The sequence below is a fragment of the Pseudomonas sp. QC2 genome, assembly GCF_002859085.1.
GTDB classification, from domain to species: domain Bacteria; phylum Pseudomonadota; class Gammaproteobacteria; order Pseudomonadales; family Pseudomonadaceae; genus Aquipseudomonas; species Aquipseudomonas petroselini.
On sequence record NZ_PKKS01000017.1, the window covers coordinates 1 to 57,671 of the forward strand.

Here is a 57,671-nt window from a genome sequence, read left to right on the forward strand (position 1 = left end):
CTATGTCTCGCGCTACAACATCAGCAGGCCTCACAGCTATAACGACTACAGGTCGCCGGTCGTGAAGGAAAGGTTGGCGGCGTGAACCGTAATCGGTGTCCAAGATTACTTGACCAGTTCAAGCCCCCTCCCACATTTGATTTGCAGCGCTTTCATGTCCGCGACAAATTGACCCGATAGACAAAAGGCACGGCTCACTCCGTGCCTTTTGCGTCCGGCTCTGAGAAAATGCCCGCACTTTTTTTGCGGATGCCGACATGACTGCCCTCAAGAACGACCGTTTCCTTCGTGCCCTGCTCAAGCAACCCGTGGACGTCACCCCTGTGTGGATGATGCGCCAGGCCGGTCGCTACTTGCCGGAATACCGCGCCAGTCGCGCCAACGCCGGCGACTTCATGAGCCTGTGCATGAACCCGGAGTTCGCCTGCGAAGTCACGATGCAGCCGCTGGACCGCTACCCACAACTGGACGCGGCGATCCTCTTCTCCGACATCCTCACCATCCCTGACGCCATGGGCCAAGGCCTGTACTTCGAAACCGGCGAAGGCCCGCGTTTCAAAAAGGTCGTCAGCACCCTGGCCGACATCGAAGCCCTGCCGATCCCTGATCCGCACAAAGACCTCGGTTACGTGATGGACGCCGTCAGCACCATCCGCCGCGAGCTTAACGGCCGCGTGCCGCTGATTGGCTTCTCCGGCAGCCCGTGGACCCTGGCCACCTACATGGTCGAAGGCGGCTCGTCGAAAGACTTCCGCAAGACCAAGGCCATGCTCTACGACAACCCGCAAGCCATGCACCTGCTGCTGGACAAGCTGGCGCAGTCAGTCACCAGTTACCTCAACGGCCAGATCATGGCCGGCGCCCAGGCGGTGCAGATCTTCGATACCTGGGGTGGCAATCTCTCGGCGGCGGCGTACCAGGAGTTCTCTCTGGCCTACATGCGCAAGATCGTCAGCGGTCTGATCCGTGAACACGAAGGCCGTAAGGTTCCGGTGATCCTGTTCACCAAGGGCGGCGGCCTGTGGCTGGAAAGCATCGCCGACGCCGGTGCCGATGCACTGGGCCTGGACTGGACCTGCGACATTGGTGAAGCTCGCCGTCGCGTTGGCGGCCAGGTCGCGCTGCAAGGCAACATGGACCCGACCGTGCTGTACGCCAAGCCGGAAGCGATCCGCACCGAAGTCGGCCGCATCCTCGCCAGCTACGGCAAGGGTACCGGGCACGTGTTCAACCTGGGCCATGGCATCACCCCGGAAGTGAACCCGGAACATGCCGGCGCCTTCCTGCGCGCAGTGCACGAACTCTCGGCGCAGTATCACGAATAACACGCAAAACAAATGTGGGAGGGGGCTTGCCCCCGATAGCGGTGTGTCAGTCACCAGATTCATTGGCTGACACACTGCAATCGGGAGCAAGCCCCCTCCCACATTAAAAGCAAGATCGCGTCAGGCCCGCACATTCCCCAACGGCGGCAACTTCGCCAACTTCAACGCCACCAGCAACGCGCCGATCAGCAGCGCGATGATGAACGCTCCAATCCCATTCCACCCGGCAAAGTGCCAGAAAAACCCGCCCGCCGTCCCCGCAATACTCGACCCCACGTAGTAGCAGAACAGGTACAGCGACGACGCCTGCCCCTTCGCCTTCAACGCGCGGCGGCCGATCCAGCTGCTGGCCACCGAGTGGGCGCCGAAGAAGCCGAAAGTGAAGATCAGCATGCCCGGCACCACCAGCCACAAGGGCGTGAACAGGGTCAGGGCCATACCGGCGAGCATCAGCACGATGGTGGCCCACAGCACACGGCGGCGACCGAGGCGGTCGGCCAGGGAGCCGATCTTCGCCGAGCTGTAGATACCCGAGAGGTACACCAGCGACAGCAGGCCGACCACGGCTTGGCTGAGGTCGTAGGGGTCGGCCAGCAGGCGATAGCCGATGTAGTTGAACATCGTCACGAATGCGCCCATCAGCAGGAAGGCTTCGAGGAACAGCCACGGCAGGCCGGCGTCCTTGAAGTGCATGACAAAGCCGTCCACCAGGTTGCGCGGCTTGAGGCTGCTGGCGCGGAAGTTGCGCGATTCCGGGAGGATTTTCCAGAACACCGTCGCGGCGATCAACGCCAGGGCGCCGATGATCAACATTGCCGTGTGCCAACTGACGAAGTCGATCAACACGCCGATGATCAGGCGCCCGCTCATCCCGCCAATCGCATTGCCGCCGATGTACAAACCCATCGCCAGGCCGATGTGCTGCGGGTGGATCTCTTCGCTCAGGTAGGTCATGGCCACGGCGGCCAGGCCGCTCAATGACAAACCCACCAGCGCGCGCATGAATAAAATCCCTTCCCAGGACGGCATCAAGCCACTGGCAATCGTCGCGAGCGCTGCGCAGAACAACGCGGCGACCATCACCGGTTTACGTCCAAGGGTGTCGGAAATCGGCCCGGTAATCAGCAGGCCCAGCGCGAGCATCGCGGTGGACACGGACAGGATCAGGCTGCTTTGCGCTGCATTGATGGAAAACTCGTGGGACAGCGCCGGCATCATCGGCTGCACGCAATACAGCAGGGCAAAGGTCGCAAAACCGCCGGAGAACAGCGCCAGCACCGTGCGCATGAACATCGGTGTGCCTTTTTCGATGTACGCGTCATTGAGCTGGGCCACCACCTCATCGAGGGCAGTGGGCGGGACTTCTTGAGCGAGTGGAGCGACAGCAGAATTCACGGGGACCTCGGGGAGGAAGGGCGTGCCAGGACCGGCCATGCAAAAAAGAATATAGCTGGCTAATGATTCTTTCCAATATATTGTTCGACCTGTTTGATAGCTTTTACGACCTAATGAGGCTTGCATGGAATTGCGTCACTTGCGGTACTTCATTGCCGTCGCCGAAGAACTGCACTTTGGCCGGGCTGCCCAGGTGCTGGGCATCTCGCAGCCGCCTCTGAGCCAGCAGATACAGGCGCTGGAGCAGGAGGTGGGCGCACGCTTGTTTGAGCGTACCAATCGTCGGGTTGAGCTAAGCGAGGCGGGGCGGTTGTTCCTGCATGAGGCGCGGTTGGTGCTGGCGCAGGTCGACAAGGCGGCAGATGTGGCGCGCCGGGCGCAGTTGGGTGAGCTGGGTGAATTGAAGATCGGCTTCACGTCATCGGCACCGTTTAACTCCAGCATTCCCCAAGCGATCTTTGCGTTTCGCCAGGCGTTCCCGGCAGTGCATCTCAATCTGCAAGAGATGAGCAGCACTGAAGTGGCTGATTCGCTGGTGGATGAGTCGATCCAGGTTGGGCTGATGCGCCCCCTGCCGTTGCCGGATTCGCTGAGTGTGGTCGAACTGATGCGTGAGCCGCTGGTGGCCGTAATGAACGCTGGCCACCCGTTGGTAGCAGGCAGTGAGCGTGGCCTGCACCTGGCGCAGCTGGCGGAAGAACCGTTCGTTTTTTTCCCGCGCAGCTACGGCAGTGGTCTCTACGCGCAGTTGCTAAGCCTGTGCCGTGACGCCGGTTTCAGCCCGCACTTCGCCCAGGAAGCGGGGGAGGCGATGACCATCATCGGTCTGGTGGCGGCGGGGCTGGGGGTATCGGTGCTGCCGGCGTCGTACCAGCGGATAAGGATCGATGGCGTGGTGTATCGCACGTTGCTGGACCAGGAGGCGATGACGGCGGTGTGGCTGGTGCAACGCAAGGGCGTGCAGACGCCCATGGCGAAGGCGTTTGTGGAGTTGTTGACGCGCAAGGCTATCCAATAACCTCCTGCAACTAGGCTGTTGTGGTGAGCGAGCTTGCTCGCGCTGGGCTGCGTAGCGGCCCCAAAGATCTTGGGAGCGCTTCGCACTCCAGCGCGGGGCAAGCCCGCTCACCACAGTGTTGTGCCAGGTTTTGGTTTTATTTCGAAGTACCGGTCTGCTCAAACAACTGCGCCGCCGTCCCCGCCTCATTCACGCCATTACTGCGCAACCCCGCCATGATGTCGCTGTCCAGATTGTTCACCCAACGGTTGTAGTTGCGATGGATCTTGCCGTCCTTGTAGCCCAGTTCGCGGCTGTCGCGGTAGGTGATCGCGTAGCTGTTGCGGGTGTAGCGGATGTCGATGGCCGCGTAGTACTGGTTACGCACGTTGATCTCGGCCTGCACCAGTTGCGGGCTCAGGCGTTGAACCGTCCATTCGCGTTTTTGCAGGGCGTTGACGATCACCGTTTTCATTTTTTCTTCGCTGACCTGGGCGTTGGCCGGCAGGTCGTGCTGGGTGTTGAGGATCGGCTTGCTGGTGCAGCCGGCGGTGACCAGCAGGGCCAGGGTGATCAGGGTGACGCGTAGCAAGGAAGACATTCCGTATTCTCCAATCGATTAAAAAGTCAGGACCAGCGGCGGAAGATCAGCGACGTGTTGACGCCGCCAAAGGCAAAGTTGTTGTTCATCACGTAGTCGTGGTGCATCTCGCGGAATTCACCTTGCAGGTAATCCAGCTCGCCGCATTGCGGGTCTACCGAATCCAGGTTGAAGGTGTGCACGTACTGGTCGCGGTTCATCATCTCGATGCTGAACCAAGACTCCAGCGCACCGCAGGCGCCCAGGGTGTGGCCGAGAAAGCTTTTCTGCGAACTGATGGGCATCCGGCTGCCGAACAGGCTACTGGTCGCCAGCGTTTCGGCGATGTCGCCTTGGTCGGTGGCGGTGCCATGACCGTTCACGTAGCCGATCGCGGAAGGCTCAAGCCCGGCATCTTCCAGGGCGAGCTCCATCGCGCGGCGCATGGTTTTCTGTTCCGGACGGGTGGTGTGCTGGCCGTCGGCGTTGCTGCCAAAGCCGACAATCTCGGCGTGGATATGCGCACCGCGCGCCAGGGCGTGTTCCAGTTCTTCGAGCACCAGCATGCCGCCGCCTTCACCGATCACCAGGCCATCGCGGCCGCTGTCGTACGGGCGTGGGCTGGTTTGCGGCGCGTCGTTTTTCAGGCTGGTGGCGTAGAGTGCGTCGAACACCATGGCTTCGGTGGGGCACAGCTCTTCGGCGCCGCCGGCGAGCATCAACGGCAGGCGGCCGAACTTGATCGCCTCATAGGCATAGCCGATGCCCTGGCTGCCGCTGGTGCAGGCGCTGGAGGTAGGGATCAGCCGCCCGGTGAGGCCAAAGAAGATGCTGATATTTGCCGCTGTGGTGTGCGGCATCATGCGCACGTAGGAGTTGGCGTTCAGCCCCTCGGCGACTGAGTTCAGCAGCATATTGCCGAACGCCTTGATCTCGTCGGTGCTGCCGGTGGACGAGCCACAGGCCACGCCCATGCGCCCGTCCTTGATCGACTCGTCGCCGAGCAAGCCGGCGTCCCGCAACGCCTGCTCCGCCGCCCACACCGCCAGGCGCGAGACGCGGCCCATGCTGCGCAGTTGCTTGCGCGTCCAATGGGCGGGCACGACGAAATCGTCGATCGGCCCGGCCAGGCGCGTGTTCAATTCGGTAAAGCGGTCCCACTCATCCATGCGGCGGATGCCGCTGCGGTTGGCGCGAAAGTTGGCCGAGATGGTCTCCCAATCGCCGCCCAGGGAGGTCATGCCGGCCATGCCGGTGACGACGACGCGTTTCATCAGCACAGGCCTCCATTCACGGCCAACACCTGGCGCGTGATATAGCCCGCCTCGGCCGACATCAGGAAATTCACCGCGCCGGCCACCTCTTCCGGGGTGCCCATGCGCTGCGCGGGGATCATCTTCATCAGCTCTTCCACGGGCACGTTTTCATCCAGCATCGCCGTGTCGATCAAACCGGGAGCCACGCAATTGACGGTGATTTTGCGTTTGCCCAGCTCAATGGCCAGGGCCTTGGCTGCGCCAATCAGGCCGGCTTTCGAGGCGCTGTAATTGACCTGGCCGCGGTTGCCGATCAAACCGGAAACCGACGTAATGCAGACGATACGCCCGGCCGCGCGACGACGAATCATCGGCATCATCACCGGGTGCAGCACGTTGTAGAAACCGTCGAGGTTGGTGCGCATCACCACGTCCCAATCCTCTTCCGACAGGGCCGGAAACGCACCGTCACGGGTCAGGCCGGCGTTGAGCACCACGCCGTAATAGGCGCCATGTTGCTCCACATCCGCCTCAAGGATTTCCTTGCACAGCGCGCGATCCGCCACATCGAATTGCAACACCCGCGCCTGGCGGCCCAGGGCTTCAACCTCAGCCTGCACCGCATCGGCGTCGGCACGGCCGCTGCGGCAGTGCAGCACGATGTCATGCCCGGCCTGGGCCAGGCGCAGCGCGATGGCGCGGCCGATGCCACGGCTGGAGCCGGTGACCAGTACGGATTCAGTCATGGCGTTACGTCCTTCGATTCTTCTAAATAATTGGCCGCCTGGGGCGGTCGAAATACATTCAAGCGGGCGCTGGCCTGGATACCGTCACCGGTCAGGTGACATTCGAACACACCCATGCCGTTGTCGTCTTCCAGGGATCGCAGGCCGTGGATGCTCAGCTCGGTGCCTGCCGGGAAAGACGCCACGTTGCATTCGAACTTACGTGTGCCGAGCAGGAAGCCCAGCGCCACGGCTTGAGCTTTCTGGCGCGCGTGGCAACCGGCGTAGGCCGCGACGCTTTGCGCCATCAACTCGATGCCGACCCAGGCCGGCAGGCTGCCGTCCGGGCGGTTGAACAGGCCGCCGGGCTTGACGAGGGTGCAGGTGCGGATCTGCTCTTCATCGAACGACAGCACCTGGTCGATCAGGATCATGTCGCCCGCGTGGGGCAGCAGTTCGGCGAGTGGCCAATCGATCATGGGGCCTCTCCGATAATCAGGCTGACATTGTTGCCGCCGAAGGCAAACGAGTTGCTCATCAGGCAGCGTTTTTCCAGGGTGGCGCCGGCGGTAGCCCAGTGCAAGGCGGGCAGCGCGGGGTCGGGCTGGCCGTCCCACACATGCGGCGGCAGCCGATTGTGAACCAGGCTCAACCAGCAGAACGCCGCTTCCAGCGCGCCGGCTGCACCAAGGGTGTGGCCGCTCATGGGTTTGGTCGACGAGCACGCCACCCCTTCCGGGAACAGGCGGGCGACGGCCAGGCTTTCCATGGCGTCGTTGTGCTGGGTGGCGGTGCCGTGCAGGTTCAGGTAACCGATCTGCCCAGGCTGCAATTTGGCGCTGGCCAGGGCCTTGCGCATGGATTGCAATGCGCCTTTGCCGGTAGGCTCGGGGGCGGAGATATGGTGCGCATCGCAACTGGCGCCGCTGCCCAGCAGGGCGATGGGCGCAGGCTCTTTGCTCATCAGAAACAGCACCGCCGCTTCGCCGATGTTGATGCCGTCGCGGTTCACCGAAAACGGCTTGCAGCGCTCGTTCGACACCGCTTCCAGTGAGCTGAAACCGTTAAGCGTCAGCTTGCACAGGCTGTCGACGCCGCCGCAGATCACCGCATCGCACACGCCCAAGTCCAGCAGGCGCTGGGCACTCATCAACGCGCGGGCGCTGGACGTGCAGGCGGTGGAGATCACATAGGCCGGGCCGCTCAATTGCAGCCAGTCGACGAGGAAATTCGCCGGGGCGCTGAGCTCCTGTTGCTGGTAGTCGTAGTCGTTGGGGAACTGATGGTCGCGCAGGTAATGGGCGATGCCGCGACTGGCCTCATCGATTCCCGAGGTGCTGGTGCCCAGCACAATACCGACCCGCGCTGCGCCGTGGCGCTGGATCGCCAGGCCGATCTCGCCCTCGATCTGCAAAGCGGCCTCCAGCAGCAACTGGTTATTGCGACTGCTTTGCTGGCCCAATTCGGGCGGGATGGTTGCCAAGTCGCCTTTCACGGCGCCCACCGGCAACACGCGCTCCGGCACCCAGCCGCTTTCGGGGCGCATGCCGGAGCAGTCGCCGGCAAACAGGCTGCGGCTGACCTCGTCCTGGCCACGACCGAGGGCGCAGATCACGCCGAGGGCGTTGAGGTAGGCGCTCATCGGGCCGCTCCAAGTGGCGTGATGCGATAGCTCAACGGCTGCCCGCTGATGTTCACGCGAAAGACCTCAGACGATTGATACACGATCTGCCAACGGCCCGGCAGAGTGCGCGTCAAGTCCATCGCCTGCGCGCTGGGGTACAGCGCGCGCAGGTCATCCGGCGAGGTCAGCGCGAACAGCAACGCGGCAAACAACTCACGGGCCTGGGGATTGGGCGGCAGCAAGCCATCGGCCTGCCATTCGCCATTGATCAGCTTCTGACGGGCCTGGGGGATGCCCAGCGGGTCCATCATCGACCAACGAATGCCCGCGCCTTCGCGCTGGATCACCAGCAGCCAGTCCTGGCTCTGGCCGTCGGCCAGGCGCTGCACATGCAGTTGCAGCGGCAAGGCCAGGGTTGGGGGTTTCTCGGGCAGCGGCGGTTGGCTGGCGCAGGCGCTCAGCAGCAACAGGCAACCGATCAAGAGCCAGCGCATCATGGTGCGGCACCCGCCAAGGGTTTGCGTGCCACGCAGTTGACCAGGGTTTCTTCGCGCTGGCCCACCGGCGGCGCCTTGCGCAGGCCCCAGCGTTCCAGCAGGCCGAAGTCGCTGGAGCGGCTCCACCACAAGTACGGGTACGAGACGTTCTGTGGGCCGAATTCAAAACCCTGCTCGCGGAGCATCTCCAGGTATTCTTCGGCGCTTTTTTGCACATGCATTGGGTGGCGGAACAGCCAGCGGATTACCCAGGTGTCGATATAGGCTTCTGTGGATTCGGCAAACAACAGATAGCCGCCGGGCTTGAGCACGCGGTAGAACTCTTTGAGGGCGCGGTGCTGTTCAACCAGATGGTGGAAGGTCTGGTGGCAGAACAGGATGTCGACGCTGGCGTCCGGCACGTCGAGGGTGGCGCAGTCGCTGCCGATCAGTTCTACGCTCAAGCCTTGGCGCGTGGCCTCAACCTGGCTCAACGCCAGGCTGTGGGGGTCGGCGTCCAGGCCTATCAACCGTGAAGGCGCAAATACCTGCTGCAACAGCGTGAAGGATTTGCCTTGTCCGCAACCGGCATCCAGCAATACCGGCGCCTCAGGCAATGGCTCCGTGAACAGGCTGCGCAAGTCGTTGATCGCCACGCGCAACACGCGATGCTGCCAAGTGTGACTGCGCAGGAACCAGAGGCCGAATTTGGTTTCTTCGACGTAGTGCTTACTTAAATAGTTTTTATCAAGAGTAGGACTGCTCATACCGGCTCACTCGCACAAATCTCCGACAACATCCGCAACCGCCGCTTGGGCTCACTCACAAACGGGTTGCGCTCATCCCACGCGTAGCCGGCGAGGATCGCACTGATCATCCGACGAATCTCCGGCGAGCTGCTCGGATGGAAAATCACATCCTGGAAGGTCCCGGCGTACCAGCCTTCAACGTAGCAGCGGAAGGTGTCGACGCCACGCTTCAATGGCTCGGCAAATTCGGTTTGCCAGTCCACGGTCTCGCCGTTGAGCTGACGGTGCAGCACACCGGCCGCCATGCTCGCCGAACGCATGGCGATGGTCACCCCGGAAGAGAAGACTGGGTCGAGGAACTCCGCTGCGTTGCCCAGCAGTGCAAAGCCCGGCCCGTGCAGGCTTTTGACATTGGCCGCGTAGCCGCCGATGGTCCGCGCCGGTGTATCCCATACCGCGTTTTTCAGCACGCCGGACAGGCTTGGGGTTTCGTCGATAAAACCGCGCAGGCAGGCGTCGAGGTCACTGTCGCGGCCGTCGAAGTGCTGTTTGGCCGCGACCACACCCACCGAGCAGCGACCGTTGCTGAACGGGATGGTCCAGAACCAGATATCGCGCTGCGTAGGATGGGTGGTGACCAGAATCTTGGTGCGATCGAAGCCTGAGTGTTCGATGCGGTCCTCGACGTGGGTGAACACCGCCTGGCGCACCGGAAAGTCCGACGGCACGTCCAGCTCCAGCAGGCGCGGCAGCACGCGGCCGTAGCCGCTGGCATCCAGCACGAACTTGGCCTTGAGGTGATACTCGCTGCCGTTTTCGCGGCGCACGTGCAGGTAGCGGGATTCGCCCTTGAAATCCACGCCGACGATGGTTTCGCCATAGCGGATTTCCACACCCTGCAGCGCGGCCTGATCCGCCAGCAGCTTGTCGAACTCGCCGCGCTGGACTTGGAAGGTGGTGGGCTTGCCGTTGCTGAACGTATCGCCGAAATCAAACGCGCTGTAGCGCTCGCCCCAGGCGAACGCAGCACCGGTTTTCACCTGGAAACCCGCGGCCTGCACGGCCTCCAGCATGCCGGCTTCTTCGATAAAGTCGATGCAGTGGGACAGCAGGCTTTCGCCAATCGAGAACCGCGGGAAATGCTGGCGCTCGACGATCAATACATCATGCCCTTTGCGCTTGAGCAGCGCGGCGGCGATGGCCCCGGATGGGCCGGCACCGATCACCACCACCTGGCGACGTTCCATTTCAACTGTGGGCACGAGGGCTCCTTGCCACATTGGCGATAATCACATTCATAAGGCGTGCTTCTGTTGCCCGGCCCAAGGCGCCAGCATAAAGCTGAATGCCAGGCCGAGGCTGACCGATAAGCCGAAATTACTCACTGCCGGCGTGCTGGACACCGCCAGCAGGCCAAACGACAACCAGGTCGTCAGCGCCGCCAGCAATGTGCCCAACAGGCTGACCGCAGGGCCGCCGATTTGCTCGCGCATCAGGATCGCGTAGTCGACGCTGATGGCCGTGACCAACAGCAGGCCGAACAGGCTGAACAGCGTCAGCGGCTGGCCCAGCCAGCCGAGGCTGGCCAGGCTGCACAGGGCTGCCAGCAGCGGCAGGGCGACAATGCGCAGGGCGCCGCCAAAGCCGAATGGCAGGATCAACAGCAGCACGATCAGCACGCACGACATCAACTTCAATTCGGCGGCGCTGATCTGCGTGTCGGCGAACACGCGGTTCAAGTCGCCCAGACGGTCGACCAATTGCACGCCCGGCAAATCCAGCGCTTGCACCCGCAGCAGCGCCGGGTTGTTCAAGCCCTGCAGACTGACCATCGCCGCCACGCCGCCGTCGACCGGACCAAGCCACAGGGTGCGCCAAGGTTCGGCCAACGGGCCCACCAGTGCGCTGTCGATGTCTTCGGTGGGCAGCGCTTGCAGTTGCGCCACTTCGGCTTGCAGGGCGCTGGCGGGGACGCCGAGGTCCAGCAGCGGGTGCCAATGTTCCGGGAGTTTATTCAGCGCATCACGCAGCTGTTGTTGCTCGGCGGGCAGGCTGACCAGTTGGTTGAGCGCCAGGTAGCCCTGGAGTTTGTCCATGTTCACCAACTGATCCAGGCGCTGGCCCAAGTCTGCCTGGCGCTCCAGCAACTGCTGCTGATTGTCCGCGCGAACCAGGAAGAACTGGCTGGTGGGCTGGAACCCGGTAATGCGTGCCACGGCCTGCGCTTCTTGCAGCAATTGCGGTGGTGCACCGATCCATTGGCGAATGTCGTTTTTGCTGTTCAGGTGCCATAGGCCGCCCGCGCAAAACAGCAGCAGCAACGCCAGCAGGATAGGGCTCGGCACGCGCTTGAGTAACGAGGCGCGTACCAGCCACAGGCATTCAGCGATGCGCAGCGGCCATTGCGCCGGGCGCAGTTCGACACCCTTGAGCAGCGCCGGCAACAGGCACACGGCAGACAGGTACGCACCGACCAGACCGGCAGCGGAGAACACCGCAATCTGGGTCAGCGCCGGGAACGGCGTCCAGGCCAGCGCCAGGTAACCGATGCAACTGGTCGCCAGGCTCAGGCTCAGTCCCGGCAGCGTCAGACGCAACGCCGGCCAACTGCGCCACGGCTGCAGGCTCCAGCTTTTCGACAGATAGTGCAGCGGGTAATCCACCGCCACGCCGATCAGGCTGGAACCCAATACCAAGGTCATCACATGCATATGGCCGAACAGTGCCACACAGGCCACCGCGCCAAACAGCATGCCCACCAGCACCGGCACAAAGGCCAGCAGCACGCGCCAGCGCCGGAACGCCAGCAACAGCAACAACAGGATGCCGACGGTAGCGCCGCCGCCCACCCAGGTGATTTCCCGCGTGGCCTGCTGCTGGCCATTGGCGGCGTAGAGCAAGCCGCTGGCGGCGAGCAACTGCACGCCTTGCCCGCTGGCCTGTTCGCGGCTGACCTGGAGCAGGTCTGCCACTTGCAGCGGCAGTGTCATGTCGAAGGCATTGCCGGTGGTGCGTGCACGCAGTAGCACCCAGCTTTTGCCGTCGGCATCGGCGATCAACGCGCCGCTGCCGATATCCAGTTGCACCGAGCCGTGTTGCGGCTGGCTGTTCTGGATACGCCCGGTCAGGCCCAGCCAGTCGTCCTGGCTCGGCACCAGGCTGAACCCGGTGAAGGGGTCGAACAGCGCTTGTACGCGCTGCTGGATAAACGCGTCGGGCTGTTTAACCAGTTGCTCACGGTCCTTGGCCGAGAGCATCGCCAGGCGGCCGCGCAGCAATTGCTCGCGCAGCGCCGGCAAGTCGGCTTGCAGGTTCCACTGCACCTTTTCAAACAGCCCACTGGCCTGCCAGCGCTCGCCTAACTGTTGCGCCACGGCGACGGCTTGCTGGCGGTCGGCATGCCCCACCAACACCAACATCTCGCGGTTCAGCGGCTCTTGCATGCGCTGTTCGGCTTTCTGTTCCAAGGCGTCCGGCGTGTTGCCCGGCACCAGTTCCATCAGGTTGGCCGACAAGGGCGCACCGTGGCGCCACTGCCAGCCGGCCAGGGCAAGCACGGCCACCAGCAGGATCAGGAACAGGCGGGGTAGCAGGCGTTCACTGGGCAAAATCGTGTTGCTCCGCTTCGCTCAACGGCAGGTCGGCGTGGCTGTCCTGCATGCGCAGCACGGTGCTGTCGCCCTGGGTTTCCAGCAATTCGATGTTCTGCACCAGGTCGCCACCGTCGATATTGATCTGGGTGAACACCTGCTTGAGCAGCAGCGAGCGCGGGACCAGGGTCAATGTCCATTGCTTGGCCTCGCCTTGCAGGTGCAATTCGAAGTCACGCTGCAAGCCGCTGCTGTCACCCTGCAGCACCGCAAGGAACAGGCGGTTCTGTTCGGCGCCGGCGCTCTTGTTCGGCAGCAGTTGCCAGCCGTTGGCGTCGCGGCGGGCAATACCTTGGGCGCTGATGCGGTAGTCCTGTTGCAGCGGGGTCTTCAGCAGCCACAGCAGGCCGTGGTCCTTGGCGAGCACGAAGGTGCCTTTGCTGACCAGCGGCTGGGGCAGGGCACGCAGGTGTTTTTCCTGGGTGAAGCTGCCGTGGATCACTGAGGGTTTTGCAAGTTGGTCGCTCAGCTGCTGCAAGTCAAAAGCATGTGCACTAAAGCTCAGGAAAAAACCGATCAAAAATGTGGGAGCGGGCTTGCCCGCGATGAGCCTGAGGGCGCTGCGTAGTGTCCGGCGGATCGCGTTATCGTTGAAGTCCATCGGGGGCAAGCCCCCTCCCACATGGGATTTCATTTCAGGGCCCTTTCGACGGCGTTGGTGAAGACTTTGGGAGAGGCCAGCTGCATTTCGCGAGTGGCGATTTCCACCGCCACCTGCACGGTGCTGGCACGGGTCAAACGCTCGCCACTGGCGAGGTCGGTGATCAGGTAATTAACCTTCAAGCGGTTCTCCCACTCCACCAGGCTGGCGCGCACGTTGATCGTCTGGCCGAACACGGCGCCGCGCACGTAGCGCAGTTGCATGTCGATCACCGGCCAGGCGTAGCCCGATTCGAGCATCGCCGTGTAGTTGTGGCCGATCTTGTCCAGCAGCGCGCAGCGCGCCACTTCCAGGTACTTCACGTAGTGCCCGTGCCACACGACGTTCATGGTGTCGACGTCAAAAAACGGCACGAGGATTTCGGTGTCGCTGTGCAACACGCCCTGGCTACGCATGCAGCCTCCAGTGTTGCTCGGCGATGCGTTGCAGGCACAGGCGCAGTTCGCCTTCCAGCGCGCGGTCTTCGATGACCGGCGGGAAGTCCTTGGCCAGTTCGTCATGCATGGCGGCCAGGGTTGGCGGCAGCGGGCGCGCGTCCTCGGCCTGGGCCCGCAGCCACACGCCTTGGTTGGCGGCGAGCAGGGTCGCGGCGGCGACCTGTTCGGTCAGTTCCAGTACGCGGATCGCATCGCGGGCGGCGATGGTGCCCATGCTCACCTTGTCCTGGTTGTGGCACTCGGTGGAGCGCGAGAACACGCTGGCCGGCATGGTGTTTTTCAAGGCTTCGGCGGTCCAGGCGCTGGTGCCGATCTGCACCGCCTTGAAGCCGTGGTTGATCATTGCGCGGTCCGCCGGGGCGCCGGACAGGTTGCTCGGCAGGCCATGGTTGTAACGCACGTCCACCAGCAGCGCGAGTTGGCGGTCCAGCAGGTCGGCGACGTTGGCGACCAGGGTCTTGAGGCTGTCCATCGCAAAAGCGATATGCCCGCCGTAGAAGTGCCCACCGTGCAGCACGCGTTCTTCTTCGGCGTCGATGATCGGGTTGTCGTTGGCGCTGTTCAGCTCGATTTCGATAAACGAGCGCAGCCAGTTCAGGCTGTCCGCCAATACGCCGAGCACGTGGGGCGCGCAACGCAGTGAGTAACGGTCCTGCAGGCGATGCAGCGGCGCGGTCGGCGCATCGATCGCCAGGTCCTTGCGCAGCCAGGCGGCGACCTGCATCTGCCCTGGGTGCGGCTTGGCGGCGAACAAGCGCTCGTCGAAGTGCTCCGGGTTGCCTTGCAGCGCCACCACGTTCAACGCGGTAATGCGCGTGGCCAGTTGCAGCAGGTAGTCGGCGCGGGCGAAGGCCAGGCACGCCAGGCCGGTCATCACGGCGGTGCCGTTCATCAGCGCCAGGGCTTCCTTGGGGCGCAGGACCAGCGGCTCCCAACCCAGCTCACGGTGCACGTCGGTCGCCTGGCGACGTTCGCCACGGAACATCACTTCGCGTTCGCCGGACAGGGTCGCAGCCACATAGGACAGCGGCGTCAGGTCGCCGCTGGCGCCGACCGAGCCTTCTTCCGGGATCAGCGGCAGTACGTCGTGCTCAAGGAACGCATGCAGGCGCTCCAGCAACTCCACGCGCACACCGGAAACGCCGTGGCACAGCGACTGCAACCGTGCGGCCAGCACCGCGCGGGTGGCTTGGGCATCGAGCAACTTGCCCAGGCCGCAACCGTGGAAGGTGTACAAATGACGGGGCAGGGCCTCGACGTGCTGCAACGGCACCGCCACCACGCAAGAGTCGCCGTAGCCGGTGGTGACGCCGTAGATCACGCCTTCCTTGTCCAGCAGCGAGTCGAGGAACTGCGCGCCTTTGGCAATGCGCTGGCGATACGCGGCGTCGCCCTGCAATTGGGTCGGCGCCTGACGGTTGGCCAGGGCCAGTACGTCTTCGATGCGCAAGGCGCGTTCGCCAAAGGTTACCGGCTCAAGATGCGTCGTCATCGGTCTTCCAGAAAGGGTAAAAGTTGAACCATTGTTGGGGCGCTTCCAGGCAGAACTGGCCCAGGCGTGCGGCGTAGTGCGCGGTCCACAGGGCGATGACCTGCTCGCGGGTGTTGCGTTTCCATTCGATCGATTCGGCGAAAGGCTCAATGCTCAGGCGATAGCGGCTTTTGTGCTTGAGGCACATCAGCAGGTTCACCGGGCATTTGAGCAAACCGGCCAGCAGCCACGGGCCTTGAGGGAAGGCGGCGTCATGGCCGAGGAAGTCCACGCGCACCGTGCGCCCGCCATGCAGTGGCACGCGGTCGCCGGCGATGGCCAGCCATTCGCCGTCGTCCAGGCGCTGGCTGAGCAGCAGCATGGTGGCCGGGTCCAGCTCGCTGACCTGGATCAGGCGCAAGTGGGTGGCGCCGGCTTCGCCTAGCAGGCGGTTGAATTGCTCGGCGTGCTTGGTGTGCACCAGCACGTTCATGGTGACTTGTTCACCGATCTCGGCGAGCGCGCGACACACTTCGAGGTTGCCCAGGTGTGCACCCACCAGCATCTGCCCGCGCCCGCCGCGCAGCTTCCCGCGCAATTGCGCCGGGTCGTTGATCTCGATCTGTTCCAGGCGCAGCTTGCCGTTCCACACGTCGAGTTTGTCGAGCAGTGAATCGGCAAACGCCATGAATTGGCCGAAGACTTTCCAGTGGGTGGGCCGCAGTTCCTCGCGCCCGCTCCACTCGGCCAGGCGCTGCTGGTATTGCCAGGCGCTCCGGCGTGCGGTGCGGCCGAACAGGAAAAAATACAACACGATGCCGTACAACAGCGGGCTCAACACGCGGCGGCCAAGGACCTTGGCGGCGAAGGCGGTGAGCTTCATCAGCCGGTAGCTGCCGCGCTCTTCGCGGTCGGCCCAGTGCTTGGTGCTGTCGCTCATGCCTGCCACCGTCGCCACAGGATCATCGGCGCGCGCACCAGCATGCCGAAGAACAACCGGGTGTGCATCGCCGAGATGCGCACGTTGTCCCGGAACAGGCGGAAGTGCGACAGGCCATCGGCGGGGTAGTGCACCTGGGTCGGCAGCCAGCGCATCGGCTGGTTGCGCCAGGCCAGGCGCACCAGGATGTCCGAGTCGAAATCCATGTGCGTGCCGATGTAGGCCGAGTCCATCAGCGCCAGCACCGGCGCCAGCGGGTAGACGCGAAAGCCGCACATCGAGTCGCGGATCTGCAACGACAGGGTGTTGATCCACACCCACACGTGGGTCAAGTAGCGCGCGTACAGGCGGCCTTTGGGCACGCTGTCGTCGTATTCCGGGTAGCCGCAGATGATCGCGTCGGGGTGCCGGCGCGAGGTGTCGATAAAGGTCTCGACTTCGCGCAGGTCGTGCTGGCCGTCGGCGTCGACTTGCAAGGCATGGCTGAAGCCCTGGCGTGCGGCTTCGCGGAAACCGGCCATGACGGCGCCGCCCTTGCCCTGGTTGCTTGGCAGGGTCAGCAGGGTAACGTTATCCAGGGTCGCCAATTGCGCCAGCACGGCGGCGCAGGCCGGGCTGCTGCCGTCGTCGACCAGCAGGCAGGGCAGGCCGCTGCCCAGCAGGCTGTGGACCACGGCGGGTACGGCGGCTTCGTGGTTGTAGACCGGGATCAGGGCGCAGGGGTTATGCATGAAATGGCCCCCTGTGGGGAGGGAGCTTGCTCCCGCTGGGCTGCGCAGCAGCCCCAACACAGGCGACCGAAATCATCCTGGTACAGTGCGGTGCCTGGGTTGGGAGCGCTTCGCACTCCAGCGGGAGCAAGCTTCCTCGCCACAACAGCTTATGCATGCGCTGGCTCCAGTTGAATCCGGCCGCTGGAGCAGGCGGCGACGCCATTGCGATACGCAAAGTAAAGCTTGCTGCGCTCCGGGTCGAAGCGCAGGTGCAGTTCGATCGCATCACCCGGCCGCACCAGTTGCTGGAACTTGAGCACTTCCATACCGGCAAAGGTCGGCGGCACATCGAGCAGTTGCTGGCCCAGGTTGAAGGCCCATTCCACCTGCACCACCCCCGGCAGCACCGGTGTGACCGGGAAGTGCCCGCTGAAATAGGCCAGGTCCGGCGGCACGCTCAGTTGCACGGTCCATTCGCCGTCGGCTTCGACGTGCTCCAGCACTTCCGGCGCCTTCGGCCGTGGCGCCAACAGCAGCGCCTCGACATCGGCCTGTGGCAGCTTGCCCTGGCTGTTCAGGGGCAACTGTCTCAGCAGTCGCCAGCGCCGTGGCAGCGCCAGGGCTTCGCAATGTTGGCTCAAATGCTGGCGCAGGGTCTGGGTGAGCGTGCGTCGCCCCTGATTGCGCAGGGCATGCAGGCCCTCGGCGCTCAACACCACCAGCGCGCCGAGAGAGGCGCGGTTTTCCTGCACCACGCCCAGCCGGGTTTCCGCGACCCACGGGTGGGCCATCAGCGCGTTTTCCAGCATGGGCAGGGAGATGCGTTTTTCTTCCAGCTTGACGATGCGATCCAGGCGGCCCAGCAGTTCGAAACGGCCATCGGCATGAATGCGTGCCGCGTCGGCGGTTTGTTCGACATGCCCCGCAGGCAGATACGGCGAGGCGATGCGCAGGGCGCCGTCGGCATCCTGGCTCAGGTGCACGTCGGCAAACGGCTGCCACGGCTGCGCACCCTGGCGCCAGGCGATACCACCGGTTTCCGAGCTGCCGAGGATCTCTGTCGGCCATTGTTGCAAGCGGTCGTACAGGCTGCCGGCGGCTTCCACCGGCAGCGCGCCGCCGGACGAAAACACCCGCGACACCTGGCTCAGCGCGGGCCAGTCAAGGTTGTCACCCATGCGCTTGAGCAGCGCCGGGCTGGCAACCCAGGCAAATTGCGTGTGCTCGCGGCTGGCGCGCTGCAAGTCTTCGGGGAAGGCCAGTTGTTTGCGCACAAAAGTGCGGCCGGCGCACAGCGGCCACAGCACGCGGAACAGCAAGCCGTAGATGTGTTGGGTGGCGACGCTGCCGATGATGCAGGCGTCTTTGAGGTCCGGGCCCCACAAGGTTTCCAAGGCCTCGACCTCGTTGGCCAGTTGGCGCAGGGTCTTGTCGATGCGCTTGGGTTCGCCGCTGGAACCGGAGGTGCACAGGCTCAGTTGGCACGCGTCCAGGTCGAGGGCGGCAGCGCTCAGTGGTGCCTGGTACAGCGCATCCAGGTCCTCAGCTTCGGTCAGCCAGGCGTCGACGGCTTCATCCCAGCGTTGGCGGGTCTGAGGTTGCAAGTCGGCGGGCAGCAACACGCTGACCCCGGCCCGCCACGCGCCCAGCAGGGCCACCGCCAGCAGGCCTGCATCTTCCAGGTACACGGCCAGGCGCCGGATACCCCGCGCTTGCAGGCCCGCCGCCAGGCTCAGGGATTGCTCCCACAGCTGGGCGTGACTCATTGCAGGTTCGGTGGTGACCGAACGCTGTTCCAGCGGCTCAAGCAGCAAGTGCTCAAGTTTCAACCCATTCATACGCGGCCTCGAACCCTTTGTCGTACCAGCCATTCCACGGCAAACAACAGCCCCATCAACCCGTAGGCAATCAGGCCGTTGTACAACGTCCACCAGCTCAGCGGCGCCCACAGGGTGAGGGCAGCGGCGAGCAGGCCATTACACAGAAAAAACACGCTCCACACCACGGTCACCCGGCGGGTATACACGATGGCATGGGGCGGCAACACAGGATCGGTCATGCGCGCCAGGCGCTCGACCATCGGCGGGCCGTACTTGAGGCTCAAGCCGAACAGCGCCAGCATGAACGCACTGACCAGGCTCGGGTACCACCGCAGCAGGCGGGGGTTGTCGAACCAGGCCAGCAGCAGGCAGAACACGATCACCGCCAGTGCCATCCAGCGGCTGCCGGGGCGTCGTGCTCCGGTCAGCGCACGCAGCAGCCATAGGCCGCCCAGCAGCAGGCCGAATTGCCATGGCGCAAAGTGTTCGGTGCCGTAATACACCGCAAAAGGGTACAGCAGCCCCGCCAGCAGCAGGCCAAGGCCGATCAGCCGGCTCATGCGGCAGGCTGGACCAGACGGTACACCGCCTCAACCACGTCGTTCACCGTACGCACCGCCTTGAATTCCTCGGCGGCGATCTTCTTGCCGGTCTGGCGCTTGATATGGTCGATCAAGTCGACGGCATCGATGCTGTCGATTTCCAGGTCCTGGTACAGGTTGGCGTCAAGGGTGACGCGTTCCGGCGGCAGTTCAAACAGTTCCACCAAGGCGTCGCGCAAGGTGTTGAAAATATCGTCACGAGTTTGCATGGTCCGGTCTCAAGCTGCCTGTCTGGCCGTGACGAACGCCGCAAGGCTGGCCACGTTGGTGAAGTGATTGCGCGTGTCCTTGGCGTCGGCATCGATCTTGATGCCGTACTTTTTCTGGATCGCCAGGCCCAATTCCAGGGCGTCTACCGAATCCAGGCCGAGGCCTTCGCCGAACAGGGTTTGCTCGCTGCCGATGTCGTCGACGCCGATGTCTTCCAGGCCCAGGGCCTCGATGATCAGCATCTTTATGTCGTGCTCAAGGCGGTGTTGGTCGCTCATCTTCGGCGAGCTCCTTAATAAAATAATGATGCAGGTAATCGTTGAGCTTGCGTGAGGCCTGAGGCGCGGGGCCCAGTGTTGCGAACGCATGTGGTTCTATATCGGCACCCACGCGCAAACTGAAGTGAAAGCGGCATTTTGGGATGCGATACCAGGGTTCGGCCTTGGTCAGCGTGGTGGGGCTCACCTTGATCACCACCGGGGTGATGATTGTCGCACCCCGCAGTGCAATGGCGGCGCCACCGCGATGAAAGGCAGGCGCCGCGCCGGGTGTGGTGCGGGTGCCTTCAGGGAAAATGATCAGCGTCTGGCCTGCGCGCAGGGCGTCGGCGGCGGCATCGAGCATGTCCGAACTGCCGTCATTGCTGATGTAGCCTGCGTCGCGCACCGGGCCACGCATGAACGGGTTTTCGAACAGGCTCTGCTTGACCACGCAGTTGGTCTGGCGCATCAGGCCGATCAGGAACACCACGTCGATCAGCGACGGGTGGTTGGCGATGATCATCTGGCCCGGGCGGCCGAGTTTTTCCGCGCCTTCGACGCTGTAGGTGAGCACGCCGGCGCGCTGCATCAGGCGGATAAAGAACCAGAACAGTTTGCTGATGGTGTGACGGGCACGGCGCTGGTGTTTTTCGGCGCTGCCTGGCAGGCAGCCGAGCAGCGGAAATACCAGCAAACGCAGGCACAGCCCACCGATGCCGAACACAAAGAAACTGGCGGCGGTGGCGAACAGGCGCCAGTAGTAAGCGTCCCGTGGCTTGTCGTTCACGGCTTGCGTTGCCAGTTCCATACTCGGTTCTTCCAGGCATGTTGGCAGGCACCCTGATCAGTGAGCAGGGTGCGCAGCAGGTTCAGGGCGTGGGGCCACTGGGCTTGTGTGAGTTGGACACCGCCGCTGTTTAGTTCCAGTTGCCACTCGTCGCCCGGTGTCAGCAACAGGCCGAGGGCGTAGGGGAAGGGCACGTCAACGATCCAACTGGCGTAGGCGGCAGGCGGCTGCTCTTCGGTAATCACCAGCAAAACGGCCGGCGCGCCTTCGTTGAGCAGCGCGGCGGCTTCGAGCATGCCGTGTTCCAGGCCGTCGCCTGCGGCGGCGAGGGCGGTCATTTCGCTGGTTTCATTGCGCAGGATCGACCACAGGCCTATCACCGCGTTGTGCACCGACAGGCTGAACTGGGTCGGCGACAGTGGCTGGTCGTTGGCCAGGTCGCTGAGGATATCGAGGGTGCGTGGGGTTTCGCCATGCCGGGAGATAAACACCAGCGGCAAGTCTTCCAAGCCCTCAGCCAGCGGCCAGCCCACACTGAATGCCATGCGCGCCAGGCGGCTGAGGCGGCGACGTTGCATGGCGGGTAGGAACGAGACGTCGGGGGAGGCTTCGCTTGCAGGCAGCAACACCGGGGCCTGGCACCAGGCGTGCCAGTCGTCCGCACTCTCCAGGCCAGGGGCCCAGGCGCGCCATTGGGCGATGTTGAAAGTGATCACTGAGACGTTATCCCGCCCCTGCGGGCTTCCATGTGCGGCAGTTGGCCCCGAATACCGGGACAGGGAGCAATAGCCGAATGGCGCGCATTATCCCGGTGCCGTGGGGTTCTAGCAAACTTTGGTAAAGAATTGTGCATAGGGAATTACAAATAGATGAAAAAGATTTACAGATTTTCCTTCACCTGGGGCTGGGATGGTGCGTGGGACGGTTCTTTTTAACCTGTGAGCTGTGTATGACAGCCAGATCGCCAATGGTTCGTGATGCAGCAGTGCATGGATGAACGAGGTAGCTAACAGGCGCTTTTGCCCTCTACACTCGGACATTCATTGATACACGGAGGTTTTTCCATGCGGCGTGTGGTGTTCAATCAGAAAGGCGGCGTGGGCAAGTCCAGCATCGCCTGCAACCTGGCGGCGGTGAGCGCCAGCGAAGGCTATCGAACCCTGTTGGTGGACCTCGATGCACAAGCCAATTCAACCCAGTACCTCACCGGGCTGACCGGCGACGATATACCGATGGGGATTGCCGAATTCTTCAAGCAGACCCTGTCTTCCGGGCCGTTTTCGAAGAAAAACCGGGTGGATATCTACGAAACCCCCTTCGACAACCTGCACGTCATCACCGCGACCGCCGAATTGGCGGACCTGCAGCCCAAGCTTGAAGCCAAGCATAAGATCAACAAGCTGCGAAAGCTGCTGGATGAGCTGAGCGAGGATTACGACCGGATTTACCTGGATACGCCACCGGCGCTGAATTTCTATGCGGTTTCGGCGTTGATCGCCGCTGATCGTGTACTGATTCCCTTCGATTGCGACAGCTTCTCGCGCCAGGCGTTGTATGGCCTGCTGGCTGAAATCGAAGAACTGAAGGAAGACCACAACGAAGGCCTGGAAGTGGAAGGCATCGTGGTCAATCAGTTCCAGGCCCGGGCGAGCCTGCCCCAGCAGATGCTGGATGAATTGATTGCCGAAGGCTTGCCGGTGCTGCCGGTGTACCTGGCCAGTTCCGTGCGCATGCGTGAGTCGCACCAGGAGAACAAACCCCTGATCCACCTGGACCCACGGCATAAGCTGACGCAGCAGTTTGTGGAGCTGCATAACCTGCTGGAAAACGCGTGATCTAAACGACAACACAAAACCCTGTGGGAGGGGGCTTGCTCCCGATTGCGGTGCTTCAGTCACAGATGTACTGACTGACCACGGCTATCGGGAGCAGGCCCCCTCCCACATTTTTATCGCGTTTCGGCAGATGGAAATGGATGTGTCCCACACAGTCTGTAGGACGGGTCTGGCAATAGGGGGTGTGTCTTGTAACGTTGCCTACAGGTAAGCCAGAATCCGCTGGCTTGTGCGTCTGGATGGGCGTCTCTAAGGTTCCTGGGTCGCTGAATGTTCAGTGATCGGGTTTAGTAGCCCCAACAGACGAAAGTATGTGCACTGCTCCAAAAGCATGGCGTTTTCTCGCCTATCTGATGGTGGCTGTGCGCAGGGCACCTTCGGGTGCGCCGGTTTTTGCTTTCGTTCCCGGTCTACTAACCTGCGTACAGCTGCCGCCCTCGTTTAGTAGCGAATAGGTGGTGGCCCTATCAGAGAACGAAAAGCATGTTATTCACCGTCACCCCCAACCTCCCCACCGAAACCCTCATCCTCAACAGCTACGAAACCTTCTCCTCCGTCCGAACCCTGTTGCTCAACCTGTCCAACGACCTCACCGGTGAACACCGCGACGTGGCCCTGGCCATCCACCAGTTAAGCGAACTCGGCGTCATGTTCGTCGGCCAAATAATGGATCGCGAAGCCCCGTTGGCCTAAAGCTGGAATGCGGTCAGTGTGGGAGCTGGCTTGCCTGCGATAGCGGTAGTGAATTCAACACTGCCATCGCAGGCAAGCCAGCTCCCACATTCGACCGTGTTTACACGCCCTGGCTACGCAACCAGCTCATCAACTGCGGCAATGGGAACGCTCCGCTCTGGCGGGCCACTTCGCGGCCGTTCTTGAACAGAATCAAACTGGGAATCGAGCGAATCCCCAACTGCGCCGACAACTGCTGATTGGCCTCGCTGTCCAGCTTGGCCAAGCGGCACTTGCCCGCCAACTGCCCGGCCGCCTGCTCGAACACCGGCGCAAACGATTTACACGGCCCACACCAGTCGGCCCACACATCCACCAGCAACGGCAAATCGCCTTTGATCTGGCTGGCGTAATCGCCTTGCTTCAGCTCAAAAGGCTTGTTCAGTAAAACCGGCTGCTTGCAGCGCCCGCATTTGGGCGCATCGCCCAGGCGTTCACCGGGTATGCGGTTGAGGCCGTTGCAATGAGGGCAGGGGATTACAAGCGGTTCGGACATGATGGGCTCCTTGGGTGTTGCCAATGGACTGTATCTGGAGTCGGGCGAGGTGTTTATCAAGGCGGGGAGAGGGTGACTTATCCACTGACAGTTTTGCCCGTGCTGATGTAGGGCCGCCTATCTAGGCTGTCAGAGCCTGTTCTGTTTTGAACCATTGGTCTGTTTGCGATTATCGCAAATTGCGATATTCGGAATTCGAGTTTAACCTTCATAGCAAGATGCGATAAGGATGTTGCATGCGAGTGATCAGCGAGAAAAGGATCTGGGAAGCGAAGGAAAAGTGGCCACGGTCAGCAACCGCGTTGGATCAGTGGTATCGAGTAATGAAGCGAAATGACCCCAAAGATTTCGCGGCGATGAAAGCCATGTTCCCCGCCACGGATAAGGTCGGGGAGTTTCACGTTTTCGATATTGGAGGCAATAAGCTGAGGTTGATTGCTGGCGTGGAGTATCAGGCGCAGCGCGTCTACATCAAGCATCTGCTTGATCACCGCGATTATGAGAAAGATAAATGGAAGGAAAACATCAGATGAGCGCGCTTATGCGAGTAGCCGCCGAACACTGGCAATTTGTTTCACCCGTGATGCGCAAACCAGAAAACGAGGCAGACTACGACGCGCTGGTATGTGGTTTGGACGAGTTGCTGAGTCTGATCGGTGAAAATGAAGACAGTCCGCTGATGAGCCTGGTGGATATCCTCAGTGACTGGATCGAAGCCTACGATCATAAGCACCGCCCAATGCCCGTCGCCAGTGGTGCTGATGTATTGCGCTACATGATGCGCGAACACAACCTCACTCAGAGCGACCTGCCGGGGGTTGGTGCCCAGTCGGTGGTCTCTGAGGTATTGAGTGGAAAACGCCAACTCAACATACGGCAAATTCGTTGGCTGGCTGAGCGCTTCGGCGTATCAGTAGAAACCTTCATTTAAAGGTTTACGACGAACAACTAATCTCCAAATGCTTGCCCCAATCCGGTGGCCGCTGCGCGTATTGCTCCATCCCCGCTTGTTCCTCGAACGGCTTTGACAGCACCTCATGCAACCGCCGCACTTCGCTGTAATCCCCTGACTCGGCGGCCGCGATAGCGTTCTGCGCCAGGTAGTTGCGCAGGATGTAAAGCGGGTTCACCGCATGCATCCGCGCACGGCGTTGTTCTTCGCTGTTGTCGCCATCCCGTTCAACGCGGGCCTTGTACTGCTCGGCCCAGACATCAAACCCGGCCAGGTCGACAAAGTCATCGCGCAGCCGCGTCACCGCCAGCGCCGCGGGCTCATCCCCCAGGCGCCGGAAGAACAGCGTGTAATCCACGCCGCTGTTCTGCATCAGCTTCAATAACCGCTCGACCAGCTTCTGGTCATCGTCTTCGGCGGTGGTCAGTCCCAGGCGGCGGCGCATCAGGTCCAGGTAATTGGCCTGGTACAGCGGCAGGTACAGGCCGAGCGCTTCCTTCAAGGCATCAACGCTGATGAACGGCGTCAGCGCCTGCGCCAGGGCGCTGAGGTTCCACTGGCCGATCGGCACTTGGTTGCTGAAGGAGTAACGCCCTTCGTGGTCGGAGTGGTTGCAGATGAAGTGCGCGTCGAAGTCGTCCAGGAACGCAAACGGCCCGAAGTCGAAGGTGATACCGAGGATCGACATGTTGTCGGTGTTCATCACCCCGTGGCAAAAGCCATAGGCCTGCCATTTGGCGATCAGTTCGGCATTGCGCTCGACGATTTCGCGGAACATGGCCAGGTAGGGTTCAGGCTGTTCGCGGCATTCGGGGTAGTGCAAGTTCAGCACGTGTTCGGCCAACTCGGCCTGCTGCTCGGGTTTCTTGGTGTAGTAGAAGTATTCGAAATGGCCGAAGCGGATATGGCTGTGAGCCATACGTAACACCATGGCGCCGCGTTCCTGCTTCTCGCGCCATACGGGTGTGTCGGAACCGATCACGCACAATGCGCGGCTGCTGGGGATGCCCAGGGCGTGCAGCGCTTCGGACGCCAGGAACTCGCGGATCGACGAGCGCAACACGGCGCGTCCATCGCCCATGCGCGAGTAAGGCGTCATCCCGGCGCCCTTGAGGTGCAGGTCCCAGTGTTCGCCGGCCTCGTTGTACACTTCGCCCAGCAACAACCCACGGCCATCGCCCAGTTGTGGGGTGTAGCCACCGAACTGATGCCCGGAATAGACCATCGCCCGCGGCTCGGCTTCGGCCCACAGCTTGTGCCCACCAAACAGCTCGGCGAATACCGGCGTTTCAGCCACCGCCGGGTCGAGGTCGAGCAACGCCATGGCAGCGTTACTCGCCACGACCAGGCGCGGCGCGTCGAGGGGCTCGGGCAATACGTGGGTTGAAAACGCGTCGCCCAGGCGTGCGAAGCGGTTGTCGAAGGTCAGTTCGTCGAGGGCTTTCACCGGCCATCTCCAGCAGAATGTCCGAGCATTCTGCTGGGGATAGCGCGGTTAGTCGAGTTTGCTCGGCGGCGGTTCCGGCGCGTCATCAACTTTGCTGGCTGGCGGCTCGGGGGCGTCCTGCTCCGGGGCCGGCCCAGCGATGGTCTTGCGATCATCCTCGACCGGCACCAGCTTGTACTCCTGACCGTGCATGTTCTTGAGGTACACCTCCATCTGCCGGAACGAGATGTTGATGTGCTGTTTCTTGAATTCACGGTTGATGTAGCGGTTGACCTCGTCCAGCACCGGGTTGCGGTCACCCAGGTCACGCACGTGCATGCGCAGTTCGTGGTCGAGGGTACTTTCGCCAAAGTTGAGGAAGTACACGTGCGGTTCGGGTTCTTTCAGTACCCGTGGGTTTTCCCTGGCGGCCTTGAGCAGCAGCTCCTTCACCAGGTCCAAGTCGGAGCCGTAGTCCACGCCGAGTTTCAGGGTGACCCGCGTGATGGTGTCGGTCAGCGACCAGTTGATCAGTTGCCCGGTGATGAAGGTCTTGTTCGGGACAATGATGTCCTTGCGATCAAAGTCGGTGATCGTGGTGGCGCGGATGCGGATCTTGCTCACCGTGCCCGACAGGTTGCCGATGGTGATGGTGTCGCCGATGCGTACCGGGCGTTCGAACAGGATCATGATGCCGGAGATAAAGTTGGCGAAGATCTCCTGCATGCCGAAGCCCAAGCCCACCGACAGTGCCGCCACCAGCCATTGCAACTTGTCCCAGCTCACGCCGAGGGTCGACAAGGTGGAGACAAAACCGACGCCGGCAATCACGTACGAAAGCAAGGTGGTGGTCGCGTAGGCGCTGCCCTGGGCCAGCTCCAGCTTGGACAGCACCAGCACCTCCAGCAGGCCGGGCAGGTTGCGCGCCAGCGCGAAGGTAATACCGATGATGATCAGCGCGCCGAGCAAGTCGCCGATGCTGATGGGCACCATGCTGATATTCGCGCCGGTGCCGCTGGTGTATTCGTAGAGGGTGACGTTGTCGAGGTAGGAAAACACCGAGATCAAGTCCGACCACACCCAGTACAGCGCTGCGATAAAGCCGCCGAGCAGGGCCAGGCGGATCAGGCGCATGGACTGTTCGTTGACCTGCTCGATGTCCAGGGTCGGCTCTTCGATCACCGCTTCACCGTCGCCGGCTTCCTTGGCGGCCTGGCGTTTGGCCAGGGCGCGTGCATAAGCCAGGCGCCGGGCGGCAACGCCCAGGCCGCGCACGAAGGTGGCTTCGATCACCAGCCAAAACATCAGCAGGTACAGGGTGTTGATCAGCCGGTCGCTGAGCTTGAGCGCGGTGTAGTAATAGCCGAAGCACACGGCGATAAACAACGCGACGGGCAGTGCGGTGAATAACAGGCCCACGGCCTTGCGAAACAGCGAGGCTTTTTCATGGGTCGGGCTATGCAGCAGCAGGCGACCCAGCAGCCAGGCCATCAGCGCATAACAGGTCAGTACCACGCCGATGCCCAGCACGTCGTCGGCGAGCGCCGCCGGTTGGTGCTCGGCAATCGCCACCACGGCCACCAGCGCGAGCACCACCAGCCCGAGCTTGCGCACCCAACCTTGCAGGAATTCGACCTGGGGCTTTTCCCAGCGGAAGTGCAGTTCGGCCACGCCGCCTGGCGCCAGGATGCGGTAGGCGGTGTAGAACACCAGCCACGCCTGGGCGATTTGCAGCAATGCCGCGCCCAAGTTGGCGTTTTGCCCCCGGGCGTCGATCTGCAGCGCGTAACCGCACAGCGCCAAGCCCAGGGACACCGGCATCGCCAGCAGGATATTGATCAGGATGGCCTGCGGCGTGTGCCATTGGCTGTCGCGCTTGAAGTGACCGATGTCCAGGTGGACCTTGTTCAGGCGCTGGTACAGGGCTTTGCGTCGCCACAGCAGCGCGCCGATCAACAGCAGCAGCGGCAGGAACAGCAGCGGGCGTTGGGTCAGGCCGTCGTACAGTTCGCTGACGCTGGACGCCCAGGGCAGGGTGGTGACTTGCTTGCTCAGGTGCGCCGGGACGGTTTCCAGCCACTCGGTATCCAGCGGCTTGTTGCTGGGAATCCAGAACATCTGCTCATCCAGCGTCGCCCGCAATGTCGTGGCGGTGCTGAGCAGTTGTTTCTGGTTCAGTTGCAGGGTGATGGACTCGTTGAGCAGCGCACTCAGCTCGCGGCTCAGGCGCTCCAGCAGGTCGCTGCGGGTGATCGCCAGTTCCAGCAAAGTACGGCGCAGTTGCGGGGTGACGTCTTCCGGCGATTGGTTCGCCAGCAAGTTATCCACATAGGCACTGGGCGAGCTGATCAGCTCGCGCTGCTGGTTGACCTCGAACTGGTACAGGCGAATGTTGGCGATATCGTCCGCCAGGTCGCGGTCGACCGTCAGGCGCGGCAAGGCCTGCTTTTGTTTGTAGAGGATCTTCGACAGCAGCAGGCTGCCTTTGAGCACGTTGATCTGCTCGTCGAGGGCCGAATCGCTCTGGGTTACGGTGTCGAGTTGCTGTTTGGTCTGCAGGTTTTTCTGGGTCAGGTCGTTGAGGCGGTCGGTGCTTTTGAGCAGGTAGTCGGACAGCTTCAGGTTGGCCGCGCTTTCCGTGGCCAGCAGGCTGCTGCCGCCGGCCTTTTGCGCTTCGATGGACTGTTGGGTCACGGTCTGCTGGGACTGGGCCAGGCGCTTCTGGTTGATCAGGGTCTGCAGGTCCTGGATCTCTTGTTCCAGGCGCGCGGTCTTTTCCATCACCAGGTCGTGCTGGCTGTTGCCCAGGTCTTGCAGTTGGCTGTTGCCGGCCAGTTCCTGGCGGCGCAGCGGGATCAGCGCGTTGAGGGCCGCGAGTTCGGCGTTGAGCTGGTTGCGCTGGTCGCCGCTGAGGGATTTACCGTTGTCTTTGCCGGCCTTTAGGATCGAATTGATCTGCTGGATACGCGTCTGGCTGCTGCTGATCTCGGTCTGGGCGCGCTCCGGGCGAGTCTGGGCAGCGATGGACAGGCTGTTGGCGTCGGCCAGTTCTTTCTGCAAGTCGCCTTGCTGAGTGCTGCGCTGCACCAGTAATTGCTCAAGCTGGGGCACCGGCAGGCTGGCGTAGCGCTGGGCGACCGGGATGATTTTGGTGGCCTTGAGCCGGGTCAGCTCGCGCTGGTTCTCGACGGTCTGGCGCGGCGCATCTTCCAATTGGCGCTTGAGATCGACCAGCCGCTGCTCGTAATCCTGCTTGTTGCCGAGGTAGGTCAGGGTCTGTTGCAGGATGGTCTGCAGCGCCTTCATGTCGGCATCGGGCAGCTTGCGGTCAGGCAGCTTGTCCAGGGTTTGCTGGATGGCGTCGGCGCTGGGCGGGTCGGCCGCGTGAACGGTGCCGATACAAAGAGTCAAGCCCAGCAGGGCAGTGGCGAGAAAAGTGCGCAGGGTTGGCATAGAGACCGGTCGAGCAAGGTGAAGAATCGGGGGCGTCGTCGCCCCGCAGTTTAGAGGAAGAGTCCGGGGCCCGGGCGACTTCCTTCGGGGAATCTGACGCCGACTTTGCCAATCTTGTTCCCGTCCATGACCGCGACGGTCCAGATGGTGTTGTTCCACTCCACCTGGTCGCCGACGACTGGCGCCCCCCCCACTTTCTGGGTGATGAAGCGGCTCAGCGGCATGTCCGGGTCGATGCCTTCCAGCTTCAGGCCGTACAGGGCGGAAACCGCGCCCAGCTGGGCGTCGCCTTCGAGCACGAAGTCGCCGAAGAAGCGTAAATCCAAACCGCGTTGCGGTGCCTGGCTGAACAGTTTGCCGAGGGCCGGCAGGTTGTGTTCATGGCCGATCACGCAGAGCAAATCGCCGACTTCCAGCACGGTACTACCCGACGGATGGAGCAGTTGCTGGCCACGGAACAGCGCGGCGATCCGCGTGCCTTCAGGCATTTTCAGTTCGCGCAGGGCTGCGCCGATGCACCATTTTTCCGCACCGAGGCGGTAGACGAACAGCTCCCACTCGCTGGTGACATGCACTTCCAGGGCTGCGCGGGAAATCGGCGCCGGGTCCGGCGGCACGGTGACCTTGAGCAGTTTGGCCACCCACGGCAGGCTGGTGCCCTGCACCAGCAGCGAGACCAGCACGATAAAGAACGCCAGGTTGAAGTACAGCTGCGCATGCGGCAGCCCGGCCATCAGGGGGAACACTGCCAGAATGATCGGTACCGCGCCGCGCAGGCCGACCCAGGCGATAAAGGCTTTTTCGCGGCCGTGGAACGCCTTGAACGGCAGCAGGCCGACCATCACCGACAGCGGCCGCGCAAACAGGATCATCCACAGCGCCAGGCCCAGGGCCGGCAGCGCGATAGGCAGCAAGTCGTGGGGTGTAACCAGCAGGCCCAGCACCAGGAACATGCCGATCTGCGCCAGCCACGCCATGCCGTCGAGCATATGCAAAATGCCATGACGGCTGCGCACCGGGCGGTTGCCGATCACCAGGCCGCACAGGTACACGGCGAGGAAGCCGCTGCCGTGCAGGGCGTTGGTCACGGCAAACACGAACAGGCCACCGGCGATCACCAGGATCGGGTACAGGCCGGTGGCCAGGTTGATGCGGTTGACCATCTGCAGCATCAGCCAGCCGCCACCCAGGCCGACCACGCCGCCGATGCCGAACTCGCGCACCAGGTGCGTCAGCAGGCTCCAGTGCAGGCCGGTCTGGCCGCTGGCGAGCATGTCGATCAAGGTGACGGTGAGGAACACCGCCATCGGGTCGTTGCTGCCGGATTCGATTTCCAGGCTGGCGGTGACCCGTTCGTTCAGGCCCTTGCCGCCGAGCAACGAGAACACCGCCGCGGCGTCCGTGGAACCGACAATCGCGCCGATCAACAGGCCCTGGATGATATTGAGGTCAAACAGCCAGGCTGCCGCCATGCCGGTGAGGCCGGTGGTAATCAACACCCCCACCGTGGCCAGCGACAAGGCCGGCCAGAGTGCCACGCGGAAACTCGCCACCCGCGTGCGCAGGCCGCCGTCGAGCAGGATCACCGCCAACGCGAGGTTGCCCACCAGATAGGCGGTCGGGTAGTTATCGAAGATGATGCCGCCGCCATCGACGCCGGCGACCATGCCCACGGCCAGGATGATCACCAGGATCGGGATGCCCAGGCGGGACGACAGAGAACTTACCAGAATGCTCGCACTCACCAGCAACGCGCCGATCAAGAACAGGCTGTTGATGGTCGTCGCATTCAAAGGCAGTACTCCATGAGCAAACAAGACAGGGCGCAAACTGACCATGCAGTCTGCGTGCCAGCGATTCTAACCTGTTGAATTGCTGCGCTGTCAAAAAGCTTTTTCTGATTCACAGGGATCCGAATGCGGCAGGGCGCTTGTTGTGTTGGGCAGGCCTGTTGTGATGAGCAGGGCTTGTTGTGGTGAGCAGGCTTGCCCTGCGCTGGGCTGCGAAGCAGCCCCAAAACCATTCACCGCGGTCTACCTGTAAAAATGAGGTGTGACGGTTGGGGCCGCTTCGCAGCCCAGCGCAGGGCAAGCCTGCTCACAACAAAACTTTTCTGATGGGTGTCAGTTAGAGCTGGAAGCGTCCTACCAGCCCGTTCAGATCCACCGCCAGGCGCGACAACTCGCTGCTCGCCGCACTGGTCTGGCTGGCGCCGGTAGCCGACTGTACCGACAAATCACGGATGTTCACCAGGTTACGGTCCACTTCCCGCGCCACCTGCGCCTGCTCTTCCGCCGCGCTGGCGATGACCAGGTTGCGTTCGTTGATCTCCACAATCGCGGTGTTGATGGTGTCCAGTGACATCCCGGCGCCTTTGGCGATGTTCAGTGTCGATTCGGCGCGTTCGGTGCTGTTGCGCATCGAGTCCACCGCGTGCTCGGTGCCGGCCTGGATGCTGCCGATCATTCGTTCGATTTCGCTGGTCGACTGCTGGGTGCGATGGGCCAGGGCCCGCACTTCATCGGCGACCACCGCAAAGCCACGGCCGGCTTCACCCGCACGGGCCGCTTCGATGGCGGCGTTCAGGGCCAGCAGGTTGGTCTGGTCAGCCAGGCCGCGAATCACGTCCAGCACCTTGCCGATATCGCGCGATTCATTGGCCAAGTCGCCAATCAGTGTTGCGGTCGCTTGTACGTCGCCGCTCATGCGTTCAATGGCGCTGACGGTTTCCTGCACCAAATCACGGCCATCCCCGGCGGAGGTGGTGGCGTTGCGCGAAGCTTCGGACGTGCTGACCGCATTGCGTGCGACTTCTTCGACGGCACTGGTCATCTCGTTCACCGCCGTGGCGGCTTGTTCGATTTCGTTGTTTTGCTGGGTCAGGCCACGGGCGCTTTCGTCGGTGACCGCGTTCAGTTCTTCGGCGGCCGACGCCAACTGGCTGGCGGAACCCGCGATGCGTTGCAGGGTGTCGCGCAGTTTGTCCTGCATCTTGGCCATGGCCGCCAGCAGGCGTCCGGCTTCGTCGTTGCCGTCGACCTTGATCGGGCGGGTCAGGTTGCCTTCGGCCACTTCTTCCGCCGCTTCCAGTGCCAGGGAAATGGGCAGGGTGATGCTGCGGGTCAGCAGCCAGGCGAACAGCATCGTCAGTGCCGTGGCGATAATCAGCAGGCCAATCACCCAGTTGAAGGCCATGTTGTACTGGTCTTCAGCCTGTTGGTTGGTGGCAAGGGCGGCCTTGTTGTTGTAGTCCAGCAGGCGGTTGAGCACGGTGTTGACCTGCTCGGAGTTGCTCAACAGCTTGGTGTTGAGCAGGGTGCGCAGCTCTTCGACCTGGTTGGCGCGCGACAGGCTCTTCATGCGCGCTTCAATCTGTTGGTACTGGGCAAGCAGGCGGATGTATTCGTCGTAGATCGAGCGCTCCTCACTGCTGTCGATCAGTTTTTCGTAAGTGCCCTGAGCGGCGCGGATCTGCTGGTTGCGCAGTTCGAAGGCTTCCAGGGTCTTTTGCTGAACGTCCGGCTCGCGGTTGGTCAGCAAGCGATAGGACAACACCCGCAGGCGCAAGGTGAGTTGGGTGAAGTCATCAAGGGCGCGGATGCTCGGGACGCTGGACAGGGTGATGTCCTGGGTGGCGCCACGGATCTTGCTCATCTGATTCAGCGCGAAAATACCGAGAAGCAGCATCAATGCGCCAATAAACGCGAAGCCGAGGAAGGCCCTCGGAGCGATATTCATATTACGTAGCGACATGCGGGAATCCTGGGGGAGAGCGCGATCCGTGCGGCCATGAGACGGTCTGTGCCTCTCTATCGGTCGTACGACTAAAGTCTAAAGGGGCCTGTGCGGTTTTGTCGCATCTGACGAGGGGTTTGGCCGATTCAGGAACCAGATCGGGTAAATGCAGTCACTAAGGCTCGAAAGTGCGGCCCGGCCCTTAAAAAACGGGCTGTGCGCCGGGGATAACCCTGGCATCCGAGGTGAATTTTCTTTATCGTCACCGCCCTTTGAAAAAGCCCGAGAAATCAAAATGTTAGAAGCATCCCTCAGCCAATTGGAACAACTGGTCAGCGACCTCGTACAGCAGAATCAGGACCTGTTGGGCAGCAACGAATCCCTTAAGGCCGAACTGGCGCGTGCCAAGGATGAGAACGACAGCCTGCAACTGAACCTCATGGAGCAGGAAGAAAAACACGGCGCGACCGCCGCGCGTATCCAGGCGCTGGTTGAGCGTGTGAGCGCAGGGCCTGTCAGCGCATGAGTGAAGGGATAAAGGTCGTTTCGATTCTCGGAGAGGATTACTCGATCAAGGCACCGGCCGGCGAAGATAAAACCCTGATGCACGCCGTGACCCTGCTCAAGGCCTCCCTGGCCAACACCAAGAAAAAGTACCCGACCCTGATCGGTGACAAGTTACTGGTGCTGGCGGCGCTGAACCTGTGCGCCGAGCAGATCGAAATGCAGCAGGCGCACCAGCAGGAACTCGACCGTTACCAAGAGCAAGTCAGCGCCACGGTCGATGTGATTTCCAAGGCGATCGGAACGCCTTAGAACCACTCATCTTGCATACTGAGGCACGTATCATCGCGGGCCTCCAGAATTGCCAGCTCATGATGGCAGCTCGGTACTTCCCAGGTCAGGAAGTACCGGGCGGCCTGGAGCTTGCCTTTATAGAAGGCCACATCGGCCGCCTCGCCCTTGGCCAGTCCTTCTTCGGCGCGAATCGCCTGTTCCAGCCAGCGCCAGCCAATCACCGTATGCCCGAACACCTTCAAGTACAGCGCCGAGTTCGCCAGGCTGCTGTTGACCTTGCCGTGGGCGAGATCCGTCAGCAGGCCGATCGTCACGCTTTGCAGGCGGTTGACCAACTGTTCCAGCGGTTCCCTGAGTGGGCTGAGGCTTGGGTATTCCTGCGCGCGGGCACCGGTTTCGGCCATCAGCCTGATGAGTTGCTTCAAGCCCGCGCCACCGTTCTGCGCCAGCTTGCGCCCAAGCAAATCCAGGGACTGGATGCCATGGGTGCCTTCATGGATCGGATTCAGGCGGTTATCGCGGTAGTACTGTTCCACCGGGTATTCACGGGTGTAACCGTGGCCACCGAGGATCTGGATCGCCAGTTCGTTGGCCTTGAGGCAGAACTCCGAGGGCCAGGATTTGACGATGGGCGTCAGCAGGTCCAGCAGTTCGTGGGCGTGCTTGCGCTCGGCGTCGGTTTCCAGGGTGGTGGTGTCGTCGAACAGGCGTGCGGCGTAGAGGCCCAGGTCGAAGGCACCTTCCACGTAGGCTTTTTGCGTCAACAGCATACGTTTGATGTCGGCATGCTGGATGATCGAGACTGGCGCGGTCGTAGGGTCTTTACTGTCGGGCAGACGCCCTTGCGGGCGTTCGCGGGCGTACTCCAGGGAGTAGAGGTAGCCGGCGTAACCGAGCATCACTGCGCCCATGCCCACGCCGATGCGTGCTTCGTTCATCATTTGGAACATGCAGCTCAAACCTTGGTGCGGCTTGCCCACCAGATAGCCGACACAGTGCCCGTTATCGCCGAAATTCAGCGCCGTGGACGTGGTGCCGCGCCAGCCCATCTTGTGGAAAAGCCCGGCCAGCAGCACGTCGTTGCGCTCGCCCAGGCTACCGTCGTCGTTGACCAGGAACTTGGGCACGATAAACAGCGAAATGCCCTTCACCCCAGCCGGTGCGTCCGGCAGCTTGGCCAGCACCATGTGCACGATGTTTTCCGACAGCGGGTGATCGCCGCCGGAGATGAAGATCTTGTTGCCCTTGAGTCGATACGTGCCGTCGGCCGCAGGCTCTGCGCGGGTACGAATATCCGACAGCGATGAGCCGGCGTGGGGTTCGGTGAGGGCCATGGTGCCAAAGAAACGGCCGTCGATCATCGGTTGCAGAAAGCGCTGTTTCTGATCGTCGGTGCCGAAGCTTTCGATCAGGTTGGCGGCGCCCATGGTCAGGAACGGGTAGGACGTCGAGGCGGCGTTGGCCGACTGGAAATGCGCGAAACAGGCTTGAGACAGCAGCGTGGGCAGTTGCATGCCGCCCGCTTCGAAACTACGCGCCGCGTTGAGAAAGCCGGCTTCGAGGAACGCATCCACCGCCGGTTTCACCTCCGGAATCAGGATCGCCTGGCCGTCTTCGTAACGGGGTTCGTTTTCGTCGTTCTTGCGGTTGTGGGGGGCGAAATACTTCTCGGCGATCGTGCGGGCGGTGCTGATGGCCGCGTCGAAGGTTTCGCGAGTGTGCTCGGCAAACCGCTCGCGCTGGGTCAGGCCCTCGGCATCGAGGACTTCGTACAGCTCGAAAGCCAGATTGCGGGAACTGAGCAGCGTCTCGGACATGGCGGCTTACCTTTGGAGGAATTGGCCTGAGTCTAAGTGCGCGAATAGAAGCTGGATAGCAAGATTGATTTGGGTGATGCACAGGCAAATGTGGGAGGGGGCTTGCCCCCGATGGCGATGTGTCAGTCACCAAGTGCATTGGCTGATCCACCGCTATCGGGGGCAAGCCCCCTCCCACATGCCTGACTGCATTCCTTCAGGCAGTTAACCGATAGTCATGAGGCTGGCGTTACCGCCGGCTGCCGCCGTGTTAACACTCAACGCCCGCTCAATCACCAGACGCTCCAGCGCAATCGCCGTCTCGCCTTGCGACAAACCATGCACCCCAACAATCGCGCCACCACGCTGGGCCACTTGCTGGCACACCGCACGCAGCTGGTCGGAATCGCCGTGGTGCAGAACCGCGTCGAACACCACCTCGTCCTTGGTCCAGTCGGCCACGCGCTTGATCTTCGCCTGAATCTCCTTCGGCAGGCGTGGGAACAAGGCCTTGGTCAGGTCGGTTTCCGGCCATACCGCCGAGCCGCCGACGGCCAGCACCGCCGCCAGTTGAGTCAGCAGGTCGCCTTCCACGTCCGCCAGGCACAGCACGTGCTCGCGGGGCAGGATGGCGTAGCTGTTGCGCTCGCCGGTCGGGCCGGCCAGTTGGCGGGTGATGCCGCTTTGCGATTGCGCGGCGAACTGGCTGCACAAGGCGCTCAGTTCGCTGAGCTTATTGCTGTCGGCCCAGGTGTTCAGGGCGGTCAGCGGTTGGCTCATGGCGTCGCGCAGGCGCACGTCCGGTGCGGCCAATGCGTCGCCGCGTACGAAGGATTGCTCGATGGCATCCGTAGGACGAGTCGACAGCAGGCGATACAGGTACAGCGGGCCACCCGCTTTCGGGCCAGTGCCCGACAGGCCTTCGCCGCCGAACGGTTGTACGCCCACTACGGCACCGACGATGTTGCGGTTCACATAGACGTTGCCGGCATTGACGTTGTCGATCACCTTGGCGATGGTCTCGTCGATGCGCGTATGCACGCCGAGGGTCAGGCCGTAGCCGGAAGCGTTGATCTGGCCGATGAGCTGGTCGATCTCTTTGCGCTTGTAGCGCACCACGTGCAGCACCGGGCCGAAGATTTCACGTTGCAGTTCATCGAAGCTTTCCAGCTCGATCAGGGTAGGTGTCACGAAGGTGCCGCGCTTGATCTCTTCGCAGTCGGCAATCGCCACCTGGTACACGTTGCGGCCTTTGTCGCGCATGGCCTGGATGTGTTTCTCGATGCCGGCCTTGGCTTCGGCATCGATCACCGGGCCGATATCGACGGACAAGCGCTCCGGGTTGCCCAGGCGGCATTCCGCCATGGCGCCCTTGAGCATTTCGATGACGCGGTCTGCCGAATCTTCCTGCAGGCACAGTACGCGCAGGGCCGAGCAACGCTGGCCAGCGCTGTCGAAGGCCGAGGACACCACGTCGATGACCACTTGTTCGGTCAGCGCCGAGGAGTCGACGATCATCGCGTTCTGGCCACCGGTTTCGGCGATCAACGGAATCGGACGGCCCTGGGCATCCAGGCGACCGGCGACATTGCGTTGCAGCAGGCGCGCCACTTCGGTGGAGCCGGTGAACATCACGCCTTTGACGCGATCATCACCTACCAAGCGGGCACCGACGGTTTCGCCCTGGCCCGGCAGCAGTTGCAGCACGCCTTCCGGAATGCCGGCTTCCAGCAGGATGCGCACGGCTTGTGCGGCGACCAGCGGGGTTTGTTCGGCCGGCTTGGCCAATACCGGGTTGCCGGCGGCCAGTGCGGCAGCCACTTGACCGCTGAAAATCGCCAACGGGAAGTTCCACGGGCTGATGCACACCACGGGGCCCAGTGGGCGGTGGGCGTCATTGGTGAAATCGTTGCGCGCCTGCACCGCGTAGTAGCGCAGGAAGTCTACGGCTTCACGCACTTCGGCGATGGCGTTGGCGAAGGTCTTGCCGGCTTCGCGGGCCAGCAGGCCCATCAATGGCTGGATCTCACCTTCCATCAGGTCGGCGGCACGCTCCAGGATCGCGGCACGCTCGGCGGGCGGGGTGGCCTGCCAGATCGGACCGGCGCTGATGGCGCACTGGATGGCGTTGTCGACGTCTTCGACGGTGGCTTCCTGCACATGGCCGACCACATCACGCAGGTCGGATGGGTTCAGCACCGGCGCCGCCGCTTGCTCGCTGGCAGCGCAACCGAGCATCGGTGCGGCTTTCCAGTTGTTGTGCGCGGTCGCCAGCAGGGCGCAGGACAGCGATGCCAGACGGTGTTCGTTAGCCAGGTCAATGCCGGCCGAGTTGGCGCGGTCTCTGCCGTACAGGTCGCGCGGCAGTGGAATACGCGGGTGCGGCAGGCCGAAGCCGCCTTCCAGCGTGGCCATCTGCTCGATGCTGGCCACTGGATCGGCCACCAGCTCCTGGATCGAGATGGATTGGTCGGCAATGCGGTTGACGAACGAGGTGTTCGCGCCGTTTTCCAGCAGGCGACGTACCAGGTAAGCCAGCAGCGTTTCGTGGGTGCCGACCGGTGCGTACACGCGGCACGGACGGTTCAGCTTGCCGTCGGAAACCTTGCCGACCACCTGCTCGTACAACGGTTCACCCATGCCGTGCAGGCATTGGAACTCGTACTGGCCCGGGTAATAGTTCTGACCGGCGATATGGTAGATGGCCGACAAGGTGTGGGCGTTATGCGTGGCGAATTGCGGATAGATGACTTCCGGCACCGACAGCAGTTTGCGTGCGCAGGCAATGTAGGAAACGTCGGTGTACACCTTGCGGGTGTACACCGGGTAGCCTTCCAGGCCTTCGACCTGGGCGCGTTTGATTTCGCTGTCCCAGTACGCGCCTTTCACCAGGCGGATCATCAGGCGATGGCGGCTGCGGCGCGCCAGGTCGATGACGTAGTCGATCACGTACGGGCAACGTTTCTGGTAGGCCTGGATCACGAAGCCGATGCCGTTCCAGCCGGTCAGTTGCGGTTCGAAGCACAGGCGCTCGAGCAGGTCGAGGGACAGCTCCAGGCGGTCGGCTTCTTCGGCGTCGATGTTCAGGCCGATGTCGTATTGCTTGGCCAGCAGCGTCAGCGACAGCAGGCGCGGGTACAGCTCGTCCATCACGCGCTCGTACTGCGCACGGCTGTAGCGCGGGTGCAGCGCTGACAGCTTGATGGAAATACCGGGGCCTTCATAAATCCCACGGCCGTGGGAGGCTTTGCCGATGGAGTGAATGGCTTGTTCGTACGAGGCCAGGTACTTCTGCGCATCACGTTCGGTGAGCGCGGCTTCACCGAGCATGTCGTAGGAGTAGCGGAAGCCCTTGGCTTCGAACTTGCTCGCATTGGCCAAGGCTTCAGCGATGGTTTCGCCGGTGACGAACTGCTCGCCCATCAGGCGCATGGCCATGTCGACGCCCTTGCGGATCATCGGTTCGCCGCTCTTGCCGATGATGCGGCTCAGGGACGAGGTAAGCCCCGCTTCGTTATGGGTGGCGACCAGTTTGCCGGTCAACAGCAGGCCCCAGGTCGCAGCGTTGACGAACAGCGACGGGCTGTTGCCCAAGTGCGGCTGCCAGTTGCCGGTGCTGATCTTGTCGCGGATCAGCGCGTCGCGAGTGCCTTTGTCCGGGATGCGCAGCAGCGCTTCGGCCAGGCACATCAAGGCCACGCCTTCCTGGGATGACAGGGAAAATTCCTGCAGCAGGCCCTGAACAATCCCGGCACGGCCGCCGGCGCTTTTCTGATTACGCAGTTTCTCGGCAATCGACGCCGCCAGCTTGTTGGTGGCTTCGGCCATTGGCGCCGGCAGGCGGGCCTGCTCGATCAGCATCGGCACGACTTCCGGCTCTGGGCGGCGGTAAGCGGCGGTGATCGAGGCGCGCAGCACGGATTGCGGCAGGATGCTTTCAGCGAACTCAAGGAAGCACTGGTGGGCGTGATCCGTCTGGACGTCGCCTGCGTCGTCAGTGCCATTGCTGCTCAAACCATTGAGTTCAGTCAGGGTTGCACCACCCTCCAGTTTCTCCAGGTAATTGAAAATCGCCTGCTTGATCAGCCAGTGCGGCGTGCGATCAATGGAGGTCGCGGCCGCCTTGAGGCGCTCGCGGGTCGGGTCGTCAAGTTTGACCCCAAGGGTGGTCGTAGCCATTTTGTTATCCTCATGGGTGCCACTACCGAGTGGCATCAGCTGGCCGCCAGATTAGCTTTGCGCATGAATAGGTGCAACCGGGTGCAACCCATTTTGTGCATGAAATTTCTAACGCTTGATCGGAAATAATTTGGCCTTCGACAGAATCCGCTTCGCCCTGGTGCGTTTGCTTCTGAGATCGGCTGTTCTTGCTCCGAAAAGGAGCAAAAACGGGGTGTTTTGCACTTTTCACACCTGGGTGCAACTTATTCTCGCGAAACTGGTTGCACCTTATTTGCTTTGTTGAATAGCATTCGCGGCCAAGGTGCAACCACCTCCACGGGTCGGTTCATCGGCTGACGGCTTTCCTGGGGAAACGTCAGTCATAAATGCGCGGCACGCAGCTACGTCTACCTACTTCCAATGGGTGGCCGTCTGACAGACCGTCGCTACATAAAAACAAAGCCAGGGCGTCACTCTTATGAGCGTTAGTAATCCAACCCTGATCACGTTCGTGATCTACATCGCAGCAATGGTGCTGATCGGCTTCATGGCCTATCGCTCCACCAACAACCTTTCCGATTACATCCTGGGCGGTCGCAGCCTCGGTAGCGTGGTGACTGCCTTGTCGGCCGGCGCTTCCGACATGAGTGGCTGGTTGTTGATGGGCCTGCCGGGCGCGATCTACATGTCTGGTTTGTCGGAAAGCTGGATTGCCATTGGCCTGATCGTCGGTGCCTACCTCAACTGGCTGTTCGTCGCCGGTCGCCTGCGGGTACAGACCGAGCACAACGGCGACGCACTGACCCTGCCGGATTACTTCTCCAGCCGTTTCGAAGATAAAAGCGGCCTGCTGCGGATCATCTCCGCCGTGGTGATCCTGGTGTTCTTCACCATCTATTGCGCGTCCGGCATCGTCGCCGGTGCCCGCCTGTTCGAAAGCACCTTCGGCATGTCTTACGAGACTGCGCTGTGGGCCGGTGCTGCTGCAACGATTGCCTACACCTTCGTCGGTGGTTTCCTGGCCGTGAGCTGGACCGACACCGTACAAGCCACGCTGATGATCTTCGCGCTGATCCTTACGCCGATCATCGTGCTGCTGGCTACCGGTGGTGTCGATACCACCTTCCTGGCGATCGAAGCCAAGAACCCTGACAACTTCAATATGCTGAAAAACACCACCTTCATCGGCATCATCTCGCTGATGGGCTGGGGCCTGGGTTACTTCGGCCAGCCGCACATCCTCGCGCGTTTCATGGCGGCGGATTCGGTCAAGTCGATTGCCAACGCACGTCGCATCTCCATGACCTGGATGATCCTGTGCCTGGGTGGCACCGTGGCCGTGGGCTTCTTCGGTATCGCCTACTTCTCGGCGCACCCGGAAGTGGCCGGTCCTGTGACCGAAAACCACGAACGTGTGTTCATTGAACTGGCCAAGCTGCTGTTCAACCCGTGGATCGCCGGTGTACTGCTGTCGGCCATTCTGGCTGCCGTGATGAGCACCCTGAGCTGCCAATTGCTGGTGTGCTCCAGCGCCCTGACCGAAGACTTCTACAAAACCTTCCTGCGCAAAAACGCCTCCCAGGTTGAGTTGGTGTGGGTCGGTCGCTTGATGGTGCTGCTGGTTGCGCTGATCGCCATCGCCATGGCCGCCAACCCCAACAACCGCGTACTCGGCCTGGTCAGCTACGCCTGGGCCGGTTTCGGCGCCGCGTTTGGCCCTGTGGTGCTGATCTCGGTGATCTGGAAACACATGACCCGTAACGGCGCACTGGCCGGTATCCTGGTCGGCGCGATCACCGTGATCGTATGGAAACACTTCGAACTGCTGGGGCTGTACGAGATCATTCCAGGCTTTATTTTCGCCAGCCTGGCGATCTACTTCGTGAGCAAGATGGGCGCACCGACCGCAGGTATGGTCGAGCGTTTTGATGCGGCGGAGAAGGACTACAACCTCAACAAATGATTCGTCGGGCATTAATCGCCTGTTGAGTTGAGAGAAAGGCCCGCGTCCTACGGATAGCGGGCCTTTTTTTACCTGTGTTTTACGCCGCTCCGAAGAGGATTCCGACGCGTTTGTGTAGGGTTTTACTGATTTGTCCGGGGCGGGCCCAGGAGGGGGGAACAGTGATGCAAAATCAGCCCCCCACCCCTCGCAGAGAAACACCGGATGTTCGCTCCTGCCAATCAAAGTGCCTTTACCCTGTCCCTCGACGGTGAGCCCAGTGAACTCAAGGTGTTCGAGTTTACGGGCCGTGAATCCATCAGCCAGCCTTACCATTTTGATCTCGAGTTGGTCAGCGAACAGCCCGATCTCGACCTGGAAGGCTTGCTGCATCGCCAGGTGTATCTCGGTTTCGATGATCAGGGCCATGGTGTTCATGGGCTGGTCTACCGGGTGGCGCAGGGCGATTCCGGACGGCGCCTGACGCGTTATCAGTTGACGCTTGTGCCGCAGCTGGCCTATCTGGCGCACAGCAGCCACCAGCGCATTTTCCAGCACAAGACGGTGCCGCAGATTGTTGCGCAGGTACTGGAGGGGCAGGGCATCCAGAGTGACCGCTTCGAATTCCGGCTCAGCGGTGCCTACCCCGAGCGCGAGTATTGTGTGCAGTTTGGCGAGACTGACCTGGCGTTCATTCAGCGGCTGTGCGCGGAGTTGGGCATTCACTATCACTTCCAGCATTCGGCCGAAGGGCATTTGCTGGTGTTTGGGGATGACCAGGCGGTCTTTGCCCAGCCCGAACAGCCCACGCCTTACACCCCCGGTTCCGGGATGGTGGCGGATACCCCGGCAATCAAGCGGTTTGCGGTGCAGGTGCAGACCCGCACCACGGCCGTGAACCTGCGCGATTACGACTTTCGCAAGCCGAACCTGGGCCTGGAAAGCGCGGTCGCTGGCGAGCAGCTTCCGACGCTTGAAACGCAGGATTACCCTGGTCATTTCAGCGACCGCGCCCATGGCAAATACCTTGCGCAGCGAAGCCTGGAGCGTCATCGCAGTGATTACCGCATCGCCCATGGCAACGGTGATGAACCGGCATTGGCCAGCGGCAGGTTCCTCAGGCTGGCGGCCCACCCACGGGAAGAGTGGAATGGCCTGTGGTTGGCGACACACGTGACCCACGAGGGTAAACAACCGCAAGTCCTGGAAGAGGCTGTAACCGAGGTCGCCGGTGGGGACTTTCGCCAGGGTTATCGCAACCATTTTGTCGCCGCGCCGTGGGACGTGATTTTCCGCCCGTCTCTGGACGAGCATGCGCGCCCAGTGATCTCGGGTTATCAACATGCCGTGGTGACCGGCCCCGCCGACAGTGAAATCCATTGCGATGAGTACGGCCGGGTCAAGGTGCAACTGGCCTGGGACCGTGCCGGTGAACATAACGACCATTCCAGTTGCTGGCTGAGGGTTGCCAGTGGGTGGGCGCATGATCGCTATGGTTCGGTGCTGATCCCGCGAGTCGGCATGGAAGTGCTGGTGGGTTTCGTCAATGGCGACATGGACATGCCGTTGGTGATGGGCTGTTTGCCCAACGCGGCGACCCAGGTGCCCCTCGACCTGCCGGCGGACAAGACCCGCAGTATCTTGCGCAGCCAGAGCAGCCCAGGCGGCGGTGGCTACAACGAGCTACGTATCGAGGACCGCAAGGGCGCCGAGGAAATCTACCTGCGCGCCCAGCGGGATTGGACGCAGCATGTACTGCATGATCAACAGGTGCAGGTCGATAACGGGCGTCGTATCACCGTGGGTGGCGAGTCGCACCATGAGTTGCGCGGTGAAGAGCAGCGCATTACCCACGGCAATCGTCTGACGCAGCTCAAGCAGGATGATCACGTGGTGGTCGCCGGTTCGCAGCAGGTGCGCGCCGAGCGGGCTATTCAGATAGGGGCAGGGCAAAGCGTCGTCATTGATGCGGGCGCGACTGTCACGATCCAGGCGGGTGGGCAGTCGATCACGCTGTCGGCCGGTGGGATTTTCAGCAGTGTGCCGATCCAGCTTGGCAGCTCGCCCGCTCCGGCGGCCGCACCGTTGATGCCTGGCGTGAAAGAGACGTTACTGGCCGTGATTCCGGCGCCGCTGAGCCGTGTGCAAGTGGCCAGTTTCAAGCGCAGCGCACCGTTTTGCGAAGAGTGTGAGCGCTGCAAGAACGGCCAGTGCGATCTCCCCCGACACAGCAATGCACCCCAACCTTAAAAGGACTGTATGCCGATGCTTCAACCCTTGCGTGCGGGTGAACAGATCTTCGCGGTCATGGGCGCTGCCAGTGACGCCAAGCCCCTGGAGGCTTGGCGAGCGCTTGCCGCCGGAACCTCGCCACAATCCGTGTGGGCCGGCACGGCCTATGCGACGTGGGCGGAGGTCATGCCCTATGTGGCTGTTGTCGAGCCGGACAGCCCATTCCTTGAGTGGGCCGCTTCCACTGATGCTACGGATTGGGGCTGGCTGGCCGTATCGTCCAGCCCGCTGGAAAGCGTGATTGCACACCTGCAAAGCCTGACCAAGGTGTTCCTACCGGATGGCCAGGAAGTGTTTTTGCGCTTTTGGGATGGGGCGCAGTTTCTGCCGATCATTCAGCAGCGAAGTGATGAGATATTGCCGGTTTTCCAGCGCTACCTGATCAATGGCCAGTCGCTGGCGGGCGCGACGGGCCCGGTCACTGCGGCCAAGGCCAGCCCATGGTGGCGAGTGCCATCAGCGTTACTGGAGCACCTGGCTGAGCAATCGCCACACACCCTTATCCACAACCTGTTGCAATGGCTCGAAGAGCAACGACCCGACCTCTACACCGCCTGTGCACCGACGACCTTGCAGCACAAGGTCGCCTACTTCGCGCGCGGTGCGGATACCCACTATCAGGCGCTGGCCGACTACCTGGCCTCAGAGCTGAGTTGAACCCAGCGCCTGCTGCAGGTCTTCGAGCAGGTCTTCAATCGCCTCAATGCCGACCGACAGGCGAATCATCTCCGGCTTTACGCCGGCCTTGGCTTGCTCCTGCTCGTTCATCTGCCGGTGGGTGGTGGAGGCGGGGTGGCAGGCCAGGGATTTGGCGTCGCCGATGTTCACCAGACGCTTGAAGATTTGCAGTGCGTCATAGAAGCGTACACCGGCGTCGTAGCCACCCTTCAGACCAAAGGACAGGATCGCTGACGGTTTGCCCTGCAGGTATTTCTGCGCCAGTGCGTGGTGCGGATGATCCGGCAGGCCGGCGTAGCTGACCCACTCCACATCGGCATGCCCTTGCAGGAACTGCGCGACTTTCAAGGCGTTTTCGGTATGGCGCTCCATGCGCAGGGCCAGGGTTTCCAGGCCTTGCAACAGCAGGAAGGCATTCATCGGTGCGAGCGCGGGCGATGAAAGCGGCAGGGCCGAATTTTTCGGTGTAGACCACGCCGTGGTAAGCGGGCTCTGGGGTGTTGAGGCCGGGGAATTTGTCCGGGTAATCGGTCCAGGGGAAGGTGCCGCTGTCGACGATCACGCCGCCCAGGGAGTTGCCATGGCCGCCGATGTATTTGGTGACCGAGTGCACCACGATATCGGCACCGAACTGGATCGGCTTGCACAGGATCGGCGTGGCCACGGTGTTATCCACCACCAGCGGTACGCCGCGGGCGTGGGCGACGTTGGCCAGGGCTTCGATGTCGATGATATTGCCCGCGGGGTTGCCGATGCTTTCGCAGTACACCAACTTGGTATTGTCGTCGATCAGTTCCGCGATGGCGGCGGCAGAGTCATCACGGGCGAAACGCACATCGACGCCGAAGCTCGGCAGCAAGTGCGCGAACAAGGTGTAGGTGCCGCCGTAGAGCTGCGGGGTGGTGACGATATTGTCGCCCGCCCGGGTGAGGGTCTGGATCGCGTAGTGGATGGCCGCGCTGCCCGCCGATACCGCCAGGCCTGCGATACCGCCCTCGAGCGCGGCGATGCGCTGCTCCAGCACGTCATTGGTGGGGTTCATGATTCGCGTGTAGATGTTGCCAGGCACGTCCAGGTTGAACAGGTCGGCGCCGTGCTGGGCGTTGTCGAATTCGAACGCGACGTTCTGGTAGATCGGCACGGCGACGGCCTTGGTGGTCGGGTCCGACTTGAAGCCGTGGTGCAGCGCGATGGTGGCGTCTTTCATGGGGTTACTGACCTCCCTGGATGGTGGATCGCCACAATAAATCCGCCCCGGCGCCGGCATTTAGATTTTTTTCAGTCGCAAGCCTGCCTTTTCGACATAAGCACCGCCCGGCACGCCGCCCTGCACTTGAGCCCGCGTAAAAGGTAAACTTCGCCCCCTGCGCAGGAGCAACCATGAATTATCGTCACGCCTTTCACGCCGGCAACCATGCCGATGTCTTCAAACACCTGACCTTGACCCGTCTCATCGCCCTGATGTCGCGCAAGGAGCAGCCGTTCGCCTACCTCGACACCCACGCCGGCATTGGCCTGTACGACCTGCAGGGCGACCAGGCCAACCGCACCGGTGAGTACCTGGAAGGCATCGCCCGCCTGTGGGGCGAAAGCGACCTGCCGCCGCTGACCGCCGACTACATGCGCGTGCTGCATGAGATGAACCCGGATGGCGAGTTGCGCTACTACCCCGGTTCGCCGGAGCTGGCGCGACGCCTGACGCGGCCCCAGGACCGAGTGCTGCTCAATGAAAAGCACCCGGAAGACGGCGTGCTGCTCAAGGACAACATGAAGGGTGATCGCCGCGTCAAAGTGCACCTGGGCGAAGGCTGGCATGTGCCGCGTGCCTTGCTGCCGGTGCCGGAAAAGCGCGCGTTGATGCTGATCGATCCGCCGTTCGAGAAGCTCGACGAAATGCAACGCTGCGCCGCATCCCTCAAGGAAGCCGTGGGCCGCATGCGCCAGACCGTCGCGGCCATCTGGTACCCGGTCAAGGACCAGCGCATGCTGCGCCGTTTCTACCAGGACCTGGCCGGTACCGGTGCACCAAAGTTGTTGCGTGTGGAATTGCTGGTGCACCCGCTGGACACCCCCAACACCCTGACCGGCTCGGGCCTGGCGATCGCCAACCCGCCGTGGGGTCTGGAAGAGGAACTGCGTGAGCTGCTGCCGTGGTTGTCCAAGAAGCTTGGCCAGACCCAGGGTGGGTGGCAAATGGATTGGCTGATCGCTGAATAACTGTAGTGAGCGGGCTTGCCCCGCGCTGGGCTGCGTAGCAGCCCCAAAACCTCACACTGCGGTTTGCCTGAAACATCTCAGTGGATTTATTGGGGCTGCTTCGCAGCCCAGCGCGGGGCAAGCCCGCTCACTACACGACCCTGTTCGTCTGGGTATAGCGTCAGATTGGGCAGGTCACGCCCGTGCCGCCGATCCCGCAATAGCCCTGCGGATTCTTCGCCAGGTACTGCTGGTGATACGTTTCGGCGAAGTACACCGTCGGCGCCTCTTCGATCTCTGTGGTAATCACACCCAGGCCGGCCTTGGTCAATTCACCTTGATAAGCCTCGGCACTGGCCTGCGCCGCCGCCAGTTGCTCCGGCGTGGTCGCATAGATCACTGAACGGTACTGGCTGCCGATGTCGTTGCCTTGGCGCATGCCCTGGGTCGGGTTGTGCAGTTCCCAGAACATTTTCAGCAGGTCTTCGTATTTCACCTTGGCCTGGTCATACACCACCAGCACCACTTCGCTGTGGCCGGTCAGGCCCGAGCACACTTCTTCATAGGTCGGGTTCGGCGTATAGCCGCCGGCGTAACCGACCACGGTGCTGACCACGCCGTCGCGTTGCCAGAACTTGCGCTCGGCGCCCCAGAAACAACCCAGGCCGAAGATTGCAAAGCCGACGTCATCGATGAACGGGCCCAGCAGCGGGTTGCCGTTGACGAAGTGCGTCTCTGGCAGCGCCATTGGGGTTTCACGACCAGGCAGAGCTTGTTCTTGAGTAGGCAGCACGTTTTTGTTCACCAGAATTTCCGAGCGCAAGACCATGATCAGTCCTCTCGTCAGGTTGAGTTAGCAGTAAAGATTCAGACCGCCAGTGTGCCCGAGTGTTACGACGCTGTCAGGCGATTGGCCCGCGCGGGTAACGTTTGAGCATCGCCAGCAGCTCTGCGCCGGGGATTGGCCGGTCGAACAGGTAACCCTGGCCCACGTCGCAACGATGCCGGCGCAGGAACGCGAGTTGCTCGGCGGTCTCGATGCCTTCGGCCACGACCTTGAGCTTGAGGTTGTGGGCCATGGCGATCACGGCGGAGGTGATTTCCATGTCGTCCTGGTTATCCGGGATTTCGTGGATGAAGCTGCGATCGATCTTGATGATATCGATGGGGAATTTTTTCAAGTAGCTCAGCGACGAGTAACCGGTGCCGAAGTCGTCCATGGCCAGGGTCAGGCCGAAGCTTTTCAGCTGGTCGAGTTGCAGGCGCGTGTCTTCTGTGGCCTCCAGCAGCAAGCCTTCGGTCAGTTCCAGCTCCAGCAGGTTGGCCGGCAGCCGTTCTTCCTTGAGGATCGTGGCAATCGAGGCCACCAGGTCCGGGTCGGAGAACTGCTTGGGTGACAGGTTGATCGCCACCTGCAGGTTGCCCATGCCTGCGGCGGTCAACTGCCGGCTCATGCGGCAAGCCTGGCGCGCAATCCATTTGCCGATGGGGATGATCAGCCCAGTCTCTTCCGCCACGCTGATGAATTGGTCGGGGCGGATCATGCCCTTTTCCGGATGGTTCCAGCGTAACAGTGCTTCCATGCCCAGCAGGCGGCCGCTGCGCAGGCACAGCTTGGGCTGGTAGAACACGTCCAATTCGTTCTGGGTGAGGGCGCGGCGCAGGTTGTTCTCGACGAACAGCTTGTAGCTGGCCTCGGCGTTCAGCGCTTCGGTAAACACCTGTACCTGGTGTTTGCCGTTGGCCTTGGCCTTGTGCAGGGCCAGGCCGGCGTTGCGCATCAGGGTCTGCGGGTCGCGGCCATGCAGCGGCGCACAGGCCAGGCCCACGGAGCCAGTGACGCTGATCAATTGGTTGTCGACGAACATCGGTTTGTCGAGGGTCGCCAGCAGCTGGCTGGCCACCAGCTGGCCGGTCTCCAGGTCGGTATCGTCGAGCAACACCGCAAACTCGTTACTGGCAAAGCGCGCCAGGCTGCCGCCGGTACTCAGGCTGTTGCGCAAACGGCGGGCGAGGCTGATCAAGAGTTTGTCGCCGGTCTGGTGGCCGAGGCTGTCGTTGATGCGCTTGAAGTTGTCGATGTCCACCAGCAACAGGCTGATCGGGCTGTCGCTGTCACGTGCAAAGCGTTCATCGAGGTTGCGGATGAACGCCGGGCGGTTGCCCAGGTTGGTCAGGTTGTCGGTGTAGGCCAGGCGCTCGATGCGCTGCTGGGCCAGCTTGGTTTGGGTGATGTCTTCGTAGATGCCGATGTAATGCGTCAGCTCTCGGTTGTCGCCGTACACCTTGGAAATCGACAACTGGCCCCAGTAGGGTTCGAGGTTCTTGCGCCGGCTCTTGAATTCACCCTGCCAGCTGTTGCTCTTGGCGAGGCTCGACGGTGCGTCGAAAAGCAATTCGCTGAGGTTCTCCAGTGCCGGCAATTGCGCCAGGCGGTGGCCGTGGACTTCTTCGGCGCTGTACTGGGTGATCGCGGTGAAGCTCGGGTTGACGTACTCCACCACGCCGTCGCAGTTGACCAGCAGAAAGGCGTTGGCACTTTGCTCCACGGCGCGCTGGAACAGGTGCAGGGCGCTGGTGGCGGTGCGGCGGTTGTGGTTGTTGATGACTTGCGCGAACTGGTCCGCCAGCTCGCCGGCAAAGGCAATTTCATCGGCCTGCCAGGCGCGCGTGCAGCCGCTTTGTTCCAGGCACAGCACGCCGACTACCTGGCCATCGACGCGGATGCTCGCGTCGAGCATGGCGTGAATGTCTTTGTTCTCGGCCATTTCCCGGGTACGCGGATCGCGTAAGGCGTTGGTGGCGTCAATGGCGCGGCTGGTGTGCAGGGCTTCGAGGTAATCCGGGAAGCAGCTTGCGTCAATGGATTCGGGCAGGTGGTGCTGCTGGTCGTCGCGGTGGTAGGCCGAGATGGGCACCAGGCGTTGGCCTTCGAGGTTCCAGATGCTGGCGCAGTCGATCCGGTAGATGTCACAGGCGCTGCGGGTGATCAGCTCCGCCGCTTCTTGCAACGAGTTATGGGTGGTGTAGCGCTGTCGGGCCAGCAGCAGGATCAACTCCTGTTGGGCGCGGACTCGCTCCAGATGCTGCAGCTGTTCCTGTTGGGCGCGCTGGTTGAGCTCCAGGGCGATCTGCAGGCGACTGTTCTGGTTTTCCAGGTCTGCCGTGGGAACGGCAGTGGGGATTTCACTGAACAGGCCATCGACCACCATCAGGTAGCCGCGCAGCAGATGGCGATTGTGTTGTTTGTAGGCTTCGCCCATTTCCAGCAGGCTCAGTGGGCCGTCGCTGGTGTGAAGGGTGTAGCGCACCAGATAGTGAGGGCTCAGGGCCAGTTGCTGCTGGATGGTGTCGTGCAATTCGTAGCGCGCCTGGGGCTCCATCAGGCTGGCATATGGCGTACCGATCAGGGCGCAAAGCTCGACGGCTGACAGGCCGAATTGGCGTTCGCAATTGGGGTCGAGGTAAAGAAGGGCCCAGCTTGCCTCATTAAGCCGCTCGAAACGCAGCATACCGAGGCGCGAAGGCACCGGTAACTGCGTCACTACCTCGGCCGCCATTCGGGCGACATCGGGCTGGCTTTTCATGGGGAGACTCACTTGAAATAACGCACTTGGCGCCGGGCTCACGCCCTCTTTTCGGTTGCCTGCGGCAAGGTTGCATCATGCGGCGCGGGCTGACAAGAGAGGATGAAGGCTAAGTGCTATAAGGGGGTTATCGGCCGCGTGAGGGGTTTCTTCAATCGGAGCGATGGAAGGTGTACAAACCTGTTTGTATTGTCCAAATTCAGGCGCGGAACGCAGGCAAAAAAAGCCCCGCCAAGTGGCGGGGTTGAGGTACGAGCGTGGCGCTCGAAAATCGTTGCCGACAGGCCTCCTCGGTGCGGAGGAGGCCGCTGCGGCTTACAGCAGGATAGTGCGGATGTCGTTCAGCAGTTGGCTCAGGCGCTGCGTGAAGCGTGCAGCTGCGGCGCCGTTGATCACGCGGTGATCGTAGGACAACGACAGTGGCAGCATCAGCTTCGGTTGGAACGCTTTACCGTCCCACACTGGCTGGATAGTGGCCTTGGACACACCCAGGATCGCCACTTCCGGCGCGTTGACGATTGGCGTGAAGCCAGTGCCGCCAATGTGACCGAGGCTGGAGATGGTGAAGCATGCGCCCTGCATATCGTCTGCGGTGAGCTTCTTGTCGCGGGCCTTGGCAGCCAGCGCAGCAGCCTCAGCGGCAAGCTGCAGCAGGCTCTTCTGGTCGACGTTCTTGATGACCGGTACCAGCAGGCCTTCCGGGGTGTCGACCGCAAAGCCGATGTGTACGTATTTCTTGCGAATGATCGCCTTGCCGCTTGGCGCCAGCGAACTGTTGAAGTCCGGCAGTTCCTTGAGCAGGTGCGCACACGCCTTGAGCAGCAGTGGCAGCACGGTCAGTTTCACGCCGGCCTTCTCGGCCACGGCTTTCTGCGCAACGCGGAAAGCTTCCAGGTCGGTGATGTCGGCCTGGTCGAACTGAGTCACGTGCGGGATGTTCAGCCAGCTCGCGTGCAGGCTCGACGCGCCGATTTGCATCAGGCGGGTCATCGGCACTTCTTCGGTTTCGCCGAAGCGGCTGAAGTCCACGGTGCGGATTGGCGGAATGCCCGAACCACCGGTAGCGCCACTGGCAGCCGGCGCTTCCTTGGCTTTTTGCATCATGGATTTGACGTAGACCTGCACGTCTTCCTTCAGCACGCGGCCGTGAGGGCCGGTTGCCGACACAGCATTCAGCTCAACGCCGAATTCACGGGCCAATTGACGCACGGCAGGACCGGCGTGAACCTTGGCACCACTTGGCGCAGGCGCGGCAGCAGCAGGGGCCGGAGCGGCCTCAGCTTTTGCAGCAGGCGCAGGGGCGGCAGCAGCCGGAGCAGCTTCAGCCTTGGCAGCCGGAGCGGCGGCCGGTGCTGGAGCGGCTGCAGGCGCAGCGCCTTGTACTTTCAGCTTGAGGATGAAGTCACCGGTGCCGACTTCGTCTTCCAGCTTGACCGCGATGCTTTCCACCACGCCGGCGGCCGGCGAAGGGATTTCCATGGAGGCCTTGTCGGACTCCAGGGTGATCAGCGACTGGTCGGCTTCGACGGTGTCGCCGACCTTGACCAGCAGCTCGATGATCTTGGCCTTGCCCGACGAGCCGATGTCCGGGACGTGGATGTCCTGAACGCTGGCGGCGGCAGGTTCTGCAGCCGCAGGGGCTGCAGGGGCCTCGGCAGCAGCAGGTTTTTCAGCAGCCGGCGCGGGTGTGGCAGCGGCAGCAGGCGCCGCCGCAGGCGCTGCATCAGCAGCCCCTTCGATTTCCAGTTCCAGCAGTTCGTCGCCTTCTTTCAGGCGGTCGCCCAGCTTCACTTTCAGGCTCTTGACCACGCCGGCCTTGGGAGCAGGGATTTCCATGCTCGCCTTGTCCGACTCCAGGGTCAGGATGCTCTGGTCGGCTTCGACGGTGTCGCCGACCTTCACAAACAGCTCGATTACTTCACCTTCACCGCTGCCGATGTCAGGTACGCGAATGAGTTCGCTCACAAAAAGTCTCCTCAGCAGTCCAGTGGGTTGCGTTTTTCCGGGTTGATCCCGAACTTGACGATAGCGTCAGCCACCACCTTAGGTTCGATCTCACCACGGTCAGCCAAGGCTTCCAGGGCTGCCAACACCACGAAGTGACGGTCAACTTCGAAGAAGTGACGCAGCTTCTTGCGGCTGTCACTGCGGCCGAAACCGTCGGTGCCCAGGACTTTGAATTCCTTGGACGGGACCCACTGGCGAATTTGTTCAGCAAACAGCTTCATGTAGTCGGTGGACGCGATGACCGGACCTTTACGGCCGTTCAGGCATTCTTCGACATAGCTCAGTTGTGGCTTCTGGCCTGGGTGCAGGCGGTTGTTGCGCTCTACGGCCAGGCCGTCGCGACGCAGTTCGTTGAAGCTGGTAACGCTCCACACGTCAGCGCCGACGTTGAACTCGTCACGCAGGATCTTCGCCGCTTCACGCACTTCACGCAGGATGGTGCCGGAGCCCATCAGCTGTACGTGGTGCGCTGCTTCCTTGGTGTCTTCTTCGAGCAGGTACATGCCCTTGATGATGCCTTCCTCGACACCGGCCGGCATGGCTGGCTGCTGGTAGGACTCGTTCATCACGGTGATGTAGTAGAAAACGTCCTGCTGCTCTTCGGTCATCTTCTTCATGCCGTCCTGGATGATCACCGCCAGCTCGTAGCCGTAGGTTGGATCAAAGGTGCGGCAGTTCGGGATGGTGGCAGCCAGGATGTGGCTGTGACCGTCTTCGTGTTGCAGGCCTTCGCCGTTCAGCGTGGTACGGCCGGCGGTGCCGCCGATCAGGAAGCCACGGGTACGGCTGTCGCCTGCTGCCCACGCCAGGTCGCCGATACGCTGGAAGCCGAACATCGAGTAGAAGATGTAGAACGGCAGCATCGGTTGGTTGTGGCTGGAGTACGAAGTACCGGCAGCGATGAAGGAGCTCATGGCGCCCGCTTCGTTGATGCCTTCTTCGAGGATCTGGCCCTTCTTGTCTTCCTTGTAGAACATCACTTGGTCTTTATCGACTGGCTCGTAGAGCTGGCCGACGGAGGAGTAGATGCCCAACTGACGGAACATGCCTTCCATACCGAAGGTACGGGCTTCGTCCGGGATGATCGGCACGATGCGCGAACCGATTTCCTTGTCCTTGACCAGCTGCGCGAGGATCCGCACGAAGGCCATGGTGGTGGAGATTTCACGGTCGCCCGAGCCGTCCAGGATAGCCTTGAGGGTATCGAGTGGCGGTGTAGGAATGTCGAAGGACTTGGCGCGGCGCTGTGGCACGAAACCGCCCAGTGCGGCACGACGCTCGCTCAGGTAACGGGCTTCGGCGCTGTTCGGCTCCGGCTTGAAGAACGGCAGGTTTTCCAGCTCTTCGTCCTTGACCGGGATGTCGAAGCGGTCGCGGAACAACTTCAGGCTGTCGACGTCGACTTTCTTGGTGTTGTGCGCTGTGTTCTTCGCTTCGCCGGCACCGGTGCCATAACCCTTGATGGTCTTGGCCAGGATGACGGTGGGTTGTTCTTTGTGGTTGACCGCTTCGTGGTACGCCGCGTAGACCTTGTACGGGTCGTGGCCGCCACGGTTGAGCTTCCAGATCTCGTCGTCGGACAGGTCGGCAACCATCGCCTTGAGCTCAGGCGTGTTGAAGAAGTGTTCACGTACGAACGCGCCGTCTTTGGCCTTGTAGTTCTGGTACTCGCCGTCGATGACTTCGTCCATGCGACGTTGCAGGATACCGTCGACGTCCTTGGCCAGCAGTGGGTCCCAGAAACGGCCCCAGATGACTTTGGTCACGTTCCACTGAGCACCGCGGAACACGCCTTCGAGTTCCTGGATGATCTTGCCGTTGCCGCGAACCGGGCCGTCGAGGCGCTGCAGGTTGCAGTTGATGACGAAGATCAGGTTGTCGAGCTTCTCGCGGCCGGCCAGGGAGATAGCGCCCAGGGATTCCGGCTCGTCGCACTCGCCGTCGCCCAGGAAGCACCAGACTTTCTGCTTGCCTTCAGGGATGAAGCCACGGGCTTCCAGGTACTTCATGAAACGTGCCTGATAGATCGCTTGAATTGGACCCAGACCCATGGAAACGGTCGGGAACTGCCAGAAATCAGGCATCAGCCAAGGGTGCGGGTACGACGACAGGCCGTTACCGTCCACTTCCTGGCGGAAGTTGTTCATGTGTTCTTCGGTGATGCGGCCTTCCATGAACGCACGGGCGTAGACGCCTGGGGAGGTGTGGCCCTGGAAGTAGATCAGGTCGCCGCCGTGTTCGTCGGTCGGGGCCTGGAAGAAGTAGTTGAAGCCGATGTCATACAGGGTTGCGCTGGAAGCGAAGCTGGAGATGTGACCGCCCAGGTCCGAATCTTTCAAGTTCGTGCGCATTACCATCGCCATGGCGTTCCAACGTACCAGCGAGCGAATGCGGCGTTCCATGAACAGGTCGCCAGGCATGCGTGCTTCGTGGGTAACGGGGATGGTGTTGCGGTATGGCGTAGTGATGGCGTAAGGCAGTTGCGAGCCGCTGCGGGTCGCGAGTTCGCCCATACGGGTCATCAGGTAGTGAGCACGGTCTTCGCCTTCTTTGTCGAGAACCGATTCCAGGGCGTCCAGCCATTCCTGGGTTTCGACGGGATCGAGGTCTTGCATGGCTTGCTCCAGGGCGGAAAGGCTACCAGAATCGGTTGCCTGAAGTTTGCGACTGGCCTTGTGGGCAGACGACATAAATTCTTGGATGGCCGAAGGTTGCTTCGGCGTCCTGTAGTTTTACTACAAATCGTCGGCCATTTCAGCCTTTCGAATGTATATACGAGTAGTAAAACTACACAAGACTGAGCGTATGGCTCGGTCTGGCTGGTGAGCATAATCGTTATTGTTGATCTTTTGCGAACAAGAAAAGGTAGAAGTTTAATGTTCCCTGCCAACAACTATGAATTTTCAGCTATTTATAACCTTTGTTCGACAGTCCTTCATGTAGCGCCGGTATCACGTCCACAGCAACAAGCCATTTACGCGCCGATCAAGGATAGACCATGAGCCTGCCAACACTGGCCGAACTGCCGGCCATTCTCTTGCCAAAAGCCCAGCGGGCCGAGCAGTCATTTCGTGACGCCGTGGCCGCGCTGGACGACGATCATGGACTTTCTGCGTGGACGCCGCAACGGTGGGCCGACTTCACCCGCGTGTGCGCCGCCAGTGATTTCGTGATTGAACAGAGTGTTCGTGACCCTTTGATGTTGCTCGAGCTGGTGGCCTGGGGCGAGTTGGACCGTGGTTTCGCGCCCGGCGAGCTGTGTGGGCAGATTGCTGGCGCCGTGCAACAAGCAGAAACAGAAGACCAACTGGGCCGTGTCCTGCGTCGCCAGCGCACGCGCCAGCAGGTGCGCATCATCTGGCGCGACCTGACCCGCCAGGCCGACTTGGTGCAAACCTGCCGTGACCTCTCCGACATGGCCGATGCAAGCATCGACCAGGCTTACCAGTGGCTGTACATGCGCCATTGCGTACAGTTCGGCACGCCTACCGGGCGGCGCAGCGGCGAGCCGCAGCACATGGTGATCCTCGGCATGGGCAAGCTCGGTGCGGTGGAGCTGAACCTCTCGTCGGATATCGACCTGATCTTCGCCTACCCTGAGGGCGGCGAAACCGTCGGCGTCAAACGCGCCCTGGACAACCAGGAATTTTTTATCCGCCTTGGTCAAAAATTGATCAGGGCCCTTGACCCGATGACCGTCGACGGCTTCGTATTCCGCGTCGATATGCGCCTGCGTCCTTATGGTTCGGCGGGCGCGCTGGTGCTCAGCTTCAACGCGCTGGAACAGTATTACCAGGACCAGGGGCGTGACTGGGAACGCTACGCCATGATCAAGGCGCGCGTGGTTGCCGGCGACCAAGTGGCCGGTGCGCAACTGCTCGACATGCTGCGGCCCTTCGTTTACCGCCGCTACCTGGACTTTTCCGCCATCGAAGCGCTGCGCACCATGAAGCAGTTGATCCAGCAGGAAGTGCGGCGCAAAGGCATGGCCGACAATATCAAGCTGGGCTCGGGCGGCATCCGCGAAGTGGAATTTATCGCCCAGGCATTCCAACTGATCCATGGCGGCCGCGACCTCAGCCTGCAACAGCGGCCGCTGCTCAAGGTGCTCGGCACGCTGGAGGGCCAGGGTTACTTGCCACCGGCGGTGATTGCCGAGTTGCGCAATGGCTATGAATTCCTGCGTTACACCGAACATGCCATCCAGGCGATCGCCGACCGCCAGACGCAAATGCTCCCGGACGACCCGGAAGATCAGGCGCGCATTGCCTTTATGCTGGGGTTCGCCGACTGGGCCGCGTTTCATGAGCGCCTGATGTACTGGCGCGGGCGGGTGGACTGGCACTTCCGCCAAGTCATTGCCGATCCAGACGAAGAAGAGGGTGAAGAGAGCGAACTGGTCGTGGGCGGTGAGTGGTTGCCGCTGTGGGAAGAATCCCAAGACGACGAAGCTGCGTGCCGCCAATTGGCCGAAGGCGGTTTCAGCGATGCGACCAAGGCCCTCAAAGCGCTGACCGGCCTGCGCAACAGCCCGCAATTGCGTGCCATGCAGCGCCTGGGCCGCGAGCGCCTGGATGCATTTATCCCGCGCCTGCTCGCCCAGGCCGTCGAACATGCCAACCCGGACCTGGTGTTGGAGCGCGTGTTGCCGCTGGTGGAAGCTGTCGCCCGGCGCTCCGCCTATCTGGTACTGCTCACGGAAAACCCCGACGCCCTGCGTCGCCTGTTGACCCTGTGCGCCGCCAGCCCGTGGATCGCCGAGCAGATCACGCGCTTCCCGCTGCTGCTCGACGAATTGCTCAACGAAGGCCGCCTGTTCAAGCCACCGTTGGCGCCGGAGTTGGCCGCCGAGCTGCGCGAGCGGCTCACGCGTATCCCCGAAGATGACCTTGAGCAACAGATGGAAG

45 protein-coding genes and 1 pseudogene (1 of these 46 running past the window's edge) are annotated in these 57,671 nt (G+C 62.0%); 13 read left to right on the forward strand and 33 right to left on the reverse strand.

Going from position 1 to position 57,671, the window contains the following annotated elements:
- Positions 1 to 257 precede the first annotated feature (257 nt).
- Complete coding sequence (gene hemE / locus QCBJ_RS14620; RefSeq protein WP_012721820.1) at positions 258 to 1,325, forward strand: uroporphyrinogen decarboxylase; 1,068 nt, start codon at positions 258 to 260, stop codon at positions 1,323 to 1,325.
- Between the two features lie 120 nt (positions 1,326 to 1,445).
- Here the strand turns inward: hemE and QCBJ_RS14625 are convergent, their stop codons facing one another.
- A complete protein-coding gene (locus QCBJ_RS14625) occupies positions 1,446 to 2,663 on the reverse strand; it encodes an MFS transporter (protein WP_371916677.1) in 1,218 nt (405 codons plus the stop codon).
- Positions 2,664 to 2,844: 181 nt separating this feature from the next.
- On the opposite strand from QCBJ_RS14625, the gene QCBJ_RS14630 reads away from it, so the two are divergent.
- Positions 2,845 to 3,738, forward strand: coding sequence for a LysR family transcriptional regulator (locus tag QCBJ_RS14630; protein ID WP_012721822.1), 894 nt, complete (start codon positions 2,845 to 2,847; stop codon positions 3,736 to 3,738).
- A 136-nt stretch (positions 3,739 to 3,874) separates the two neighbouring features.
- Here QCBJ_RS14630 and QCBJ_RS14635 read toward each other — a convergent pair whose 3' ends face one another.
- The 20 genes from QCBJ_RS14635 to QCBJ_RS14730 form a co-directional block, all read right to left on the reverse strand.
- Entirely contained in the window at positions 3,875 to 4,318 is a 444-nt protein-coding gene (locus tag QCBJ_RS14635; RefSeq protein WP_046033867.1) for a hypothetical protein, read from the reverse strand.
- A 26-nt stretch (positions 4,319 to 4,344) separates the two neighbouring features.
- Positions 4,345 to 5,571, reverse strand: a complete 1,227-nt coding sequence (locus QCBJ_RS14640) for a beta-ketoacyl-ACP synthase (protein WP_093542881.1) — start codon at positions 5,569 to 5,571, stop codon at positions 4,345 to 4,347.
- On the reverse strand, positions 5,571 to 6,299 hold the full coding sequence (gene fabG, locus QCBJ_RS14645; RefSeq protein ID WP_102061099.1) for a 3-oxoacyl-ACP reductase FabG: 729 nt from the start codon (positions 6,297 to 6,299) through the stop codon (positions 5,571 to 5,573). The genes QCBJ_RS14640 and fabG overlap by 1 nt, the downstream gene beginning before the upstream one ends.
- Positions 6,296 to 6,757, reverse strand: a complete 462-nt coding sequence (locus tag QCBJ_RS14650; protein WP_102061100.1) for a hotdog family protein — start codon at positions 6,755 to 6,757, stop codon at positions 6,296 to 6,298. The genes fabG and QCBJ_RS14650 overlap by 4 nt, the downstream gene beginning before the upstream one ends.
- A complete protein-coding gene (locus tag QCBJ_RS14655) occupies positions 6,754 to 7,920 on the reverse strand; it encodes a beta-ketoacyl-[acyl-carrier-protein] synthase family protein (protein WP_102061101.1) in 1,167 nt (388 codons plus the stop codon). The genes QCBJ_RS14650 and QCBJ_RS14655 overlap by 4 nt, the downstream gene beginning before the upstream one ends.
- Positions 7,917 to 8,399, reverse strand: a complete 483-nt coding sequence (locus QCBJ_RS14660; RefSeq protein ID WP_046033870.1) for a hypothetical protein — start codon at positions 8,397 to 8,399, stop codon at positions 7,917 to 7,919. Before QCBJ_RS14660 ends, QCBJ_RS14655 begins: the two co-directional genes overlap by 4 nt.
- Complete coding sequence (locus tag QCBJ_RS14665) at positions 8,396 to 9,145, reverse strand: class I SAM-dependent methyltransferase (RefSeq protein ID WP_012721829.1); 750 nt, start codon at positions 9,143 to 9,145, stop codon at positions 8,396 to 8,398. Before QCBJ_RS14665 ends, QCBJ_RS14660 begins: the two co-directional genes overlap by 4 nt.
- A complete protein-coding gene (locus QCBJ_RS14670) occupies positions 9,142 to 10,389 on the reverse strand; it encodes an NAD(P)/FAD-dependent oxidoreductase (RefSeq protein WP_102061102.1) in 1,248 nt (415 codons plus the stop codon). The genes QCBJ_RS14665 and QCBJ_RS14670 overlap by 4 nt, the downstream gene beginning before the upstream one ends.
- 33 nt (positions 10,390 to 10,422) lie before the next feature.
- On the reverse strand, positions 10,423 to 12,735 hold the full coding sequence (locus tag QCBJ_RS14675; protein ID WP_102061103.1) for an MMPL family transporter: 2,313 nt from the start codon (positions 12,733 to 12,735) through the stop codon (positions 10,423 to 10,425).
- Complete coding sequence (locus QCBJ_RS14680) at positions 12,725 to 13,378, reverse strand: outer membrane lipoprotein carrier protein LolA (RefSeq protein WP_064054042.1); 654 nt, start codon at positions 13,376 to 13,378, stop codon at positions 12,725 to 12,727. The genes QCBJ_RS14675 and QCBJ_RS14680 overlap by 11 nt, the downstream gene beginning before the upstream one ends.
- A gap of 29 nt (positions 13,379 to 13,407) precedes the next feature.
- Positions 13,408 to 13,833, reverse strand: a complete 426-nt coding sequence (locus QCBJ_RS14685; protein WP_064054041.1) for a thioesterase family protein — start codon at positions 13,831 to 13,833, stop codon at positions 13,408 to 13,410.
- The gene (gene hutH / locus QCBJ_RS14690) at positions 13,826 to 15,367 is read right to left on the reverse strand and encodes a histidine ammonia-lyase (protein ID WP_102061104.1); all 1,542 of its coding nucleotides are present in this window, start codon (positions 15,365 to 15,367) and stop codon (positions 13,826 to 13,828) included. Before hutH ends, QCBJ_RS14685 begins: the two co-directional genes overlap by 8 nt.
- The gene (locus QCBJ_RS14695) at positions 15,351 to 16,286 is read right to left on the reverse strand and encodes a glycosyl transferase (RefSeq protein WP_043204670.1); all 936 of its coding nucleotides are present in this window, start codon (positions 16,284 to 16,286) and stop codon (positions 15,351 to 15,353) included. The genes hutH and QCBJ_RS14695 overlap by 17 nt, the downstream gene beginning before the upstream one ends.
- A complete protein-coding gene (locus tag QCBJ_RS14700; protein ID WP_102061105.1) occupies positions 16,283 to 17,017 on the reverse strand; it encodes a glycosyltransferase family 2 protein in 735 nt (244 codons plus the stop codon). Before QCBJ_RS14700 ends, QCBJ_RS14695 begins: the two co-directional genes overlap by 4 nt.
- Positions 17,018 to 17,166: 149 nt before the next feature.
- The gene (locus QCBJ_RS14705; RefSeq protein ID WP_012721835.1) at positions 17,167 to 18,837 is read right to left on the reverse strand and encodes an acyl-CoA synthetase family protein; all 1,671 of its coding nucleotides are present in this window, start codon (positions 18,835 to 18,837) and stop codon (positions 17,167 to 17,169) included.
- Positions 18,834 to 19,379 carry a hypothetical protein gene (locus QCBJ_RS14710; protein ID WP_102061106.1) on the reverse strand — a complete coding sequence of 182 codons (546 nt, stop codon included), beginning with the start codon at positions 19,377 to 19,379 and terminating at the stop codon, positions 18,834 to 18,836. Before QCBJ_RS14710 ends, QCBJ_RS14705 begins: the two co-directional genes overlap by 4 nt.
- Entirely contained in the window at positions 19,376 to 19,630 is a 255-nt protein-coding gene (locus QCBJ_RS14715) for an acyl carrier protein (RefSeq protein WP_003187949.1), read from the reverse strand. Before QCBJ_RS14715 ends, QCBJ_RS14710 begins: the two co-directional genes overlap by 4 nt.
- Positions 19,631 to 19,639: 9 nt before the next feature.
- Entirely contained in the window at positions 19,640 to 19,909 is a 270-nt protein-coding gene (locus QCBJ_RS14720; RefSeq protein ID WP_012721837.1) for a phosphopantetheine-binding protein, read from the reverse strand.
- Complete coding sequence (locus QCBJ_RS14725; protein WP_102061107.1) at positions 19,887 to 20,699, reverse strand: 1-acyl-sn-glycerol-3-phosphate acyltransferase; 813 nt, start codon at positions 20,697 to 20,699, stop codon at positions 19,887 to 19,889. Before QCBJ_RS14725 ends, QCBJ_RS14720 begins: the two co-directional genes overlap by 23 nt.
- Positions 20,675 to 21,394 (reverse strand): beta-ketoacyl synthase chain length factor, encoded by a 720-nt coding sequence (locus QCBJ_RS14730; RefSeq protein WP_012721839.1) that lies wholly within the window; start codon positions 21,392 to 21,394, stop codon positions 20,675 to 20,677. The genes QCBJ_RS14725 and QCBJ_RS14730 overlap by 25 nt, the downstream gene beginning before the upstream one ends.
- Before the next feature lie 348 nt (positions 21,395 to 21,742).
- On the opposite strand from QCBJ_RS14730, the gene QCBJ_RS14735 reads away from it, so the two are divergent.
- Both QCBJ_RS14735 and QCBJ_RS14740 read left to right on the forward strand, forming a co-directional pair.
- Entirely contained in the window at positions 21,743 to 22,513 is a 771-nt protein-coding gene (locus tag QCBJ_RS14735; RefSeq protein WP_012721840.1) for a ParA family protein, read from the forward strand.
- Between the two features lie 483 nt (positions 22,514 to 22,996).
- The gene (locus tag QCBJ_RS14740; protein ID WP_102061108.1) at positions 22,997 to 23,206 is read left to right on the forward strand and encodes a DUF6124 family protein; all 210 of its coding nucleotides are present in this window, start codon (positions 22,997 to 22,999) and stop codon (positions 23,204 to 23,206) included.
- Positions 23,207 to 23,306: 100 nt separating this feature from the next.
- Here QCBJ_RS14740 and trxC read toward each other — a convergent pair whose 3' ends face one another.
- Positions 23,307 to 23,741: a thioredoxin TrxC gene (trxC, locus tag QCBJ_RS14745; RefSeq protein ID WP_012721842.1), complete on the reverse strand. Its 435-nt coding sequence runs from the start codon at positions 23,739 to 23,741 to the stop codon at positions 23,307 to 23,309.
- Positions 23,742 to 23,977: 236 nt separating this feature from the next.
- Between trxC and QCBJ_RS14750 the strand changes: the two genes are divergently transcribed.
- Both QCBJ_RS14750 and QCBJ_RS14755 read left to right on the forward strand, forming a co-directional pair.
- The gene (locus QCBJ_RS14750; RefSeq protein ID WP_102061109.1) at positions 23,978 to 24,274 is read left to right on the forward strand and encodes a type II toxin-antitoxin system HigB family toxin; all 297 of its coding nucleotides are present in this window, start codon (positions 23,978 to 23,980) and stop codon (positions 24,272 to 24,274) included.
- Complete coding sequence (locus tag QCBJ_RS14755) at positions 24,271 to 24,672, forward strand: type II toxin-antitoxin system HigA family antitoxin (RefSeq protein WP_012721844.1); 402 nt, start codon at positions 24,271 to 24,273, stop codon at positions 24,670 to 24,672. Before QCBJ_RS14750 ends, QCBJ_RS14755 begins: the two co-directional genes overlap by 4 nt.
- A gap of 4 nt (positions 24,673 to 24,676) precedes the next feature.
- Here QCBJ_RS14755 and selO read toward each other — a convergent pair whose 3' ends face one another.
- The 4 genes from selO to QCBJ_RS14775 form a co-directional block, all read right to left on the reverse strand.
- Complete coding sequence (selO, locus tag QCBJ_RS14760; protein WP_102061110.1) at positions 24,677 to 26,140, reverse strand: protein adenylyltransferase SelO; 1,464 nt, start codon at positions 26,138 to 26,140, stop codon at positions 24,677 to 24,679.
- A 48-nt stretch (positions 26,141 to 26,188) separates the two neighbouring features.
- Complete coding sequence (gene mscK, locus QCBJ_RS14765) at positions 26,189 to 29,572, reverse strand: mechanosensitive channel MscK (RefSeq protein ID WP_046033884.1); 3,384 nt, start codon at positions 29,570 to 29,572, stop codon at positions 26,189 to 26,191.
- Between the two features lie 50 nt (positions 29,573 to 29,622).
- Positions 29,623 to 31,365: a potassium/proton antiporter gene (locus QCBJ_RS14770; protein WP_012721847.1), complete on the reverse strand. Its 1,743-nt coding sequence runs from the start codon at positions 31,363 to 31,365 to the stop codon at positions 29,623 to 29,625.
- Positions 31,366 to 31,699: 334 nt separating this feature from the next.
- Positions 31,700 to 33,325, reverse strand: a complete 1,626-nt coding sequence (locus tag QCBJ_RS14775) for a methyl-accepting chemotaxis protein (RefSeq protein ID WP_102061111.1) — start codon at positions 33,323 to 33,325, stop codon at positions 31,700 to 31,702.
- A 277-nt stretch (positions 33,326 to 33,602) separates the two neighbouring features.
- On the opposite strand from QCBJ_RS14775, the gene QCBJ_RS14780 reads away from it, so the two are divergent.
- Positions 33,603 to 33,833, forward strand: a complete 231-nt coding sequence (locus tag QCBJ_RS14780; protein ID WP_012721849.1) for a hypothetical protein — start codon at positions 33,603 to 33,605, stop codon at positions 33,831 to 33,833.
- A complete protein-coding gene (locus QCBJ_RS14785) occupies positions 33,830 to 34,123 on the forward strand; it encodes a cell division protein ZapA (RefSeq protein WP_012721850.1) in 294 nt (97 codons plus the stop codon). Before QCBJ_RS14780 ends, QCBJ_RS14785 begins: the two co-directional genes overlap by 4 nt.
- Here QCBJ_RS14785 and QCBJ_RS14790 read toward each other — a convergent pair.
- Both QCBJ_RS14790 and putA read right to left on the reverse strand, forming a co-directional pair.
- Positions 34,120 to 35,922 carry an acyl-CoA dehydrogenase gene (locus tag QCBJ_RS14790; protein WP_093542868.1) on the reverse strand — a complete coding sequence of 601 codons (1,803 nt, stop codon included), beginning with the start codon at positions 35,920 to 35,922 and terminating at the stop codon, positions 34,120 to 34,122. The genes QCBJ_RS14785 and QCBJ_RS14790 overlap by 4 nt on opposite strands.
- Before the next feature lie 204 nt (positions 35,923 to 36,126).
- Positions 36,127 to 40,080 carry a trifunctional transcriptional regulator/proline dehydrogenase/L-glutamate gamma-semialdehyde dehydrogenase gene (putA, locus tag QCBJ_RS14795; RefSeq protein ID WP_102061112.1) on the reverse strand — a complete coding sequence of 1,318 codons (3,954 nt, stop codon included), beginning with the start codon at positions 40,078 to 40,080 and terminating at the stop codon, positions 36,127 to 36,129.
- Positions 40,081 to 40,540: 460 nt separating this feature from the next.
- Between putA and putP the strand changes: the two genes are divergently transcribed.
- From putP to QCBJ_RS14810, 3 genes are all read left to right on the forward strand, one after another.
- A complete protein-coding gene (gene putP / locus QCBJ_RS14800) occupies positions 40,541 to 42,025 on the forward strand; it encodes a sodium/proline symporter PutP (RefSeq protein WP_012721853.1) in 1,485 nt (494 codons plus the stop codon).
- A 204-nt stretch (positions 42,026 to 42,229) separates the two neighbouring features.
- On the forward strand, positions 42,230 to 44,254 hold the full coding sequence (locus QCBJ_RS14805) for a type VI secretion system tip protein VgrG (RefSeq protein WP_102061113.1): 2,025 nt from the start codon (positions 42,230 to 42,232) through the stop codon (positions 44,252 to 44,254).
- 15 nt (positions 44,255 to 44,269) lie between these two features.
- A complete protein-coding gene (locus QCBJ_RS14810; protein WP_224795905.1) occupies positions 44,270 to 44,953 on the forward strand; it encodes a DUF4123 domain-containing protein in 684 nt (227 codons plus the stop codon).
- On the opposite strand, the pseudogene QCBJ_RS14815 reads toward QCBJ_RS14810, so the two are convergent.
- Positions 44,939 to 46,181: pseudogene (locus tag QCBJ_RS14815) on the reverse strand (O-acetylhomoserine aminocarboxypropyltransferase/cysteine synthase family protein). The gene QCBJ_RS14810 and the pseudogene QCBJ_RS14815 sit on opposite strands and share 15 nt — an antisense overlap.
- A gap of 173 nt (positions 46,182 to 46,354) precedes the next feature.
- On the opposite strand from QCBJ_RS14815, the gene QCBJ_RS14820 reads away from it, so the two are divergent.
- Positions 46,355 to 47,191, forward strand: coding sequence for a 23S rRNA (adenine(2030)-N(6))-methyltransferase RlmJ (locus tag QCBJ_RS14820; RefSeq protein ID WP_010213693.1), 837 nt, complete (start codon positions 46,355 to 46,357; stop codon positions 47,189 to 47,191).
- A gap of 160 nt (positions 47,192 to 47,351) precedes the next feature.
- Here the strand turns inward: QCBJ_RS14820 and msrA are convergent, their stop codons facing one another.
- The 4 genes from msrA to aceE all read right to left on the reverse strand — a co-directional run bounded on the left by msrA (position 47,352) and on the right by aceE (position 55,379).
- The gene (gene msrA / locus QCBJ_RS14825) at positions 47,352 to 47,999 is read right to left on the reverse strand and encodes a peptide-methionine (S)-S-oxide reductase MsrA (protein ID WP_102061114.1); all 648 of its coding nucleotides are present in this window, start codon (positions 47,997 to 47,999) and stop codon (positions 47,352 to 47,354) included.
- Positions 48,000 to 48,072: 73 nt separating this feature from the next.
- Positions 48,073 to 50,757: a bifunctional diguanylate cyclase/phosphodiesterase gene (locus QCBJ_RS14830; protein WP_012721858.1), complete on the reverse strand. Its 2,685-nt coding sequence runs from the start codon at positions 50,755 to 50,757 to the stop codon at positions 48,073 to 48,075.
- A gap of 315 nt (positions 50,758 to 51,072) precedes the next feature.
- The gene (aceF, locus tag QCBJ_RS14835) at positions 51,073 to 52,722 is read right to left on the reverse strand and encodes a dihydrolipoyllysine-residue acetyltransferase (protein ID WP_102061115.1); all 1,650 of its coding nucleotides are present in this window, start codon (positions 52,720 to 52,722) and stop codon (positions 51,073 to 51,075) included.
- Positions 52,723 to 52,733: 11 nt separating this feature from the next.
- Positions 52,734 to 55,379 carry a pyruvate dehydrogenase (acetyl-transferring), homodimeric type gene (gene aceE, locus QCBJ_RS14840; protein WP_012721860.1) on the reverse strand — a complete coding sequence of 882 codons (2,646 nt, stop codon included), beginning with the start codon at positions 55,377 to 55,379 and terminating at the stop codon, positions 52,734 to 52,736.
- Between the two features lie 383 nt (positions 55,380 to 55,762).
- Here aceE and glnE point away from each other — a divergent pair, with 383 nt between their 5' ends.
- On the forward strand, positions 55,763 to 57,671 hold the 5' portion of the coding sequence (gene glnE / locus QCBJ_RS14845) for a bifunctional [glutamate--ammonia ligase]-adenylyl-L-tyrosine phosphorylase/[glutamate--ammonia-ligase] adenylyltransferase (RefSeq protein ID WP_102061116.1). 1,031 nt of this gene lie beyond the right edge of the window; only the first 1,909 of its 2,940 coding nucleotides appear in the window; its start codon is at positions 55,763 to 55,765; the stop codon falls past the right edge of the window.

What these genes read in the sequence shown, in the direction of transcription:
- hemE (WP_012721820.1), top strand. Translation starts at nt 258, where the DNA reads ATGACTGCCCTCAAGAACGACCGTTTCCTTCGTGCCCTGCTCAAGCAA.
- QCBJ_RS14630 (WP_012721822.1), top strand. Translation starts at nt 2,845, where the DNA reads ATGGAATTGCGTCACTTGCGGTACTTCATTGCCGTCGCCGAAGAACTG.
- QCBJ_RS14635 (WP_046033867.1), bottom strand. Translation starts at nt 4,318, where the DNA reads ATGTCTTCCTTGCTACGCGTCACCCTGATCACCCTGGCCCTGCTGGTC.
- QCBJ_RS14640 (WP_093542881.1), bottom strand. Translation starts at nt 5,571, where the DNA reads ATGAAACGCGTCGTCGTCACCGGCATGGCCGGCATGACCTCCCTGGGC.
- fabG (WP_102061099.1), bottom strand. Translation starts at nt 6,299, where the DNA reads ATGACTGAATCCGTACTGGTCACCGGCTCCAGCCGTGGCATCGGCCGC.
- QCBJ_RS14650 (WP_102061100.1), bottom strand. Translation starts at nt 6,757, where the DNA reads ATGATCGATTGGCCACTCGCCGAACTGCTGCCCCACGCGGGCGACATG.
- QCBJ_RS14655 (WP_102061101.1), bottom strand. Translation starts at nt 7,920, where the DNA reads ATGAGCGCCTACCTCAACGCCCTCGGCGTGATCTGCGCCCTCGGTCGT.
- QCBJ_RS14660 (WP_046033870.1), bottom strand. Translation starts at nt 8,399, where the DNA reads ATGATGCGCTGGCTCTTGATCGGTTGCCTGTTGCTGCTGAGCGCCTGC.
- QCBJ_RS14665 (WP_012721829.1), bottom strand. Translation starts at nt 9,145, where the DNA reads ATGAGCAGTCCTACTCTTGATAAAAACTATTTAAGTAAGCACTACGTC.
- QCBJ_RS14680 (WP_064054042.1), bottom strand. Translation starts at nt 13,378, where the DNA reads ATGGACTTCAACGATAACGCGATCCGCCGGACACTACGCAGCGCCCTC.
- QCBJ_RS14685 (WP_064054041.1), bottom strand. Translation starts at nt 13,833, where the DNA reads ATGCGTAGCCAGGGCGTGTTGCACAGCGACACCGAAATCCTCGTGCCG.
- hutH (WP_102061104.1), bottom strand. Translation starts at nt 15,367, where the DNA reads ATGACGACGCATCTTGAGCCGGTAACCTTTGGCGAACGCGCCTTGCGC.
- QCBJ_RS14695 (WP_043204670.1), bottom strand. Translation starts at nt 16,286, where the DNA reads ATGAGCGACAGCACCAAGCACTGGGCCGACCGCGAAGAGCGCGGCAGC.
- QCBJ_RS14700 (WP_102061105.1), bottom strand. Translation starts at nt 17,017, where the DNA reads ATGCATAACCCCTGCGCCCTGATCCCGGTCTACAACCACGAAGCCGCC.
- QCBJ_RS14705 (WP_012721835.1), bottom strand. Translation starts at nt 18,837, where the DNA reads ATGAATGGGTTGAAACTTGAGCACTTGCTGCTTGAGCCGCTGGAACAG.
- QCBJ_RS14710 (WP_102061106.1), bottom strand. Translation starts at nt 19,379, where the DNA reads ATGAGCCGGCTGATCGGCCTTGGCCTGCTGCTGGCGGGGCTGCTGTAC.
- QCBJ_RS14715 (WP_003187949.1), bottom strand. Translation starts at nt 19,630, where the DNA reads ATGCAAACTCGTGACGATATTTTCAACACCTTGCGCGACGCCTTGGTG.
- QCBJ_RS14720 (WP_012721837.1), bottom strand. Translation starts at nt 19,909, where the DNA reads ATGAGCGACCAACACCGCCTTGAGCACGACATAAAGATGCTGATCATC.
- QCBJ_RS14725 (WP_102061107.1), bottom strand. Translation starts at nt 20,699, where the DNA reads ATGGAACTGGCAACGCAAGCCGTGAACGACAAGCCACGGGACGCTTAC.
- QCBJ_RS14735 (WP_012721840.1), top strand. Translation starts at nt 21,743, where the DNA reads ATGCGGCGTGTGGTGTTCAATCAGAAAGGCGGCGTGGGCAAGTCCAGC.
- QCBJ_RS14740 (WP_102061108.1), top strand. Translation starts at nt 22,997, where the DNA reads ATGTTATTCACCGTCACCCCCAACCTCCCCACCGAAACCCTCATCCTC.
- trxC (WP_012721842.1), bottom strand. Translation starts at nt 23,741, where the DNA reads ATGTCCGAACCGCTTGTAATCCCCTGCCCTCATTGCAACGGCCTCAAC.
- QCBJ_RS14750 (WP_102061109.1), top strand. Translation starts at nt 23,978, where the DNA reads ATGCGAGTGATCAGCGAGAAAAGGATCTGGGAAGCGAAGGAAAAGTGG.
- QCBJ_RS14755 (WP_012721844.1), top strand. Translation starts at nt 24,271, where the DNA reads ATGAGCGCGCTTATGCGAGTAGCCGCCGAACACTGGCAATTTGTTTCA.
- mscK (WP_046033884.1), bottom strand. Translation starts at nt 29,572, where the DNA reads ATGCCAACCCTGCGCACTTTTCTCGCCACTGCCCTGCTGGGCTTGACT.
- QCBJ_RS14775 (WP_102061111.1), bottom strand. Translation starts at nt 33,325, where the DNA reads ATGTCGCTACGTAATATGAATATCGCTCCGAGGGCCTTCCTCGGCTTC.
- QCBJ_RS14780 (WP_012721849.1), top strand. Translation starts at nt 33,603, where the DNA reads ATGTTAGAAGCATCCCTCAGCCAATTGGAACAACTGGTCAGCGACCTC.
- QCBJ_RS14785 (WP_012721850.1), top strand. Translation starts at nt 33,830, where the DNA reads ATGAGTGAAGGGATAAAGGTCGTTTCGATTCTCGGAGAGGATTACTCG.
- QCBJ_RS14790 (WP_093542868.1), bottom strand. Translation starts at nt 35,922, where the DNA reads ATGTCCGAGACGCTGCTCAGTTCCCGCAATCTGGCTTTCGAGCTGTAC.
- putA (WP_102061112.1), bottom strand. Translation starts at nt 40,080, where the DNA reads ATGGCTACGACCACCCTTGGGGTCAAACTTGACGACCCGACCCGCGAG.
- putP (WP_012721853.1), top strand. Translation starts at nt 40,541, where the DNA reads ATGAGCGTTAGTAATCCAACCCTGATCACGTTCGTGATCTACATCGCA.
- QCBJ_RS14805 (WP_102061113.1), top strand. Translation starts at nt 42,230, where the DNA reads ATGTTCGCTCCTGCCAATCAAAGTGCCTTTACCCTGTCCCTCGACGGT.
- QCBJ_RS14810 (WP_224795905.1), top strand. Translation starts at nt 44,270, where the DNA reads ATGCTTCAACCCTTGCGTGCGGGTGAACAGATCTTCGCGGTCATGGGC.
- QCBJ_RS14820 (WP_010213693.1), top strand. Translation starts at nt 46,355, where the DNA reads ATGAATTATCGTCACGCCTTTCACGCCGGCAACCATGCCGATGTCTTC.
- msrA (WP_102061114.1), bottom strand. Translation starts at nt 47,999, where the DNA reads ATGGTCTTGCGCTCGGAAATTCTGGTGAACAAAAACGTGCTGCCTACT.
- QCBJ_RS14830 (WP_012721858.1), bottom strand. Translation starts at nt 50,757, where the DNA reads ATGAAAAGCCAGCCCGATGTCGCCCGAATGGCGGCCGAGGTAGTGACG.
- aceE (WP_012721860.1), bottom strand. Translation starts at nt 55,379, where the DNA reads ATGCAAGACCTCGATCCCGTCGAAACCCAGGAATGGCTGGACGCCCTG.